General features: G+C 61.9%; 52 protein-coding genes, 1 tRNA gene and 1 pseudogene (1 of these 54 cut by a window edge). 35 read left to right on the top strand and 19 right to left on the bottom strand.

Annotation, left to right across the window (positions count from 1 at the left end; translation table 11 throughout):
- Nucleotides 1-24: 24 nt before the first annotated feature.
- The 3 genes from A9971_RS22695 to A9971_RS22685 all read right to left on the bottom strand — a co-directional run bounded on the left by A9971_RS22695 (nucleotide 25) and on the right by A9971_RS22685 (nucleotide 4796).
- Complete coding sequence (locus A9971_RS22695; protein WP_011063057.1) at nucleotides 25-1359, bottom strand: sigma-54 dependent transcriptional regulator; 1335 nt, start codon at nucleotides 1357-1359, stop codon at nucleotides 25-27.
- On the bottom strand, nucleotides 1353-3119 hold the full coding sequence (locus A9971_RS22690) for an ATP-binding protein (protein ID WP_011063056.1): 1767 nt from the start codon (nucleotides 3117-3119) through the stop codon (nucleotides 1353-1355). The genes A9971_RS22695 and A9971_RS22690 overlap by 7 nt, the downstream gene beginning before the upstream one ends.
- Nucleotides 3120-3272: 153 nt before the next feature.
- On the bottom strand, nucleotides 3273-4796 hold the full coding sequence (locus tag A9971_RS22685) for a fumarate hydratase (RefSeq protein ID WP_011063055.1): 1524 nt from the start codon (nucleotides 4794-4796) through the stop codon (nucleotides 3273-3275).
- Between the two features lie 337 nt (nucleotides 4797-5133).
- Here A9971_RS22685 and A9971_RS22680 point away from each other — a divergent pair, with 337 nt between their 5' ends.
- Genes A9971_RS22680 through A9971_RS22670 form a run of 3 tightly spaced genes read left to right on the top strand, consistent with a single transcriptional unit; the run spans nucleotide 5134 to nucleotide 7949 of the window.
- Nucleotides 5134-6240, top strand: coding sequence for a diguanylate cyclase (locus A9971_RS22680; protein ID WP_019094622.1), 1107 nt, complete (start codon nucleotides 5134-5136; stop codon nucleotides 6238-6240).
- Entirely contained in the window at nucleotides 6233-7171 is a 939-nt protein-coding gene (locus A9971_RS22675; RefSeq protein ID WP_065365295.1) for an iron-sulfur-binding ferredoxin reductase, read from the top strand. The genes A9971_RS22680 and A9971_RS22675 overlap by 8 nt, the downstream gene beginning before the upstream one ends.
- A gap of 28 nt (nucleotides 7172-7199) precedes the next feature.
- Entirely contained in the window at nucleotides 7200-7949 is a 750-nt protein-coding gene (locus tag A9971_RS22670) for an enoyl-CoA hydratase-related protein (protein ID WP_015636786.1), read from the top strand.
- An 83-nt stretch (nucleotides 7950-8032) separates the two neighbouring features.
- On the opposite strand, the gene pyk is transcribed toward A9971_RS22670, so the two are convergent.
- Nucleotides 8033-9484, bottom strand: a complete 1452-nt coding sequence (gene pyk / locus A9971_RS22665; protein ID WP_011063051.1) for a pyruvate kinase — start codon at nucleotides 9482-9484, stop codon at nucleotides 8033-8035.
- 157 nt (nucleotides 9485-9641) lie between these two features.
- Here pyk and A9971_RS22660 point away from each other — a divergent pair, with 157 nt between their 5' ends.
- Together A9971_RS22660 and A9971_RS22655 are read left to right on the top strand one after the other, a co-directional pair.
- Entirely contained in the window at nucleotides 9642-10016 is a 375-nt protein-coding gene (locus A9971_RS22660; RefSeq protein ID WP_011063050.1) for a hypothetical protein, read from the top strand.
- Nucleotides 10017-10235: 219 nt separating this feature from the next.
- Entirely contained in the window at nucleotides 10236-10595 is a 360-nt protein-coding gene (locus tag A9971_RS22655; RefSeq protein WP_011063049.1) for a PilZ domain-containing protein, read from the top strand.
- A 15-nt stretch (nucleotides 10596-10610) separates the two neighbouring features.
- On the opposite strand, the gene A9971_RS22650 is transcribed toward A9971_RS22655, so the two are convergent.
- Genes A9971_RS22650 through A9971_RS22625 form a run of 6 tightly spaced genes read right to left on the bottom strand, consistent with a single transcriptional unit; the run spans nucleotide 10611 to nucleotide 17377 of the window.
- Entirely contained in the window at nucleotides 10611-11942 is a 1332-nt protein-coding gene (locus tag A9971_RS22650; RefSeq protein WP_011063048.1) for a DUF58 domain-containing protein, read from the bottom strand.
- A gap of 13 nt (nucleotides 11943-11955) precedes the next feature.
- Nucleotides 11956-12981, bottom strand: a complete 1026-nt coding sequence (locus A9971_RS22645) for a MoxR family ATPase (protein WP_011063047.1) — start codon at nucleotides 12979-12981, stop codon at nucleotides 11956-11958.
- Nucleotides 12978-14141: a DUF4350 domain-containing protein gene (locus A9971_RS22640; RefSeq protein ID WP_183000020.1), complete on the bottom strand. Its 1164-nt coding sequence runs from the start codon at nucleotides 14139-14141 to the stop codon at nucleotides 12978-12980. The genes A9971_RS22645 and A9971_RS22640 overlap by 4 nt, the downstream gene beginning before the upstream one ends.
- Nucleotides 14138-15688, bottom strand: coding sequence for a DUF4129 domain-containing protein (locus tag A9971_RS22635; protein ID WP_183000019.1), 1551 nt, complete (start codon nucleotides 15686-15688; stop codon nucleotides 14138-14140). The genes A9971_RS22640 and A9971_RS22635 overlap by 4 nt, the downstream gene beginning before the upstream one ends.
- Complete coding sequence (locus tag A9971_RS22630; RefSeq protein WP_011063044.1) at nucleotides 15675-16655, bottom strand: stage II sporulation protein M; 981 nt, start codon at nucleotides 16653-16655, stop codon at nucleotides 15675-15677. The genes A9971_RS22635 and A9971_RS22630 overlap by 14 nt, the downstream gene beginning before the upstream one ends.
- On the bottom strand, nucleotides 16652-17377 hold the full coding sequence (locus tag A9971_RS22625; protein WP_011063043.1) for an RDD family protein: 726 nt from the start codon (nucleotides 17375-17377) through the stop codon (nucleotides 16652-16654). The genes A9971_RS22630 and A9971_RS22625 overlap by 4 nt, the downstream gene beginning before the upstream one ends.
- 182 nt (nucleotides 17378-17559) lie before the next feature.
- On the opposite strand from A9971_RS22625, the gene sbcB reads away from it, so the two are divergent.
- Entirely contained in the window at nucleotides 17560-18987 is a 1428-nt protein-coding gene (gene sbcB / locus A9971_RS22620; protein ID WP_011063042.1) for an exodeoxyribonuclease I, read from the top strand.
- A 104-nt stretch (nucleotides 18988-19091) separates the two neighbouring features.
- Here the strand turns inward: sbcB and mvaT are convergent, their stop codons facing one another.
- On the bottom strand, nucleotides 19092-19466 hold the full coding sequence (gene mvaT, locus A9971_RS22615) for a histone-like nucleoid-structuring protein MvaT (protein ID WP_011063041.1): 375 nt from the start codon (nucleotides 19464-19466) through the stop codon (nucleotides 19092-19094).
- Between the two features lie 346 nt (nucleotides 19467-19812).
- On the opposite strand from mvaT, the gene purU reads away from it, so the two are divergent.
- Both purU and A9971_RS22605 read left to right on the top strand, forming a co-directional pair.
- Nucleotides 19813-20661, top strand: coding sequence for a formyltetrahydrofolate deformylase (gene purU, locus A9971_RS22610; protein WP_011063040.1), 849 nt, complete (start codon nucleotides 19813-19815; stop codon nucleotides 20659-20661).
- 68 nt (nucleotides 20662-20729) lie between these two features.
- Nucleotides 20730-20912 (top strand): hypothetical protein, encoded by a 183-nt coding sequence (locus A9971_RS22605; protein WP_011063039.1) that lies wholly within the window; start codon nucleotides 20730-20732, stop codon nucleotides 20910-20912.
- 40 nt (nucleotides 20913-20952) lie between these two features.
- Here the strand turns inward: A9971_RS22605 and A9971_RS33290 are convergent, their stop codons facing one another.
- Together A9971_RS33290 and A9971_RS33285 are read right to left on the bottom strand one after the other, a co-directional pair.
- Entirely contained in the window at nucleotides 20953-21717 is a 765-nt protein-coding gene (locus A9971_RS33290; protein WP_404944724.1) for a methyl-accepting chemotaxis protein, read from the bottom strand.
- Between the two features lie 93 nt (nucleotides 21718-21810).
- Nucleotides 21811-22842, bottom strand: a pseudogene (locus A9971_RS33285) (cache domain-containing protein); the annotation flags it as partial.
- A gap of 193 nt (nucleotides 22843-23035) precedes the next feature.
- Here A9971_RS33285 and A9971_RS22595 point away from each other — a divergent pair.
- Nucleotides 23036-24523: a helicase HerA-like domain-containing protein gene (locus A9971_RS22595; RefSeq protein ID WP_183000017.1), complete on the top strand. Its 1488-nt coding sequence runs from the start codon at nucleotides 23036-23038 to the stop codon at nucleotides 24521-24523.
- A gap of 14 nt (nucleotides 24524-24537) precedes the next feature.
- Here A9971_RS22595 and A9971_RS22590 read toward each other — a convergent pair whose 3' ends face one another.
- Nucleotides 24538-24993, bottom strand: a complete 456-nt coding sequence (locus A9971_RS22590; RefSeq protein ID WP_011063036.1) for a DUF721 domain-containing protein — start codon at nucleotides 24991-24993, stop codon at nucleotides 24538-24540.
- Between the two features lie 322 nt (nucleotides 24994-25315).
- Between A9971_RS22590 and secA the strand changes: the two genes are divergently transcribed.
- The 3 genes from secA (at nucleotide 25316) to A9971_RS22575 (ending at nucleotide 30455) form a co-directional block, all read left to right on the top strand.
- A complete protein-coding gene (gene secA, locus A9971_RS22585; RefSeq protein WP_011063035.1) occupies nucleotides 25316-28057 on the top strand; it encodes a preprotein translocase subunit SecA in 2742 nt (913 codons plus the stop codon).
- Between the two features lie 120 nt (nucleotides 28058-28177).
- Nucleotides 28178-29395 (top strand): bifunctional glutamate N-acetyltransferase/amino-acid acetyltransferase ArgJ, encoded by a 1218-nt coding sequence (gene argJ, locus A9971_RS22580; protein ID WP_015636776.1) that lies wholly within the window; start codon nucleotides 28178-28180, stop codon nucleotides 29393-29395.
- A gap of 115 nt (nucleotides 29396-29510) precedes the next feature.
- Nucleotides 29511-30455, top strand: a complete 945-nt coding sequence (locus tag A9971_RS22575) for a Nudix family hydrolase (protein WP_183000016.1) — start codon at nucleotides 29511-29513, stop codon at nucleotides 30453-30455.
- 101 nt (nucleotides 30456-30556) lie between these two features.
- Here the strand turns inward: A9971_RS22575 and A9971_RS22570 are convergent, their stop codons facing one another.
- Genes A9971_RS22570 through A9971_RS22560 form a run of 3 tightly spaced genes read right to left on the bottom strand, consistent with a single transcriptional unit; the run spans nucleotide 30557 to nucleotide 34134 of the window.
- On the bottom strand, nucleotides 30557-31132 hold the full coding sequence (locus tag A9971_RS22570) for a cob(I)yrinic acid a,c-diamide adenosyltransferase (RefSeq protein ID WP_183000015.1): 576 nt from the start codon (nucleotides 31130-31132) through the stop codon (nucleotides 30557-30559).
- A gap of 2 nt (nucleotides 31133-31134) precedes the next feature.
- Nucleotides 31135-33171: a HAMP domain-containing sensor histidine kinase gene (locus A9971_RS22565; RefSeq protein ID WP_011063031.1), complete on the bottom strand. Its 2037-nt coding sequence runs from the start codon at nucleotides 33169-33171 to the stop codon at nucleotides 31135-31137.
- A 45-nt stretch (nucleotides 33172-33216) separates the two neighbouring features.
- The gene (locus A9971_RS22560) at nucleotides 33217-34134 is read right to left on the bottom strand and encodes a putative 2-dehydropantoate 2-reductase (RefSeq protein WP_183000014.1); all 918 of its coding nucleotides are present in this window, start codon (nucleotides 34132-34134) and stop codon (nucleotides 33217-33219) included.
- Nucleotides 34135-34277: 143 nt separating this feature from the next.
- Between A9971_RS22560 and A9971_RS22555 the strand changes: the two genes are divergently transcribed.
- The gene (locus A9971_RS22555; protein ID WP_011063029.1) at nucleotides 34278-34763 is read left to right on the top strand and encodes a YajQ family cyclic di-GMP-binding protein; all 486 of its coding nucleotides are present in this window, start codon (nucleotides 34278-34280) and stop codon (nucleotides 34761-34763) included.
- 136 nt (nucleotides 34764-34899) lie between these two features.
- Entirely contained in the window at nucleotides 34900-35742 is an 843-nt protein-coding gene (locus tag A9971_RS22550; protein ID WP_011063028.1) for a mechanosensitive ion channel family protein, read from the top strand.
- Between the two features lie 274 nt (nucleotides 35743-36016).
- On the opposite strand, the gene A9971_RS22545 is transcribed toward A9971_RS22550, so the two are convergent.
- Nucleotides 36017-37333 (bottom strand): OprD family porin, encoded by a 1317-nt coding sequence (locus A9971_RS22545; protein ID WP_065365302.1) that lies wholly within the window; start codon nucleotides 37331-37333, stop codon nucleotides 36017-36019.
- 930 nt (nucleotides 37334-38263) lie between these two features.
- On the opposite strand from A9971_RS22545, the gene A9971_RS22540 reads away from it, so the two are divergent.
- A complete protein-coding gene (locus A9971_RS22540) occupies nucleotides 38264-38689 on the top strand; it encodes an HIT domain-containing protein (protein WP_011063026.1) in 426 nt (141 codons plus the stop codon).
- A gap of 3 nt (nucleotides 38690-38692) precedes the next feature.
- The gene (locus A9971_RS22535) at nucleotides 38693-38899 is read left to right on the top strand and encodes a SlyX family protein (RefSeq protein WP_011063025.1); all 207 of its coding nucleotides are present in this window, start codon (nucleotides 38693-38695) and stop codon (nucleotides 38897-38899) included.
- Nucleotides 38900-38958: 59 nt separating this feature from the next.
- Here the strand turns inward: A9971_RS22535 and A9971_RS33050 are convergent, their stop codons facing one another.
- Nucleotides 38959-39564 (bottom strand): cold-shock protein, encoded by a 606-nt coding sequence (locus tag A9971_RS33050; protein ID WP_011063024.1) that lies wholly within the window; start codon nucleotides 39562-39564, stop codon nucleotides 38959-38961.
- Between the two features lie 464 nt (nucleotides 39565-40028).
- On the opposite strand from A9971_RS33050, the gene A9971_RS22525 reads away from it, so the two are divergent.
- The 19 genes from A9971_RS22525 to A9971_RS22435 all read left to right on the top strand — a co-directional run.
- On the top strand, nucleotides 40029-40502 hold the full coding sequence (locus A9971_RS22525; RefSeq protein ID WP_011063023.1) for a Dps family protein: 474 nt from the start codon (nucleotides 40029-40031) through the stop codon (nucleotides 40500-40502).
- Nucleotides 40503-40753: 251 nt separating this feature from the next.
- Complete coding sequence (locus A9971_RS22520; RefSeq protein ID WP_010457489.1) at nucleotides 40754-40975, top strand: FmdB family zinc ribbon protein; 222 nt, start codon at nucleotides 40754-40756, stop codon at nucleotides 40973-40975.
- A gap of 95 nt (nucleotides 40976-41070) precedes the next feature.
- Nucleotides 41071-42846, top strand: a complete 1776-nt coding sequence (gene aspS / locus A9971_RS22515; RefSeq protein WP_011063022.1) for an aspartate--tRNA ligase — start codon at nucleotides 41071-41073, stop codon at nucleotides 42844-42846.
- A gap of 112 nt (nucleotides 42847-42958) precedes the next feature.
- Entirely contained in the window at nucleotides 42959-43705 is a 747-nt protein-coding gene (locus tag A9971_RS22510) for a YebC/PmpR family DNA-binding transcriptional regulator (RefSeq protein ID WP_011063021.1), read from the top strand.
- Nucleotides 43706-43834: 129 nt separating this feature from the next.
- The gene (gene ruvC / locus A9971_RS22505) at nucleotides 43835-44359 is read left to right on the top strand and encodes a crossover junction endodeoxyribonuclease RuvC (RefSeq protein WP_053153455.1); all 525 of its coding nucleotides are present in this window, start codon (nucleotides 43835-43837) and stop codon (nucleotides 44357-44359) included.
- A 114-nt stretch (nucleotides 44360-44473) separates the two neighbouring features.
- Entirely contained in the window at nucleotides 44474-45082 is a 609-nt protein-coding gene (gene ruvA, locus A9971_RS22500) for a Holliday junction branch migration protein RuvA (protein ID WP_183000013.1), read from the top strand.
- Nucleotides 45083-46141, top strand: a complete 1059-nt coding sequence (ruvB, locus tag A9971_RS22495) for a Holliday junction branch migration DNA helicase RuvB (RefSeq protein ID WP_011063018.1) — start codon at nucleotides 45083-45085, stop codon at nucleotides 46139-46141.
- 138 nt (nucleotides 46142-46279) lie between these two features.
- Nucleotides 46280-46747, top strand: a complete 468-nt coding sequence (gene ybgC / locus A9971_RS22490; RefSeq protein WP_011063017.1) for a tol-pal system-associated acyl-CoA thioesterase — start codon at nucleotides 46280-46282, stop codon at nucleotides 46745-46747.
- Complete coding sequence (tolQ, locus tag A9971_RS22485; protein ID WP_011063016.1) at nucleotides 46737-47432, top strand: protein TolQ; 696 nt, start codon at nucleotides 46737-46739, stop codon at nucleotides 47430-47432. Before ybgC ends, tolQ begins: the two co-directional genes overlap by 11 nt.
- Before the next feature lie 13 nt (nucleotides 47433-47445).
- Entirely contained in the window at nucleotides 47446-47898 is a 453-nt protein-coding gene (tolR, locus tag A9971_RS22480; protein ID WP_011063015.1) for a protein TolR, read from the top strand.
- A complete protein-coding gene (gene tolA / locus A9971_RS22475; RefSeq protein WP_011063014.1) occupies nucleotides 47898-48959 on the top strand; it encodes a cell envelope integrity protein TolA in 1062 nt (353 codons plus the stop codon). The genes tolR and tolA overlap by 1 nt, the downstream gene beginning before the upstream one ends.
- A gap of 17 nt (nucleotides 48960-48976) precedes the next feature.
- Complete coding sequence (gene tolB / locus A9971_RS22470) at nucleotides 48977-50257, top strand: Tol-Pal system beta propeller repeat protein TolB (RefSeq protein WP_015636767.1); 1281 nt, start codon at nucleotides 48977-48979, stop codon at nucleotides 50255-50257.
- A gap of 53 nt (nucleotides 50258-50310) precedes the next feature.
- Nucleotides 50311-50808 (top strand): peptidoglycan-associated lipoprotein Pal, encoded by a 498-nt coding sequence (gene pal, locus A9971_RS22465; protein WP_003227510.1) that lies wholly within the window; start codon nucleotides 50311-50313, stop codon nucleotides 50806-50808.
- 6 nt (nucleotides 50809-50814) lie between these two features.
- Nucleotides 50815-51627 carry a tol-pal system protein YbgF gene (ybgF, locus tag A9971_RS22460; protein ID WP_011063012.1) on the top strand — a complete coding sequence of 271 codons (813 nt, stop codon included), beginning with the start codon at nucleotides 50815-50817 and terminating at the stop codon, nucleotides 51625-51627.
- A gap of 166 nt (nucleotides 51628-51793) precedes the next feature.
- The gene (gene queE / locus A9971_RS22455) at nucleotides 51794-52441 is read left to right on the top strand and encodes a 7-carboxy-7-deazaguanine synthase QueE (RefSeq protein ID WP_011063011.1); all 648 of its coding nucleotides are present in this window, start codon (nucleotides 51794-51796) and stop codon (nucleotides 52439-52441) included.
- A gap of 1 nt (nucleotide 52442) precedes the next feature.
- Nucleotides 52443-53132, top strand: coding sequence for a 7-cyano-7-deazaguanine synthase QueC (gene queC, locus A9971_RS22450; RefSeq protein WP_125062105.1), 690 nt, complete (start codon nucleotides 52443-52445; stop codon nucleotides 53130-53132).
- A gap of 63 nt (nucleotides 53133-53195) precedes the next feature.
- Nucleotides 53196-53271, top strand: a tRNA-Lys gene (locus A9971_RS22445).
- A 449-nt stretch (nucleotides 53272-53720) separates the two neighbouring features.
- Complete coding sequence (locus A9971_RS22440) at nucleotides 53721-54959, top strand: aspartate aminotransferase family protein (RefSeq protein ID WP_183000012.1); 1239 nt, start codon at nucleotides 53721-53723, stop codon at nucleotides 54957-54959.
- Nucleotides 54960-54980: 21 nt separating this feature from the next.
- On the top strand, nucleotides 54981-56076 hold the 5' end (the start) of the coding sequence (locus A9971_RS22435) for an AMP-binding protein (RefSeq protein ID WP_183000011.1). 1778 nt of this gene lie beyond the right edge of the window; 1096 of the gene's 2874 nt are visible here — the first part of the coding sequence; it begins with the start codon at nucleotides 54981-54983; its stop codon lies off the right edge, out of view.

Here is a 56076-nt window from a genome sequence, read left to right as displayed (position 1 = left end):
CCGGCAAGCCGGGTCCTATAGGGGTTACTCCTCCTTGAGGAACTGTTCCCTGGTCAGTCCATGGCGCTGCATCTTTTCGTTAAGAGTCCGGCGGGGCAGTTGCAGCTCGTTGAGCACCGCCTTGATATCACCCTTGTGCCGGCTCAGGGCCGCGCGCAGGCATTGGGCCTCGAAGGCTTCCTGCTGCGCCGCCAGGGACTGGCCGGGTTCGATGGCGTCGGGTTCCGGCTCGCCCAGGCCCAGCACCTGGCGCTCGGCGGCGTTGGCCAGCTCGCGCACGTTGCCCGGCCAGTCGTGGCTGAGCAGGCGGCTCAGTTGCGCGCCGCTCAAGGGCGCGACGCTGCGCCCCAGGCGTTCCCCGGCATTCTGGGCAAAGTGCTCGTAGAGCAGTGGGATGTCCTCGCGGCGCTCGCGCAATGGTGGCAGGCGCAGTTCAGCCACGGTCAGGCGGTAGGCCAGGTCTTCACGGAAACGCCCGGCACGGGCCTCGTCCAGCAGGTCGGGCTTGGTGGCGGCGATGATCCGCAGGTCGACCTTGATGCTCTGGTTGGAACCCAGGCGTTCCAGCTTCTGCTCCTGCAACACCCGCAGCAGCTTGACCTGCTGGGCCAGGGGCATGCTTTCGATCTCGTCGAGAAACAGCGTGCCGCCGTCGGCGTATTCCAGCTTGCCGATGCGTTTGCCCTGGGCGCCGGTGAAGGCGCCGCTTTCATGGCCGAACAGCTCGGCCTCGAACAACTGCTCGGGGATCGCCGCGCAGTTCAGGGCGACGAAGGGCTTGCCGGCCCGCGGGCCGAAGTCGTGCAGGCAGCGGGCAATCAGTTCTTTGCCGCTGCCGGTCTCGCCGCGGATCAGCACGTTGACCGGCAGGGCTGCCAGTTCCAGTACCTGGCGGCGCAGGGTCTGCAAGGCCCTGGAGACCCCCAGCAAGGTGGCGTCGAGCTTGGCCCGGCTGTCGGCCTGTTGGTGCAGGCGGCGGTTTTCCAGGACCAGGCGGCGCTTGTCCAGGGCCCGGCGCAGGCTGCTGAGCAGGGTGTCGGGGCTGAAGGGTTTTTCCAGGAAGTCGTAGGCCCCGTCGCGCATGGCTTCCACCGCCATGGGCACATCGCCGTGGCCTGTGAGCAGGATGATCGGCAGGTCCGGGTCCAGGCGCTGGACCTGGGCCAGCAGTTCCAGGCCACTGATGCCGGGCATCCGCACATCGCTGAGGATCACCCCGGGAAAGTTCTTCGGCAGTTGCGCCAGACAGTCCTCGGCCCGGCTGAACAGCTGGACCTCGAAGCCCGACAGGCTCAGCCACTGCTCGACGGCGGTACGGATGCTGGCTTCGTCGTCCACCACGATCACTGAGTTCAGCATTGGATATGGGCCTCCAGGTCGATGGGCAGGCTCAGGGTGAACACCGCCCCTTGCTCCTGGTTGGCCACGCTCAGGCGGCCACCCAGCTCGTGGACTATGGCATAGGACACCGCCAGCCCCAGCCCCAGGCCATCACCCACCGGTTTGGTGGTGAAGAATGGATCGAAGACGCTCAGCAAGTGTTCCTCGGCAATGCCGCCGCCGTTGTCGGCCACCCGCAGTTGCCAGAGCTGGTCTTCGGCTTCGAGACTGATCTCCAGGCGCTTGTGCGGTTTGTCCTGCATGGCGTCCAGGGCATTGCGCAGCAGGTTGATCAGCACCTGTTCCAGGCGGATGGCGTCGCCCCGGACCCAGGCTGGGCGGGTCAGTTGCAGCACCACTTCGACGTCTTCAGCACGCAGCCGGGCTTCCAGCAAGTGCAGCGACTGGTCCACCACAGCGGTCAGGTCCAGGCGTTCTCGCAGGCCACTGGGGCTCTTGCGGGCGAAGGTCTTGAGATGGCTGGTGAGGGCGGCCATGCGGGTCAGCATGTCGTCCAGTGGGCGCAGGGCTTTGTAGGCTTCGTCCACCCTGCCGTGATCCAGCAACAGCCTGAGGGTTGCCAGCTGCATGCGCTGGGTGGTCAGGGGCTGGTTGATTTCGTGGGCCAGGGCGGCGGACATCTGCCCCAGGGCCGCGAGCTTGGCCGATTGCACCAGGCCTTCCTGGGCGGTGCGCAGATCGCGGGTACGTTCCTCCACCAGTTGCTCCAGCTCCTGGCGATTGCGCTGGCGGACTTTCCCCAGGCGCCAGCGCTGGTTGAGGAACAGCAGCAGGAACACCAGGGTCAGCCAGGCACCGGCGGCGGCAAGCCCGGCATTGCGGGTTTCCTCGAAGGCATTCGGCGGTTTGCGCAGCAGGTGCAGGGTCCAGCCTTCGGCGGCCAACGGCAGGGACTCCCAGAGGTAGCTGGCGCGGCCCTCGGGGCCTTCGACCCGGGCCAGGCTGCTGTTGTCGTCAAAGCGTTGCAGCGTCTGGTGCTGCAGCGGGGTCAGGGGCTGTTTGTCGTACTGGCGGGTGAGCTTGATTTCTTCCAGGTCGTTGCTCGACAGCGGCTGCAAGTGCCGGTAGCGCCAGCCTGGCTGGTTGGCGATGAACACAATGCCCCGGGCATCGCTGACCAGCAGGGTGTCGTTGCCCTGGCTCCATTCATGTTCCAGCTCGGGGAATTCCAGCTTCACCACCATGGCCCCGAGGAAGTCCTGGTTGTCGGCCTTGACTGCGCTGGCCAGGAAATACCCCGGGATGCCGCTGGTCACGCCCACCGCGTAGAAGCGCCCGCTGCCCTGGCTGCGGGTCTGCTTGAAGTAGGGGCGAAAGCCGTAGTTGTGGCCCACGTAGCTGCTGGGCAGGCGCCAGTTGCTGGCGGCCACGGCCAGGCCCTCATGGTTCAGCAGCTCCAGGGTCGAGGAGCGGGCCGCGCCATTGATCTTTTCCAGCTTGCGGTTCAATGCGTCCTGGGTTTCGGTGGCCACCGGCCCCTGCAGCGCCGCGCGCAGTTCCGGGTCCAGGGCCAGGACCGCCGGCAGGGCGCGATAGCGTTCGATCAGGGTATGCAGCGAGTTGGCATACAGCCCCAACTGCTCATTGGCACGGGCGGCTTCCTCCACCAGCGTCTGCCGTTCTGCATGGCGCATGGCCAGGCCGGCGCTGAGCACGGTGCCAGCAAGAATCACCAGGATATAGAACGTCAAGCGGAGGGGGCGAGAGATCTGGGCCATGAGTCGGGGCAGGCTGCAATGGGGGCGGGAACGATAGCATGAGCGCCGGGGCTAACGTTGATCGCGGACAGTGTCGGGAAAGGGCGGTGCATAAAAAAAGCGGCGGGCCATTCAATGAACAGCACCGCCGCCTGGGCCGAACGGAGGAAGGGCTTACTGCACTTCTACCGCCAGGCTGTCACTGATCTTCTTCTGCCAGATGGCGGGACCTGTGATGTGCACCGACTCGCCCTTGCTGTCGACGGCGACGGTCACCGGCATGTCCTTGACCTCGAATTCGTAGATCGCTTCCATGCCCAGTTCGGCAAAGGCCAGGACCTTGGACTTCTTGATCGCCTGGGCTACCAGGTAGGCAGCACCGCCGACGGCCATCAGGTACACGGCCTTGTTGTCCTTGATCGCTTCGATCGCGGTCGGGCCGCGCTCGGACTTGCCGATCATGCCCAGCAGGCCGGTCTGCTCGAGGATCTGGCGGGTGAACTTGTCCATCCGCGTGGCGGTGGTCGGGCCAGCCGGGCCGACCACTTCGTCACCGACCGGATCGACCGGGCCGACGTAGTAGATGAAGCGACCCTTGAGGTCCACCGGCAGGGTTTCGCCTTTGTTCAGCATCTCGACCATGCGTTTGTGCGCAGCGTCGCGGCCGGTGAGCATCTTGCCGTTGAGCAGTACGGTTTCGCCCGGCTTCCAGCTTTGCACTTCTTCCGGGGTCAGGGTGTCGAGGTTGACCCGACGGGCCGACGGGCCGGCTTCCCAGACGATTTCCGGGTAGGCGTCCAGCGGTGGCGCTTCCAGGCTCGCCGGGCCGGAGCCATCCAGTACGAAGTGCGCGTGACGGGTGGCGGCGCAGTTGGGGATCATGCACACCGGCAGGGAAGCGGCGTGGGTCGGGTAGTCCATGATCTTCACGTCGAGCACGGTGGTCAGGCCACCGAGGCCCTGGGCGCCGATGCCCAGCTGGTTGACCTTCTCGAACAGCTCCAGGCGGATCTCTTCGATGCGGTTCTGCGGGCCACGGGCCTTGAGCTCGTGGATGTCGATGGATTCCATCAACACTTCCTTGGCCATCACTGCCGCTTTCTCGGCGGTGCCGCCGATACCGATGCCTAGCATGCCCGGTGGGCACCAGCCGGCGCCCATGGTCGGAACGGTCTTGAGTACCCAGTCGACGATCGAGTCGGACGGGTTGAGCATGGCCATCTTCGATTTGTTCTCGGAGCCGCCGCCCTTGGCCGCCACGTCCACTTCCACGGTGTTGCCCGGGACGATGGAGTAGTGGATCACCGCGGGGGTGTTGTCCTTGGTGTTTTTCCTGCTACCTGCCGGGTCGGCCAGGATGGAGGCGCGCAGGACGTTTTCCGGCAGGTTGTAGGCGCGACGCACGCCCTCGTTGATCATGTCGTCCAGGCTCATGGTGGCGCCGTCCCAGCGCACGTCCATGCCCACGCGCACGAATACCGTGACGATGCCGGTGTCCTGGCAGATCGGCCGGTGGCCGGTGGCACACATGCGCGAGTTGATCAGGATCTGCGCTATGGAATCACGGGCAGCCGGCGATTCTTCCCGCAGGTAGGCCTCGTGCATCGCCTGGATGAAGTCCACGGGGTGGTAGTAGGAAATGAACTGCAGGGCGTCGGCAACGCTCTGAATCAGGTCGTCTTGCTTGATCACGGTCATGAGTCGCGCTCCTCTAAAAGACGGGAACATTTAATAAGGTGCCTGCACTTGGGTGCATCGGTCGGATGCAGGCACCTTCTAAGGCACGCCGGACAGACAACTGGCGCGACGCTAAAAAGGCGCGGCAGTATACCTCGCCTGGGGGTTGGGTACACCCGCCGGCCGGGCCAACCAAAGTCGCCCATCGGATGGGCACTGTTCTTGCCTGAGTCGGCGCTGAAACCTGGTGACGGGGTTTTAAATTTGAATAGTCATTTGCCGGGCTCAGCACTAAAGTGGCAAGTGGCCTGCAGGGTAGGAAACTCTTTAAGCCTCCTTTCTCACGGTGAGTCAACGATTGACCCATAAAGCCATCCAGAGCCTGTTATTCAAGCGCTTCGCCATTGCCGCGGGCACTTACGCACTGATCCTGCTGCTGTTCTGGCTGGCCGTCGTCACGGGGCATTCCCGTGCTTCGAGCGGCAGCGCGCTGCTGGGCACTGGCCTGGTGCTGGCCAGCCAGGCGCTGCTGTGCTGGGTGTTCGTCAGCGGACGCAACCTGCAGTTCGCCGACCCCAGCCTGACCGAAGTCCAGGTGGTGCTGGGCATCGCCTGGCAGACCTGGCTGATGGCCCATCTGGATCAGGCCCGCGGGGTGTTCCTGGTGTTCTACCTGCTGCCGTTGCTGTTCGGCCTGTTTCACCTCTCCCGCCGGGCCTATCTGCGCAGCGCGGCGCTGATCTTCTTCTGCTTTGCCGGGGTCAACCTGTGGGACGGCTATCGCCTGCTCCTCGGTGATCCGCAACTGGCCGCGCTGCAGGTCTGCGTGCTGCTGGTGATGCTGGTGTGGATGTGCCTGTATGCCGCCTATGTCCAGGCTTCGCGCTCACGCATGCGCCAGCGGCGCTTTGCCTTGCAGGCCCATCAGGACACGCTGCGAGGCATGATGCGACAGCTGGAGGACCTGGTAGCCACCGATGAACTGACGGGCCTGTTCAACCGCCGGCACTTCCTGCGCATTGCCAGCCGCGAGCTGCAAGCCATGGATCAGGAGCAGGTGCATGGGCTGGCGCTGATCGACCTGGACCATTTCAAGCGCATCAACGATCTCCACGGCCATGCTGCCGGCGACCAGGTACTGCAGGCCTTCGCCGCGGTGGCCACGGCTTGCCTGCGCGATGGCGACGTATTGGCCCGTTACGGTGGCGAGGAATTCGTGGTACTGCTGCCCGAGTGTGACGCCGAGCGCCTGACCTCCTGCTGCGAGCGTTTGCGCCTGGCGTTCACCGAAGTGCAACTGGTGGGCCTTAACGTACGAGACCTGAGCCTGTCGGCGGGGATGACCCTGCTGCGGGCCGGCGACGATCTGGACCATGCCCTGCAACGCGCCGATCAGGCGCTGTATCGGGCCAAGCGCGACGGTCGCAATCGTTGCTCTGCGGCCTGGGAAAACCTCGATGCCTGAATTGACCGTTGGCAACCGGTGCTGGCCGGTGGCGCCTGGAAGCAACCTGCTGGATGCCCTGAATCAGGCTGGCGTGACGGTGCCCTACAGTTGCCGCGCCGGTAGTTGCCATGCCTGCCTGGTGCATTGTGTCCAGGGCTTGCCCAGCGATAGCCGGCCAGATGCCTTGAGCGACGAACAGCGCCGGCTCGGCTGGCGCCTGGCTTGCCAGTGCCAGGTGGTGGAGGACCTGCACGTCGAGACCTTCGACCCTGTGCGTGATGGCCTGCCTGCGACGGTGAGCGGCCTGGACTGGTTGTCGAGCTCGGTCCTGCGCCTGCGCCTGCAGCCGCAGCGGCCCTTGCGTTACCGCGCCGGCCAGCATCTGGTGCTGTGGGCCGCCGGCCAGATCGCCCGGCCTTATTCCCTGGCCAGCCTGCCGGAAGACGACCGCTTTCTGGAGTTCCACCTGGATTGCCGGCATCCGGGCCAGTTCAGCGATGCGGCGCGCCAGTTGCAATTGGGCGACCCGATGCGCCTGGGTGAGTTGCGGGGCGGCGCCTTGCACTACGATCCGGACTGGCAGCAGCGCCCACTCTGGCTACTGGCCGCGGGAACCGGCCTGGCGCCGCTGTTCGGCATACTGCGCGAGGCCTTGCGCCAGGATCACCAGGGCCCTATCCGTATCATTCACCTGGCCCATGACAGCAGTGAGCATTACCTGGCCAAACCCCTGGCGGCCCTGGCGGCGAACCGGGCCCAGCTGTCCGTCGAGCTGTGGACCGGGGCCGAGCTGACAGCCGCTTTGGCGCAACTGCGGCTTGTTTCCCGGCAAACCCAGGCCTTACTCTGCGGTCACCCTGACAGTGTCGAAGCCTTCGCCCGGCGCCTGTACCTGGCGGGGCTGCCGCGCAATCAACTGCTGGCCGATGTGTTCCTGCCCCGCGGTTGAGCGCTGATTCTTCCAGAGCGAGATCCCCATGACCGATGCCATCGAGTTGCAACGTGAGGGCGGGCTGCTGACCCTGCGCCTGAACCGTCCCGACAAGAAAAACGCCTTGACCCGCGCCATGTACGCTCGCCTGGCCGACGCCCTGAGCGAGGCCGATGGCGATCCCGAGATCAACGCCGTGATGATCTGCGGCAGCAGCGAATGCTTTACCGCCGGCAATGACATCGCCGACTTCCTCCAGCAACCGCCCCGGGACCTCGACAGCCCGGTGTTTCGCTTCATGCGCAGCCTTGTGCAATGTCGCAAGCCGGTGGTGGCCGCAGTGGCCGGCGCGGCAGTAGGCATCGGCACCACGATGCTGCTGCATTGCGATCTGGTCTATGTCAGTCGCGATGCACGGCTGCGCATGCCGTTCGTCAACCTGGGGCTGTGCCCGGAATTTGGTTCGAGCCTGATCCTGCCGCGCTTGCTGGGGCAGGCCAAGGCGGCGGAGTTGCTGTTGCTGGGCGAAGGCTTCAGTGGCGAACAGGCCGCCGCCTGGGGGATTGCCAGCGCCGCCCTGGGGGATGGTGTGGCCACCTTGGCCAAGGCCCGGGAGGCGGCCTTGCGTTTCAGCCAGTTGGCGCCCGAAGCGGTGCAGGTGAGCAAGCGCCTGATGAAGGCGCCGGGCCGCGAGCAACTGCGCCAGGTCATTGAGCAAGAGGGCGTGGAATTCACCCGGCGCCTGCAGTCCCCGGAAGCCATCGCCGCGTTGTCCGGGTTTCTCAGCAAGGGCTGAGACCCTGGAAAGCGGTTTCACGCGGGCATGAAAAAGCCCCGGTGTTTTCGGCACCGGGGCTTTTTGTTCAGCAAGGCGAAGACTCAGACCATCGGGTCGCCCACGTGCAGGATCTTCATGCCGTTGGTGCCGCCGGTGGTGTGGTAGCTGTCGCCCTTGGTGAGAATCACCCAGTCGCCTTTCTCTACGACACCGCGCTTGAGCAGCTCATCGATCGCTGCCTGGCTGACCTGCTCGGGCGGCAGGGAAGCCGGGTCGAACGGGATGGTGTAGACGCCACGGAACATGGCTGCGCGAGCCTGGGTTTCGCGGTGCGGGGAGTAGGCGTAGATCGGCACCGAGGAGCGGATGCGCGACATGATCAGCGGGGTGTAGCCACTTTCGGTCAGGGCGATGATCGCCTTCACGCCCGGGAAGTGGTTGGCGGTGTACATGGCAGCCAGGGCGATGCTCTGGTCGCAGCTTTCGAACACCTTGCCCATGCGGTGGCTGGAGGTCTTGCTGGTGGGGTGCTTTTCCGCACCGACGCAGATCCGCGCCATGGCCTGCACCGCTTCCAGCGGGTAGGCACCGGCGGCGCTTTCCGCCGAGAGCATCACCGCATCGGTGTAGTCGAGCACGGCGTTGGCCACGTCGGACACTTCGGCGCGGGTCGGCATCGGGTTCTGGATCATCGACTCCATCATCTGGGTCGCAACGATCACCGCCTTGTTGTGGCGACGGGCGTGCAGAATGATTTTCTTCTGGATGCCCACCAGCTCGGCGTCGCCGATTTCCACGCCCAGGTCGCCGCGGGCAACCATGACCGCGTCGCTGGCCTTGATCAGGCCGTCGAGGGTTTCGTCGTCGGCCACCGCTTCGGCGCGTTCGATCTTCGCTACCAGCCAGGCAGTACCACCGGCTTCGTCACGCAGCTTGCGTGCGTATTCCATGTCGGCGGCGTCCCGTGGGAAGGACACGGCCAGGTAATCGACTTCCATCTCGGCCGCGAGCTTGATATCGGCCTTGTCTTTCTCGGTCAGGGCCGGGGCGGTCAGGCCACCACCACGACGGTTGATGCCCTTGTGGTCGGACAGCGGGCCGCCGATGGTCACCACGCAATGCAATTCGGTGGCAGTGGCGGTTTCCACACGCATCACCACGCGGCCGTCGTCCAGCAGCAGCTCGTCGCCCACGCCGCAGTCCTTGACCAGATCCGGGTAGTCGATGCCGACGATATCCTGGGTGCCTTCGGTCAGCGGATGGCTGGTGGAGAAGGTGAACTTGTCACCGATCTTCAGCTCGATGCGCTTGTTGGCGAATTTGGCGATGCGGATCTTCGGGCCCTGCAGGTCGCCGAGGATGGCCACGAAGCGGCCGTGCTTGGCTGCCAGGTCGCGGACCAGTTTGGCGCGAGCCTTGTGCTCGTCCGGAGTGCCGTGGGAGAAGTTCAGACGGGCAACATCCAGGCCCGCGAGAATCAGCTGTTCGAGAACTTCCGGCGAGTTACTGGCCGGGCCAAGGGTGGCAACGATTTTGGTACGACGAACGGACATGCACGGACTCCTGAGTTCAAGCGCAACGAGAGGCTACTATGCTCCGAAGTTGTAGTCATTGTTCGTTTGCACTACTTATTGCTTTGTTTGTTTACCGCAACAACCTTGAAGATTTTTGCCGATGAGTCGATACACTGCACAAGACAGGAGATACCCCATGCGATTCGTACTCATTGCTGCCCTGGCCGTCAGTGTTGTCGGCTGTACCCGCTGGTCCATGGACCATCATTTGAATAACGCCTACCGCGCTTATGACCGCGGCAACTGCGAGAGCGTGATGCTCGAGTTGAGCCAGGTCGACCGTGACAGCCGTGCCCGTCGCTACATCCAGCCGGAAGTGTCGATGCTGCGCGGGCAATGCCTGGAGCGCCAGAAGTTGTTCGTCGATGCCGCGCAGACCTACCAGTTCATCATTACCCAGTACCCCACCAGCGAGTACGCGTTTCGCGCCCGGGCTCGCCTGGATACCCTGCAACAGTTGGGGCACTACCCGGCAAATGGCGCCGCTCAAGTTCGTCGCACGGCGTTGTAAAAGAGATTCACTAGGGGGCGGTGTAATTGCCCCTCGTGCTTGAGCTAACATCTGCACAGGCTGTTCGAAAACTGCCCCGGCCCGGCTGGTGGCAGTGGCGTTGGAATCCTTCTGGCAGTCTTCCTCGCGCATCGAATCCGGGAGGGCGGGCCGATATCAGGGCCTGTTCCGAAGCACTAGTGCGGTCATGCTTAATGACCTTTCATAGCGATACCCAGCATGTTCATGGAACCTCGGATCGAGCGGCACCAACTGCCGTCCTTTTTAAAAGTATTCAATCGTTTCACCGACAAGCCGGTGGGTTTCCTTGGCAACCTGTCGGCCGACGGGCTGATGCTGATCAGCCAGTTGCCGATGCTGATCGGTGCCGAATTCGACTTGCGGGTGAAAGTCCCCGGCGGTGACGGCCAGGTGCAGTTCATCGACTTCAGCGCCTGCTGCCTCTGGTGCCATGAGGACCTGACGCCGCACCACTACGACAGCGGTTTCAGCCTGTTGCGGGCCGGTGCGGAGTTTGTCGAGCTGGAGCAGGCGTTGCGTCATTACTTCAGCTTTCATCCGTTGCAGACCTCGGCCTGAGGCGCTCGGCAGCAACTACAGGCTGCCGGCTTTCTTCCAGCTCAGATAGCGGCTGACCAGTTCGGCCCCCAGTTCTCCCGGGCGGGCGTCGAGCAGGGCGACGCCGTGGGCGCTCAGGCGTTCGTGCAGCTCGGCGCGGCTGTTCAGGTAGTTCACCGTCGCGCTGTAGGCCAGGGCTTCGGGCAGGGTTTGCACCGGGCTCTGGCGCAACTGGTCGAGCACCTCTTCGCGCAGGCTGGCCACCAGCACCCGATGCTGGCGGCCGATGCGCTTGACCGCAGTCAGCAGTTCCTGGTCATCCTCGTCCCGCAGGTTGGTAATCAGCACCACCAGTGCCCGGCGTTTCTGCCGCGCCAGCAGCTCGCTGGCGGCGGCCTGGTAATCGGCGGGGCGCTGGCTGGTGTCCAGGTCGTAGACGCCATTGAGCAGCACGCTCAACTGGGCCGAGCCCTTGACCGGTGCAAGGTAGCGCGAGCGTTCCCCGGCAAAGCTGTACAGACCCACCGCATCGCCCTGGCGCAGGGCGACATAGCTCAGCAGCAGGCAGGCATTGAGGGCGTGGTCGAAGTGCGCCAGCTCGCCATCCTGGCTGCGCATGCGGCGCCCACAGTCGAGCATGAAGATGATCTGCTGGTCGCGTTCGTCCTGGTACTCCCGGACGATGGGCGCGCGTTGGCGGGCCGTGGCCTTCCAGTCGATCTGCCGCAGGCTGTCGCCTTCGCGAAACTCCCGCAGTTGGTTGAACTCCAGGCCCAGGCCGCGGCGTTGCCGCTGGCGCACACCGAGTTGGCTGAGCCAGTTGTCCACCGCCAGCAATTGTGCGCCGTAGAGCCGGGCGAAGTCCGGGTAGACCCGGGTGCTGTCGTGCACCTTGAGCAGGCGCCTGGCGCTCCATAATCCGAGAGGGCTGGGCAGGCTGACTTCGCACTGGTCGAAATTGAAGTGGCCGCGCTGCAGTGGGCGCACGTTATAGCCGATCCGGCTGACCTGCCCCGGCTCCAGGCGCGTGGACTGCGGCAGGTGCTCGAAGCCCAGGCCCTGGGGCGGGTGGTCGAACAGCTGCACATCTAGTGGTTGCCGGTAGTCGTGCAGGATCTCCAGTTGCACTTCGCTCCAGCGGCCCAGGGGCAGGCTGCCGGGTAGCTGGCGCTGGATCTGCGGCGAGGCCACGCGCAGCAGGCGCAGGGCGTCCAGCAATGCCAGCAGCAACAACGCCAGCAGCAGGCCCCAGGCAATCGAGTCCAGGCGCGGCAGGGCCTCGCTGCCCAGGGCGCGGGCGGCGCCGAGCAGGGTGTACAGGCCGGTCAAAGTACCCAGCCAGATCAACAGCAGACGGGTCGGCTTCATTGGCGTGGGCGGCTCACAGGCGCGGTGCCGGAATCTGTTCGAGCATCTGCTTGAGCACCTGTTCCACCGACAGGCCTTCGATGTCCAGCTCCGGGGCGACCCGCACTCGATGCCGCAGCACGGCCATGGCGCAGCCCTTGATGTCATCGGGAATCACGAATTCGCCGCCACGCAGCAGGGCTCGGGCACGAGCGCCGCGCACCAGGGCAATGGAGGCGCGGGGGCCGGCGCCCAGGGTCAGGCCTGGCCAACTGCGGGTGGCCCGGGCCAGGCGCACGGCATAATCGAGCACCTGCTCGTCCAGGGGCAGTTCGCTGGCGATGCGCTGCAGGGCCAGTACGTCCTTGGCCTGGAGTACGGTGCGCAGAGGCTGTACGTCGAGCATGTCGGCGCGGGTCGAGCGCGTCACCTGGCGGACCATGGTCAGTTCTTGTTCGGCATCCGGGTAGTCCATGCGCAGCTTGAGCATGAAGCGATCCAGCTCGGCCTCCGGCAGCGGGTAGGTGCCTTCCTGTTCGATGGGGTTCTGGGTAGCCAGGACCATGAACGGCTGGGCGATGGGCAGCGCTCGGCCTTCGAGGGTGACCTGACGTTCCTGCATGGCTTCCAGCAGGGCGGCCTGGGTCTTGGCCGGCGCGCGGTTGATCTCGTCCGCCAGCAGCAGGTTGGTGAACAGCGGGCCCTTGCGCAGCTTGAACTGCTCGGTCTGCAGGTCGTATACCGCATGCCCGGTGACGTCGCTGGGCATCAGGTCGGGGGTGAACTGGATGCGCGCGAACTCGCCGCCAAAGCAGCGGGCCAGGGCTCGTACCAGCAGGGTCTTGCCGAGCCCGGGGACGCCTTCAAGCAGCACATGGCCGCCAGCGATCAGGGCGGTCAGCACATCATCGATGACCGCTTCCTGGCCGATCACCGCCTTCTGCAGTTCCTGGCGCACCGCCTGAGCCAGCTGGCTGGCCCGCTGGCGCTGCTGGGCAGCATGGACCTGAGGCTGTGGAGCCTCGGAAGGCTCGGGGAATTCGATCGGTTGTTCGCTCATAGGGCATTCCTGAGAGTTTGCAGGCGGGCGACCTGGTGGCTGAAATCAACGCTGGAAAGGCGCTGTCCGGACAAGGGTTGCAGGGCCTGTCGAATGGCCTCGACAGGTTGTTGGCTGAGCAGGGCCAGTACGTCCCACTGGGCCTCGGCCGGCAATTGCTCGAAGCCCGGGTGGCGGCGCCGTGCACGGCGCCGGATATCCAGTTGCAGGGCCTGCAGCAACGCACCCTGGCCAGCATGGCGCAGCAGGAAGTCGGCACTGGCCCGCAGGTGTTCACGCAGTTGACGCCGCGCCTTGGGGGCCGGAGCCAGCAACGGCCCGTGGCGCACGCCGGCCTGCCAGAGCCACAGGCCGAGCAGCAGGGCCAGGGCTACCAGCGCCTGGGGGAAATAGCGCCAGAGCAACTGCCAGAGGTCCGGGTGATCGGTATTGAACAGCAGCGTCACGGCGCTATCGGTATTGAGGTACCACAGCAGCCAGGCGTTGTCGTACAGGCCGATGGCCGGGGCTTTCCAGATATCGGCATCGGTGAGCACGATGACCGCGCCCTTGCCGTATTCAAGCTGGATCATGTGGGTCGCCACGCCGCTGTTGGCCCAGGATTGCGCCAGGCTTTGCGGGTCGTCCAGGTGGAAGTCGGTGTCGAAACTGATGTAGGCCGGAGCCTGTTCGTCTTCCAAGTAGACCTTGGTCAGCTTCGGATAGGCATCGTCGGCTTCCGGCTCCGGTGGCTCGTCAAGGTCCTGGCTGAGCTGCTGGTGGATCTGCACCTGGTCCAGCAGCAGGTCGCCGCTCTTCTGGCTGTCCTCGTCCCACAGGGCCTCGGCGACGAAGAGCAGGCGGCCGCCGGCGCGGGCCCACTCCAGGAGCTGGTCGACCTGGGGCGGGCTCATGTTCGAGCGCTCCCCCAGCAGCAACAGGCTGTTGCCGGCCGGGGGCAAGCTGGCCAGGACATCCAGGCTATTGGCGTGTTGTACCTTGAGGCCACGTTCACGCAGGAACATCTCGGCCGCCAGGTAGGGGTTGGCCCGGGCCTCGGGGGAGGGGCCGTGATCGACCAATTCCTGATAGGGAGTGGCATGGCGATACAGGTAATAGCCGCCGGCCCCGAGGACCAGAGCCAGGAGCAGGACCAGGCCGCCCCACAGGTAGCGCTTCATGGCTGTGCTCCGGGGCCGAACAGGCTGCGCCAGGCGCCGCACAGTTGTGGTTGCAGGTCGGCGCCGGGTACCTGATGACCGTACGCCATGTTCTGCCAGTGGCGGGTCAGGCTGATGCTGAAGGCCTCCAATTGTGGCTGCTGCAGCGCCTTGATGCGCTCCAGCACCTGGCCTTCGGTATCGGCCACGCTGAGGGGCAGGTGGAAGTCTTCCAGCAAGCGACTGAGCAGCGCCCGGTACAGCAGGCCCAGGGCTTCCCGGGGCTGGCTGGCCCAGAGTTCAGCGGCGCGGGCGGCGACATCGGCGGGCAGGGTTTCGCTGCTGACTTCCAGCCCGAACAACTGCTGGGGCATGGCCGCGGGGCGTTTCTTGCGCGGCAGCGGACGACGGCTGACGAAGGCCTGCAGCCAATCGCGGTAGCGCCAGATCAGCCAGCCTAGAGCCGCCAGCAGCAACCCCCAGAGCAGAATCTCCAGGCCCTTGGCGACCCCGCCGAAACTGTCCTTGCCCAGGCTTTCCAGCAGGTTCTTGAGCCAGCCTGGAGGATTGCCCTTGGCGTCCTTCTTCTGGGCTTGCTCGTCATCGAAACGGTAGCGAGTGACCGACTCCTGGTTCTTGAAGGGGGGCTTGTCCAGGATGGCCTGGATGCTGTCCCTGGAGGCCTTGCTGGTCAGCGGTTGCTGCAGCAGCCGCGGGGTCTCGGGGCCGGCCGCGGAACTGCTGGGGGCGGCGGCCCAGAGCGCTTGGGTCGGTGCCAGGAACAGCAGGCCGGCGAGCAAGAGCAGCGTGCTGGCACCGGTCAGGCGCTGGCGCAGGCGACGGAATACCAGCTCGATGTCCCAGGCCTCCAGCTCGGTGCGTCGGTTCAGGTACAGGCTGAAACCGCAGGCCACGTAGATCGGCTCCCAGATCACCAGGACCAGGGCGTAGAAGACGTTGGTCAGGTGTTCCAGCCATAGCCAGTCCTGTTGGGCGGCGATCATCAGGCTCTGCCAGCTCCAGTCCACTTCGACCTGTTGTGGCAGCAGCAGGTAGAACAGCACCATCAGGCCAATCCACAGGGCGCCTTCCAGGTGCATGCCAATCAGGGTCAGCCAGCGCGCGGCCCCGGCATTTTTCTGTAGCAGCACCGCCAGGCGTTGTTGCCGGGCGTCGGCGCTCAGGCCTTCAAGTTGTACCACCGGCAGGGTGAAGCTGCGGCTCATGCTGAAGCGGCGCCAGGTCAGGCTGGCCAGCAGTTGCGGCTTGAGCAGGCGAGGCCATTGTTTCAGCGCTTGCCCCAGGCTGGGTGTTTCGCCGAACAGGGCTTTAGACAGAATAAACAGCGGCAGGCGTTCGAAGGCCGGCTTCAGCCACCAGAACAGCAGGATCGCCAGCGACGGCGATTCCCAGAGCAGCAGGCTCAGCAGGGCGAACACTGGCAGGCTGACGATGGCCCAACTGCTCATCAGCAAGCGCCGATGACGCTGGCTCAGTAGCACGCCCAGGTCCATGGCCTCCCAGGCGCTGCGGGGGCGGATCACCACGCTGGCATCACTCAGGCGCATGGGATTCACGTCCGGCCAGGGTCAGGTAGGCCGCCACCAGGCCCCAAAGGGCACTGCCGACGCTGTATTTGACCCAGGCGGCCGGCCAGGTCATGGAGGACCAGTAGGCTTCGACAAAGGCGGCGATCAGCAAGAAGCCGATGACGCCGTAGATCAGTTGCACGCTGACGCGCGCGGCTTGCAGCAGGGCTTCGCCGCGGGTCAGGCGGCCCGGCGCGATCAAGGCCCAGCCAAGCTTCAGCCCGGCGGCGCCAGACAGGGCAATGGCGCTGAGTTCAAAGGCGCCGTGGCCGATCACGAACGGCCAGAAGGTCTGGCCGAAGCCGATCTGGGTCAGGTGGCCGGCAATGGCGCCGATCATCAGGCCGTTGAAAAACAGGAAGAACACACTGCCCACGCCGAACAGCAGGCCGCTGGCAAAGGTCTGAAAGGCGATCCCGATGTTGTGCATGATGTAGTAGCCGAACATCACCCAGTCTTCGCTCGAGGCCCGTTCGGCGGCCCGCCCCAGGCGCCCGGCTGTAGGGTCGTACATGCCCTGCATCTCGCTGACTTGCTGCGGGCTCACCAGGCTGTAGATCAGATCGGGAAACAGGTACACCAGCACCCCGATGGCCAGCAGGCTGCCGAAGAACAGCAGGCTGGCCAGCAGCACCAGGCGCCACTCCTGACGCACCAGGCGGGGGAAACCGGCCAGCACGAAACTCAACAGATTGGCCCCGAAGGCGCTGCGCTGTCGGTACAGCTGCTGGTGGCCGCGCAGGGCCAGTTGTTGCAGCGGATCGATCAGGTAGCTGCTGTAGCCGCGTTCTTCGGCCAGGGCCAGGTGCTGGCACAGGCGCCGGTAGTCCTGGACGAAGCTCTGGCATTCCTCGGCTTTGGCCCGGCCATGTTCCAGACGCTCGAGCAATTGCTCGAACTGTTGCCATTGCGCCTGGTGGCGGTGTTCGAAAAGGCTTTGTTTCATGGGGTTCCCAGGAAGCCGCGGGCAATGCCATTGAGTTCGGCCGTGGCCTGGGCGCTGGGTACATGCAGCGGTTGCGCGAGGATGCCGGCCAGTTCCCGGGTACGTTCGGCCGACAGCTGGCCCTGGCGCTCGGCAAAGCCGAGGATCGCCCGTTGCTCATTCAGGCTCAGGGCGAAGGGCGCGGTGCGGGGGACGGCTGGCGGCAGTTCGGGGCGTTTGACCGGCTGCTCGCGGTAGATCACCAGGGTGCCGGCGGCCAGATCGCCGAGGCGTTTGAAGGTCGGGTGCTGCAGGCAACTGATGGCGCCGAGGAAATAGCCGAAAGGCAGCATGTCGGCAAAGCGCAGCAGGTTGCGGGTCAGGGAGGCACTCCAGCCAATCGGGGTGCCGTCGTCCTGCACCACTCGCAGCCCCATCAGTTGCTTGCCGGGGGAGCGACCCTGGTTCAGCACCTCGAACAGCACCATGTACCACCAACTGATGAGGAACAGCAGGATGGAGCCGAGGCCGACGCCGACTTCGTCGAAAAAGCCCAGGATGATGAACAGCAGGCCCAGCACCAGCCCGCGGATGCCCAGGTCGAGACTGAAGGCCAGGGTGCGCACCAGCAACCCCGCAGGCCGCAGCGGCAGGTCGATGCCCTCGGGGGTTTCGACCTGGTAGCGCGTATCCAGTGGCGGGTGCAGCGATGCGTTCCTTGGCGTTGCTGTCGTCTCAAGCATGGGTAACTTATCGGCTTGGTCTGGTAAAAAATCCAGCGCCGATGCTAGCAGTGTCTGAGGGGCAAACGACATCATTAACTACGAATTCGCCAAGTCCAATGCCTTCGCCCCGGTTCGTGCGGCTGGCCCTGACGACGCCTGAGCGCCTAGACTGCGGCGGTCTTTCAGTTCAGGAACAGGCCGTGACTTCCCTCTTTTGGTACGACTACGAAACCACCGGCATCAATCCGCGTTGTGATCGCCCGTTGCAAGTGGCCGGTATCCGCACCGACCTGGCACTCAACGAGATCGACGAGCCGGTCAACCTCTACTGCCAGCCCAGCGACGATATCCTGCCCCATCCGATGGCTTGCATGATCACTGGCATCACCCCTGGCCGTCTGGCCGAACAAGGCCTGGGGGAGGCGGATTTCATGACCCGGGTGCACGAGCAACTGGCGCGCCCCGGGACCTGCGGCGTGGGCTACAACACCCTGCGTTTCGACGATGAGATGACCCGCTACAGCCTGTATCGCAATTTCTTCGACCCCTACGCCCGGGAGTGGCAGGGCGGCAACAGCCGTTGGGACCTGATCGACGTGGTGCGCACGGCTTATGCGTTGCGCCCCCAGGGGATCGTCTGGCCCGAGGAGCAGGGGCAGGTAAGCCTCAAGCTGGAGCGCCTGACCGCAGCCAACGGCATCGATCACGGCCAGGCCCATGACGCGCTGTCCGATGTCCGGGCGACCATCGCTCTGGCGCGATTGGTTCGCGACAAACAGCCCAGACTCTATGACTGGCTGTTCCAGTTGCGCAGCAAGCAGCGGGTGATGGATCAGGTCCGCCTGTTGCAACCCATGGTGCACATCTCCGGGCGCTTTTCTGCGGCGCGCCACTACATCGGCGTGGTCCTGCCCCTGGCCTGGCATCCACGCAATCGCAATGCCTTGATTGTCTGCGACCTGCACCTGGACCCTCAGGGGCTGTTGGAGTTGGACGCCGAAACCCTGCGCCAGCGTTTGTACACGCGCCGGGAAGATCTGCTCGAAGGCGAGTTGCCGGTGCCGTTGAAACTCATCCATATCAATCGCTGCCCGGTCGTGGCGCCATTGAGTGTTCTGCGCAGTGAAGATCAACAGCGGCTGCACTTGGACATGGAGCTATATCAGCGTCGGGCTGTGGCCTTGAGCGAAGCTCAAGAAGTTTGGCGGGATAAACTTTCGGTGATTTATGGGCCGGATGAATTTGCCGCAAGCGATGACCCGGAGCAACAGTTGTACGACGGTTTTATTGGTGACCGTGACCGGCGTTTGTGTGAGCAAGTACGTGAGGCTGACCCGTTGCACTTGGCCCAGCAACAATGGCCATTCGATGATGAGCGCTTGCCGGAATTACTCTTTCGCTACCGTGCCCGCAACTTTCCAGAAACATTGAACAAAGCCGAGCAAGAACGTTGGCTGGTTTTTTGTCAGCAGCGTTTGCTAGATCCGCAACTCGGTGCTCCCAATACCCTGGAAAGTTTCCGGCAAGGGCTTGAGCAATCGCTGTTAAGTGCGGACCCGATGCAGCGTCAGGTTCTGGATCAATGGCAGGACTATGTGCAGGCCCTGACGAGGCGCCTGGCTCTTTGAGCAGCGGCCCCGCTCCTTGGGCGGGTTGCCAGGGCATAAAAAAACGCCAGCATGCTGGCGTTTTCTCTGTAGGGCTGCAAAGCCCGGGCGCTCAACGGAGAGGCTTAGCCCAGCAGGGTGGCCCAGCCTTCTACCACGTCGCCGCCCCACTTGGCTTTCCACTCTTTCAGAGTCTTGTGGTTGCCACCTTTGGTTTCGATGACTTCGCCGTTGTGCGGGTTCTTGTACTGTTTAACTTTACGGGCGCGCTTGGTGCCGGTGGTTTTAACCGCGGCGCGAGGTGCTTTAACTTTCGAGTCCGGATCCAGCAGGGCGATGATGTCGCGCAGGGATTTGGAGTACTCGCCCATCAGGCTGCGCAGTTTGCCTTCGAACTCCAGTTCGGCTTTCAGTTTGTCGTCTTGGGACAGGTTCTTCAAACGCGCTTGCAGTTCTTTGATGGCTTCTTCAGTGGCACGGTATTCGTTGATCAGGGACATGAGGACTACCTTATTGAGCGCTGAGTGGCTGGGTGACAGTGTCGCAATAATAGTCAGGGAGTTTGAGCAAGTAAACATAATACCGCTGTTTTATTCGTCTCTCTTAGTGTGTTTAGGCGTAAAAGACATTTCGCTATTTAATAGGTTGATGCATTCGGGCCGGTTATTCACAAACTAGTTAAGCACTATTTACAAGTGCCATTACGGCACCTGGAGTAGCGGCCGCTAAGCCGGGCCGGGGCGGCCCTTGGTGATCTACCCAGGGAGCTGGATGCAATGAATACTGCAGTTTTGTCGCGCAATCGCTAGAATGGCGACCTTTGCGAAGTTCTGGAGTTTCCCCCCCATGCGCACCTTTCGGTTGGTGATTTCTTGCCCTGACCGCGTTGGCATCGTTGCCAAAGTCAGTAACTTTCTAGCCTCCCACAACGGTTGGATCACCGAAGCGAGCCACCACTCGGACAATCTCAGTGGCTGGTTTTTCATGCGCCACGAGATTCGTGCCGATTCACTGCCCTTTGGCCTGGAGGCTTTTCGCGAGGCCTTTGCGCCGATCGCCGAAGAGTTCTCGATGGACTGGCGCATTACCGATACCGCCGAGAAAAAGCGCGTGGTACTGATGGCCAGCCGCGAATCCCACTGCCTGGCCGACTTGCTGCACCGCTGGCACAGCGATGAGCTGGATTGCCAGATCGCCTGCGTGATTTCCAACCACGATGATCTGCGCAGCATGGTCGAGTGGCACGGCATTCCTTATTACCACGTGCCGGTCAACCCGCAGGACAAGGAGCCGGCCTTCGCCGAGGTGTCGCGCCTGGTCAAGCAGCACGACGCCGAAGTGGTGGTGCTGGCGCGCTACATGCAGATCCTGCCGCCGGAGCTGTGCAGCGAGTACGCGCACAAGGTGATCAACATCCACCACAGCTTCCTGCCATCCTTTGTCGGTGCCAAGCCTTACCATCAGGCCTCGCTGCGCGGTGTGAAGCTGATCGGCGCAACCTGCCACTACGTCACCGAGGAACTGGACGCCGGTCCTATCATCGAGCAGGACGTGGTGCGGGTCAGCCACAGCGACAGCATCGAGGACATGGTGCGTTTCGGTCGTGACGTGGAGAAAATGGTCCTGGCCCGCGGCCTGCGCTATCACCTGGAGGACCGCGTGCTGGTGCACGGCAACAAGACTGTGGTGTTCTGATTGAAAAAAAACCAGGCGCGGGGGTTCAATACCCCGCTCCTGGTTTTGCACCTCACGAGGTCAGCCCGATGACCGATCCACTGGATAAAGCCACGTCCAAGGCACCCGCCACCCTCGGCGAAGGTTGCCTGAGCCGTTACGACCCCGATGAGTTGAGCCCTGACGACGGCACCGATTTTCCCGATGCCGCGCAGTTGTGGGAGCAATTGCAGCAGGAACCCCAGGCGCCATCCCGGCCCAAGCCTGCTTGAGCCTGCCGCCGGCTAGCCGGCGGCAGGGCATTGGGCGCTTTCAGATCCTGAAACTGCCCACCAGTTGCTTCAAGCGTGCTGCCTGCTGCTCCAGATCGGAGCAGGCCCGCAAGGTGGCCTGGAGGTTTTCCACGCCTTCCTGATTCAGCGTATTGATCTCGGTAATGTCCATATTGATGGACTCCACCACCGAGGTCTGCTCTTCGGTCGCCGTGGCCACCGACTGGTTCATGCCGTCAATCTCGCCTATGCGCTGGGTCACGCTGTTGAGTCGTTCCCCGGCCTGGTTGGCGATTTCCACGCTGTCCTGGCTGTGGCGCTGGCTGTTGCTCATGGTGCTCACCGATTCGCGGGCGCCCACTTGCAGCTCCTCGATCATGGCCTGCACTTGCTGCGCCGACTCCTGGGTGCGGTGCGCCAGGTTGCGCACTTCATCGGCAACCACGGCAAAGCCGCGTCCTGCCTCGCCGGCCCGGGCCGCTTCGATGGCCGCGTTGAGGGCCAGCAGGTTGGTCTGCTGGGAAATGCTGGTGATCACTTCGAGGATCTGCCCGATGTTCACGGTCTTGCTGTTGAGGGTTTCGATGTTGCTGCTGGAGGCGCTGATCATGTCCGACAGTTGGTTCATCGCCTGGATGCTGCGATCCACCACTTGCTGGCCGTCTTCGGCGAGGTTGCGCGCATCGCTGGCCTGTTGCGAAGCCTGGGCGGCATTGCGGGCGATTTCCTGGGCGGCGGCCCCGAGCTGATTGATGGCGGCGGCCACGCTGTTGGTGCGGCTGGCCTGCTCGTCGGAGTTGAGCATCGACGAGTTGGAGGCGCTGACCACGCGCAGGGCGACTTCGTTGACGTGCTCGGTGGCCGAGGACACTTCGCGGATCGAGCCGTGGATGCGTTCGACGAAACGGTTGAAGGCGGTGCCGAGGATGCCGAACTCGTCCTGGTTATGGATGTTCAGGCGTCGAGTCAGGTCGCCTTCGCCATCGGCGATGTCCTGCATGGCCCGGGTCATCACGTGCAGCGGCTGCATCAGCAGGCGGATCAGCAGGCCCAGCAGGGCAATGGTCAGGGCCACGGCCGTCAGGGTGGCGATGATCGCCGAGGTGCGGAACTCGCTGAGCATGGCGAAAGCCTTGTCCTTGTCCACGGACAGGCCGATGTACCAGTTCACCGAGGACAGGCCCTTGATCTGGGTGAAGGTGACAATGCGCGGCTTGCCATCGACAGTGATCTCGCTGAGTTCACTGCTGATCTTGGGGGTGTCCTGGGGGTAGACGTCCTTGAGGGTCTTCATCACCAGGTTCTTGTCCGGGTGCACCAGGATCTTGCCGTCGGCGCTGATCAGGAAGGCGTAGCCCATGCCGTCGAAGTCCAGGGCATTGATGCTGTCGGTGATTACTTGCAGGCTCAGGTCGCCGCCGACCACACCGATCCTCTGGCCGGCCTTGATCACGCTGTCGACGATGGAGATCACCAACTGGCCGGACGCCAGGTCGATATAGGGTTCGGTCAGGGCCGAGCCGCTGCTGCTTTCGGCACTCTTGTACCAGGGGCGGGCGCGAGGATCGTAGCCATCCGGCATCTTGCTGTTGGGACGGATGATGAAGGTGCCGTCATTGTTGCCCAGGTAGGCCCCCATGAAGGTCGAGCTGACGGATTTCTGTTCCAGCAGGTTGCTGACATTCGCAGGGTCCGTGTTGAGGGCCACCGACTGGGAGATGTTCTCGATCAGCAGGGCGCGACCGGCGAGCCAGGTCTGAATATTTTTTGCCGTGACGTCGCCCATTTCCTGAAGATAGTTGTCCAGATCATCACGAATGGCGTTGCGTTGCAGGTAATCGTTGTAGAGCGTGAATAGTGCAAATGCAGCTATGACGATCAGCGAGGCGGCAAGCAGGATCTTGTGGCTGAAGCGCAGATTTTTGTTCATGGCTTGGGGTGTCCGCTAAGGTCTTTGAGTCCAGGGCATCGGGTTGGAAAAACGCACAGAAGGGCGGTGTTATAAGTAAGCTGATATCTCCATCTATCCCACGGGAATTACCTGACCTTTATTTCAGATACTTCTGATCCATCATTTATTCATATCGACCGTGTAAGGCCAAAGATTAACCAGGGGTGACAAAATGCCTGACTCATCGCAACTCGTAATCGGTGCCGGCCTCGATGGCCTGCCGATCGCCCAGGCCATGCGCCTGGCCAACCGCCACGGTCTGGTGGCGGGCGCCACGGGCACCGGCAAGACCGTCACCCTGCAGCGCCTGGCAGAAGCCTTCAGTGATGCCGGGGTGGCAGTATTTGCCGCAGACATCAAAGGCGACCTCTGTGGGCTGGGTGCTGCGGGCAACCCCCAGGGCAAGGTTGCCGAGCGGATCGCCGGCATGCCCTGGCTCAAGCATCAACCACAGGCCTATCCGGTGACCCTGTGGGATATCCATGGGCAAAGCGGTCATCCTCTGCGCACCACCCTGAGCGAAATGGGCCCGCTGCTGCTGGGCAGTTTGCTGGAACTCACCGACAGCCAGCAGTCGGCGCTCTATGCGGCGTTCAAGGTCGCTGATCGCGAAGGCCTGTTGCTGCTCGACCTGAAGGACCTCAAGGCGTTGCTCAACCACCTCAAGGACAACCCGCAGCTGCTCGGGGACGATGCTGCGTTGATGACTACCGGCTCCAGCCAGGCGCTGTTGCGGCGCCTGGCGACCCTGGAGCAGCAGGGCGCCGAAGCATTGTTCGGTGAGCCGGCGTTGCAGCTGGAGGACATTCTGCAGCCGGCCGCCGATGGTCGTGGGCGGATTCATCTGCTCGATGCCAGCCGCCTCGTGCATGAGGCGCCGAAAGTCTATGCGACCTTCCTTTTATGGCTGCTGGCCGAGCTGTTCGAGCAACTGCCGGAGCGGGGCGATGCGGACAAGCCGCTGCTTGCGCTGTTCTTCGACGAAGCGCACCTGCTGTTCGCCGGTACTCCCAAGGCCTTGCAGGACCGGCTGGAGCAGGTGGTGCGGCTGATTCGCTCCAAAGGTGTGGGGGTGTATTTCGTTACCCAGTCGCCCGGGGACCTGCCGGACAATGTCCTGGCTCAATTGGGATTGCGTATCCAGCATGGCTTGCGGGCCTTTACTGCCAAGGAACAGAAGTCCCTGCGCGCCGTGGCGGATGGTTTCCGTCCCAACCCCGCCTTCGATGCGCTGGTGGTACTGACCGAGCTGGGCATCGGCGAAGCGCTGGTGGGCACCTTGCAGGACAAGGGCACGCCAGAAATGGTCCAGCGGGTACTGGTGGCGCCGCCGCAGTCGCGGATCGGGCCGCTGACCGAGGCCGAGCGCCAGGCCCTGATCGCCAGTTCGCCGCTGCTGGGGCGCTATGACAAACCGATCGACCGCGAATCAGCCTATGAAGTGTTGCTGGGGCGCAAGGAGTTGGCACCGCAGGATCAGCAGCCTTCTGGCAAAGCAGCGGCTGAAGAGCCCAGCCTGGCCGACCGGGCGGGTGAGTTCCTTGGCACGGCTGCCGGGCAGGCATTGAAGTCGGCCATGCGCCAGGCGGCTAATCAATTGGGACGGCAACTGGTGCGGGGCTTGATGGGTTCCCTGCTCGGCGGCAGCAAGCGGCGCTGAAGTACAGGCTTGAGTCAGCCCCGCGGTTTGGCGTGGCTGGCCAGGCGCTCCAGGGCCGCGCGCAGGTTGGGGTCGGTGATGCCCTCTGCGGTGGCCTGGATGGTTTCAGCGGCGTTGTTCGACAGGTCCATGGTGTGTCCCGCGGCTCCTTGCTGGACCGTCGGCGGCTGGACCTTGAACAGGATGCGCGTCAGGTTGCTGAACTCGTTGAACTCCAGCAATTGACGTTGCAGGCGCTTTTGCTGATAGCGCAGGCGCGTTGCCCAGTGCCCGTCGGTGACGATCAGCAGCAGGCTGCCTTCACGCCAGGAGGCAACGTGGCAATGTTCGCGAGCGGCCGGCTGCAGCTGGCTTTCCAGCAGGCGCTGCAGATGTGCCAGGCGCTGGGCGTGGCCGAGTATGGCTTTCAGAGGCTTGGCTTCGCGAAGAAGAACGGCGGGAGCGCGTGCCGTAAGGGGGCGAAATGCCATGATCAGAAACCTGAAGTTACAGAGGCGCCATGGTAGCAGAAAGCGCCCGCCACGCCGGCGCCATCGCTTGTTCGTACTTTGATCAATTTCTGGTTCTTTGCTGATCGTAATCATTAACTTCTGTGGTCAATGGGCTTGAAGTTCAGCGAAAAGCCCTTATTTTAGGTGAGCCCCGTCACAGCGCTGTGCCAGCATCGTGGAATAACGCCACTTTCCTCACCATCGTTTCCGGGTAGAATGCTCGTTCGCATGCGGCCATGAGGGCTGCTCGGGCGACTCACGGGGCCGCCCTCCAACCCTATGTGTGGAAGATCCTGCCGATATGTTTGCGCCTTTGTTAAAGAAACTTTTTGGAAGCAAGAACGAGCGTGAAGTCAAACGCATGCTCAAGACGGTACAGATCGTCAATGCCTTCGAAGAGCAAATGGTGGCCCTTTCGGACGATCAATTGCGTGCCAAGACTGCCGAGTTCAAGGCCCGTATCGCCAAGGGTGAAACCCTCGACAAACTGCTTCCCGAAGCCTTCGCGGTCGCCCGTGAAGCCGGTAAGCGGATCATGGGAATGCGCCACTTCGATGTGCAGCTGATCGGCGGCATGACCTTGCATGAAGGCAAGATCGCCGAGATGCGCACCGGTGAGGGCAAGACCCTGGTAGCGACCCTGGGTGTGTACCTCAACGCCCTGTCCGGCAAGGGCGTGCACGTGGTGACAGTGAACGACTACCTGGCTCGCCGCGACGCCAACTGGATGCGCCCGCTGTACGAATTCCTCGGCCTGAGCGTCGGCGTGGTCACGCCGTTCCAGCCGCCTGAAGAGAAACGTGCCGCCTACGCCGCCGACATCACCTACGGCACCAACAACGAATTCGGTTTCGACTACCTGCGCGACAACATGGCTTTCAGCATGGAAGACAAGTTCCAGCGCGAGCTCAATTTTGCCGTGATCGACGAAGTCGACTCGATCCTCATCGACGAAGCCCGTACTCCGTTGATCATTTCCGGCCAGGCTGAGGACAGCTCCCGCCTGTACACCGAGATCAACAAGCTGATCCCGCGCCTGGAACAGCACATCGAGGAAGTGGAAGGCCAGGTCACCAAGGCCGGGCACTTCACCGTCGACGAGAAGACCCGCCAGGTCGAGCTCAACGAAGCCGGTCACCAGTTCATCGAAGAAATGCTGACCCAGGTCGGCCTGCTGGCTGAAGGCGAAAGCCTGTACTCGGCGCACAACCTGGGCCTGTTGACCCACGTTTACGCCGGCCTGCGTGCGCACAAGCTGTTCAACCGCAACGTTGAATACATCGTCCAGGATGGGCAGGTGGTCCTGGTGGACGAACACACCGGTCGTACCATGCCCGGTCGCCGCTTGTCAGAAGGCCTGCACCAGGCCATCGAAGCCAAGGAAAACCTCAATATCCAGGCAGAGAGCCAGACCCTGGCCTCGACCACCTTCCAGAACTACTTCCGTCTGTACACCAAGCTGTCCGGCATGACCGGCACCGCCGACACCGAAGCCTTCGAGTTCCATCAGATCTACGGTCTGCAGGTGATGGTGATTCCGCCGAACAAGCCGCTGGCCCGTAAGGACTACAACGACCTGGTGTTCCTGACTGCGGACGAGAAATACGCCGCGATCATCAACGACATCAAGGAATGCATGACCCAGGGCCGTCCGGTGCTGGTAGGCACCGCGACCATCGAAACGTCCGAGCACATGTCCAACCTGCTCAACAAGGAAGGCATCGAGCACAAGGTCCTGAACGCCAAGTTCCACGAAAAGGAAGCGGAAATCATTGCCCAGGCCGGTCGCCCGGGCGCCCTGACCATCGCCACCAACATGGCCGGTCGTGGTACCGACATCCTGTTGGGCGGCAACTGGGAAGTGGAAGTGGCTTCCCTGGAGAACCCGACTCCGGAGCAGATCGCCCAGATCAAGGCCGACTGGCAGAAGCGTCACCAGCAAGTGCTGGAGTCCGGTGGCCTGCAGGTGATCGCTTCCGAGCGCCATGAGTCCCGTCGTATCGACAACCAGCTGCGTGGCCGTGCCGGCCGCCAGGGCGACGCCGGTTCCAGCCGCTTCTACCTGTCCCTGGAAGACAGCCTGATGCGTATCTTCGCCTCTGACCGGGTGAAGAACTTCATGAAGGCCCTGGGCATGCAGTCCGGCGAGGCGATCGAGCACCGCATGGTGACCAACGCCATCGAGAAGGCCCAGCGCAAGGTCGAAGGCCGCAACTTCGACATCCGCAAGCAATTGCTGGAGTTCGACGACGTCAACAACGAGCAGCGTAAAGTGATCTATCACATGCGCAACACCTTGTTGGCCGCGGACAACATTGGCGAAACCATCGCCGACTTCCGCCAGGACGTGCTCAACGCTACCGTCAGCGCCCACATCCCGCCGCAATCGCTGCCTGAGCAGTGGGACGTGGCAGGCCTGGAAGAAGCCATCCAGAGTGGCTTCGGTGTCAGCCTGCCGATCCAGCAATGGCTCGACGAAGACGATCACCTGTACGAGGAAACCCTGCGCGAGAAGCTGCTCAACGAGCTGATCGCCGCGTACAACGAGAAAGAAGACCAGGCCGGTGCCGAAGCCCTGCGCACTTTCGAGAAGCAGATTGTTCTGCGGGTACTGGACGACCTGTGGAAAGACCACCTGTCGACCATGGACCACCTGCGTCACGGTATTCACCTGCGTGGTTACGCGCAGAAGAACCCGAAGCAGGAGTACAAGCGCGAATCCTTCACCCTGTTCTCCGAGTTGCTCGACTCCATCAAGCGCGACTCGATCCGCGTGCTGTCCCACGTCCAGGTGCGTCGCGAAGACCCGGCCGAGGAAGAGGCTCGCCTGCGTCAGGAAGCCGAGGCTCTGGCCCAGCGCATGCAGTTTGAACACGCCGAGGCACCGGGGCTGGATCAGCCGGAAGCCCTGGAAGAGGGCGTCGAGGTCGATGTGGCCCTGGCCACCGCGCCAGTGCGCAACGAGCAGAAGCTTGGCCGCAATGAACTGTGCTACTGCGGTTCGGGCAAGAAGTACAAACACTGTCACGGCCAGATCAACTAAGATCCCCGCCAGACACTGAAACACCCGCGCCGTGACGGCATCAGCCGTCGCGGCGTTTTTCCATTTGCGGCACCGTCTTTTGAGACGACGGTGCAGACACCTGATAAGAGGAGCGCATTCATGGCTGTTGGTCTTGGTCCTTTGCCTACGTTGCACCCGGTTGCCGGCTTCGAGCTCGGTATCGCTTCGGCCGGCATCAAGCGCCCGGGGCGCAAGGATGTGGTGGTCATGCGTTGTGCCGAAGGCTCCACGGTGGCGGGGGTGTTCACCCTCAACGCGTTCTGCGCCGCACCGGTGATTCTGGCCAAGCAGCGGGTACAAGGCCCGGTGCGGTATCTGCTGACCAACACCGGTAACGCCAACGCCGGCACTGGTGAGCCGGGCCTGGCCGCGGCATCCCGCACCTGCGCCAAGCTGGCGGAGCTGACCGGCGTCGATGCCAGCGCCGTGCTGCCTTACTCCACCGGGGTGATCGGCGAGCCATTGCCGGTAGAGAAAATCGAAGGCGCTCTGCAAGCTGCGCTGGACGACCTGTCCGTGGACAACTGGGCTGCCGCCGCCACTGGCATCATGACCACCGATACCCTGCCCAAGGGCGCCAGCCGCCAGTTCCAGCATGATGGCGTGACCATCACCGTGACCGGCATCAGCAAAGGCGCGGGGATGATCCGCCCGAACATGGCAACCATGCTCGGCTACATCGCCACTGACGCCAAAGTCTCCCGCGAAGTGCTGCAGAACCTGTTGCTGGACGGTGCCAACAAGTCCTTCAACCGCATCACCATCGACGGCGACACGTCGACCAACGACTGCTGCATGCTGATCGCCACGGGGCAGGCCAAGCTGCCGGAAATCACCAAGGCCGAGGGCCCGCTGTTCGCTGCCCTGAAGCAGGCGGTGTTCGAGGTGTGCATGGAAGTGGCCCAGGCCATCGTCCGTGACGGTGAGGGCGCGACCAAGTTCGTCACTGTGGAAGTCAACGGCGGGGCTACTTGTCAGGAGTGCCTGGACGTGGGCTACACCGTGGCTCACTCGCCACTGATCAAGACCGCGCTGTTCGCTTCGGACCCGAACTGGGGCCGCATCCTGGCGGCAGTAGGTCGTGCCGGAGTGCCGGACCTGGATGTCAGCAAGATTGACGTGTTCCTCGGCGAAGTCTGCATTGCCAGCCGTGGCGCCCGTGCCGCCAGCTACACCGAAGCCCAGGGCGCGGCGGTGATGCAGCAGGAAGAAATCACCATCCGCATCGAACTGGGCCGTGGCGCTTGCAGCGAAACCATCTGGACCACCGACCTGTCTCACGAATACGTGAAGATCAACGCGGAATACCGCACCTAAGAACCTCGCCGGCGTTGCCGCTCCTGCTGTAGGAGCCGGCTTGCCGGCGAAGCGCAGATCCAACGCCCGGCCCGCAAGGGCCTGGCCAACATGCCTGAGCAGAGGAAGTAGTGCGGTGAAACGAGTACATGTGGCTGCGGCCGTTATCCGGGATGCCAGCGGCAAGATCCTGATTGCCCGGCGTGCCGATACTCAACATCAAGGTGGCCTGTGGGAGTTCCCCGGCGGCAAGGTCGAGCCCGGGGAGGCGGTCGAAGCCGCGCTGGCCCGCGAGCTACAGGAAGAACTGGGCATCGCCGTCACCGCAGCGCGCCCGCTGATCAAGGTGCAGCACGATTATCCGGACAAGCAGGTACTGCTGGATGTCTGGGAAGTCTCGGCGTTCAGCGGTGAGCCTCACGGCGCCGAAGGGCAACCTCTGGCCTGGGTCACTGCTCGTGAGCTGGCCGACTATGAGTTCCCCGCGGCCAATCAGCCGATTGTCGCTGCCGCGCGTCTGCCAGCCCAATACCTGATCACCCCGGACGGCCTGGAAACCCCGACCCTGCTGCGAGGCATGCAAAAAGCCGTGGCCCAGGGCTGCAAGCTGATTCAACTGCGGGCGCCCGGCGGCTACGACCCGCAATACCGCGACCTGGCGGTGGATGCGGTGGGCCTGTGCGCCGGCAAGGCGCAACTGATGCTCAAGGGGCCCTTCGAATGGCTGGGGGATTTCCCCTCGGCGGGCTGGCACATCACTGCGGCGCAACTGCGCAAGTACGCCAGCGCCGGGCGGCCGTTCGGCAAGGATCGCTGGTTGGCGGCTTCCTGCCATAACGCCGAGGAGCTGTCCCTGGCCCAGCAGATGGACGTGGACTTCGTGACCTTGTCTCCGGTACAGCCCACCCAGACCCATCCGGATGCACAGCCATTGGGCTGGCAACAGGCCGAGCAACTGATCAGCGGTTTCAACAAGCCGGTGTATCTGCTGGGTGGCGTGGGGCCCGCCGAATGCCAGCAGGCCTGGGCAGCGGGTGCTCAAGGTGTAGCGGGTATCCGCGCCTTCTGGCCGCAGGATTGAAGACATCCTCAATGGCAGCCTGGGCCCAGGTCTGCGGGAGCAGGCTTGCCTGAGAGGCATCGTCGGGCGCTTGCAGGCCCTTTCGCCCGCAAGCCGCGTGGTCAGGGCTTGGCGGCGGCCTGCCAGAGGATTTCGGCAATGCCCTGGCGCTTGGCGATCAGTCGCGCGGCGACAAACAGCAGGTCCGACAGGCGATTGATGTAGGCCAGCCCAACCCCTTGCAAAGGCTCAACGGCATTCAGGTGCTGACAGCGACGCTCGGCGCTGCGGGCCAGGCTGCGACAGACATGGGCCTGGGCGATCAGCGCCGAGCCGCCGGGCAGGATGAAGTTCTCCAGCGGGCCCAACTCCTCGTTCCACAGATCGATGGCCGCCTCCAGGCGCTGTACTTCGGCCTCGTTGAGGGCCTGATAGACCGGCATCGCCAGCTCGCCACCCAGGTCGAACAACCGATGCTGACAGGGAGCCAGCACTGTGATCACTTCCTCGAGCCCGGGGCAGACACCGCTCTGCTCACCGAGGCCTGCCAGTAGCAGGCCCAATTGGCTGTTCAGGGTATCAACCTCGCCAATGGCTTCGACCCGAGGGTGATCCTTGGGCACCCGACGGCCATCCCCCAGTCCGGTTTCGCCTTTGTCGCCAGTGCGGGTGTAGATCTTCGACAAGCGAAAGCCCATGTTCAGTTCTCCAGTGGTAACGGTTCTTGGACCAGCGGCTGGCTGCTGGCCAGGGGCAAGCGCAAGGTGAAGCAAGTGCCCTGGCCGCGAGTGGACTGCACCTCCATCTGCCCCTTGTGGTTATTGGTGATGATGAAGTACGACACCGACAGGCCGAGCCCGGTGCCCTGGCCGATTTCCTTGGTGGTGAAGAAGGGCTCGAAGGTACGCTTGCGCACGTTTTCGCTCATGCCGATTCCGTTGTCCTCCACCTGGATCTCTGCCCAGGGCGGATTCAAACGGGTACGCAGGATGATACGTCCGGGTTCGCTGTCATCTTCGCGCTGATGGATGGCCTGGGCGGCGTTTTTCAGCAGGTTGAGCAGCACCTGTTCCAGTTCGTTGGCAGTGCCGGCAACCGGGCCCAGGTTCGGGTCGAACTGGCGAATGATCGCCTGGCCCTTGAAGTCGAAGCCAATGGCCAGGTCGAAGTCGTTGCTGGCGATCTCCACCGCCTGGTCGATCAGCGCCGGCAGGTCGCAGGGGGCCATCTGCCGGTTGCTGCGCCGGCTGAAGCTGAGCATGTGGGTGACGATCTTCGCCGCCCGGGCTCCGGCCTGCTGAATGCCATCGAGCAGTTGCGGCACTTCGCGGCTTTCCAGGTAGCGATTGACGGTCTGCAGTTCAACACCGATCTGCTGCGCGTGCTCAAGGTTCTTTGGCAGATCGGCAGACAGTCGTCGGCGAATGTTCTGTACGTTGTGCAGGATCGCTCCCAGCGGGTTGTTGATCTCATGGGCCATGCCGGCCGCGAGGCCGCCCACCGAAAGCATTTTCTCCGATTGCACCATCATCTCTTCCAGGGACAGGCGCTGGGTGATGTCGTCGATACGGATCACCACCCCGCGTCCGGCACCCCCCATCAGGGGGTAGAAGGTCAGGGCGTAGTGTTTGGGTTCTTCGTCCTTGAACCAGGTGACCCGCTCGACCTTGGTCACCGTGTGCTGTTCGACGGTTTCCTTGAGCTGCGGCAGGAACGGCTTGAGCGGTTCGAAGGCGAGGAAGATCGGCTGGTTCAGGGCTTCGTCGAGCCGGGTGCCGGACAGGGCGCTGGCTTCCTGGTTCCACTGGGTGACGTAGAGCTGTTCATCCAGAGCGATCAGCGCCGAGGGCATGGAGTCGATGATGCTGTTGAGGTAGTTCTGAAAGCCGGTGAGCTTCTTCTCGATCTTGCTGCGCACCTGGACTTCCAGTTCCAGCTTGCGGTTGGTATGGCGGGTTTCCTCCGCCAGCCCCTGGGCCTGGTCGTAGGCGGCCTGGGAGTCGTCCCGGGCGCGCTTGAGCTGCTGCTCGCGAGCTTCGATGCGCGACAGCATGGTGTTGAAGGCTTCTGCCAGGCTGCCGATTTCATCGTGGTTGCCCCGGGCTGCGCGCAGGGCGTAGTTCTCCTCGCGGGTGACCTGGCGCGACAGTTCCTCGAGCTGATGGATCGGCTGGGTGATCAGGCGCTTGATCTGCCGGGCGATGACCAGCCACAGCAGCACACTGAAGATCAGGATTCCCAGGCTGGCGGTCAGGGTGCCGGTGTAGAAGGCCATCGGCAGTTCGCTGGTGGCCACCAGCAGCAGGTGGCCGGGGGCCTGGCCCGGGCGGGGCAGGGTGATGACCTGGTTGCTGCGAAACTCGGTCATTTGCCAGGCTTCGATGTGCCGGTAGCGTTCGGGCAGCTTGAGGCGTTCGCCGTGCTGCAACTGGGCCAGGCGCTGGCCCTTGCCGTCATAGAGTGCGGCAGCCCGCAGCGGGGTATAGCTGTCGAGTTCGTTGAGCAGCTTCTCGGCATCTTCGGGGGAGTTCAGCGCCTGGATCGCCAGGGTCGGATTGGACACCAGGCGGCCAATGGTCTGCAGCGCCTGGGGCGCCATGCTTTCCTGGGAGATCCAGTAGGCCGCGCTGATAAAGGTCAGGTTGGCGACCAGCAGAACGGTGGTCAGCAGGACAAGCAGGGCGGCCAGGAGCTTTTGGCCCACTGGCAGGTTTTCGAGGCGCTGGCGCAATGGCATCGGCTATATCGCTGGAAATGAGCAAGTGGGGAGCGTAGCCGCTGCTCAGGCGCTGGGCAATCCGCGTTGCTGCAGCTGGTTCACCAGGCGCTGTTGCAACTGCTGCAGATGGGGCAGTTGCAGGCGATGCCGGGCAGCGGCTTCACAGGCGTAACCCAGCAGGTAGCTGATTTCGGTACGCCGCCCGTTGCTGACATCCTGGTGCATTGAGGAATAGTTGGCGGCGGTGGCCAGGATCACCCGTTCCACTTCCTGTTGCAGGTTTTGCGCTGCGGCGGGTTGCCCGCAGCATTGCAGCAGCTCGCTCAGCTCGGCGCACAGGGTGGCCACTTCGCAATGATGCTGCTGCAAGCCACCGTTACGGCAGTCGTGCAGTACCGTCAGTGGGTTGATCGCGCAGTTGAGTGCCAGCTTGCGCCAGAGCCGGGTGAGGATCTGGGTGCTCCATTCATGGGGAATGCCGCTGGCCGCCAATTCGTCGAGCCAGATCGGCGGCGTGGGGTGCCCCGAGTCCCCCAGCCAGGTGTAGCCGTGGCCGGCAAAGACCACGCGCCAGTCGCCATCGCGGAAGGCGCCCTCGGTGCTGGAGGCGGCAATGCAGCGTGCCTGGGGCACTCGGGCGGCCACGGTATCCTGGCTGCCCAGACCGTTCTGCAGCAGGATCAGTTCGGCTCCCGGCGCCAGGCGCGGGGCGATGCTGGCCACTGCCGCCTCGGCGTCGTAGGCCTTGCAGGCCAGCAACAGGCGCTGGATGGGGGCGCTGCTGGTGCTGGTTTCCCCGGGAATTGCCAGCAGGCTGCTCTGGCCCTGTTCTACCAGAGTCAGGCCGCCGGCCGCCTGATAGGCCCGCAAGCGGGCGGGGTCACGCAGAATCAGGCGTACCGGCAAGCCGGCGCGGGCCAGGCGGGAGGCCCACAGGGTGCCGAGGCTGCCGGCGCCGAGAACATGCCAGGTGGTGGACATCAGGTTTTCGCTCTGTTTGGCCGCCCGGGGGAGGGCGCGGGGTGAAGGAGGGGAAAGACCCGTTATAATGAGCGCGGATTTTAACCGCAAGCCGGGCGTGTTCGATGTTTTGAACAGCGCCCCTTTTTATTTGGAGAGATTACATGCCGTCGTTTGACGTGGTATCCGAACTGGACAAGCACGAAGTCACCAACGCGGTGGAAAACGCCGTCAAAGAACTGGATCGCCGTTACGACCTCAAGGGCAAGGGCAGCTTCGAGTTCAAGGACAAGGAACTGACCGTCAACCTGACCGCCGAGGCCGAGTTCCAGCTTGAAGCGATGATCGAGATTCTCAAGCTGGCCCTGGTCAAGCGCAAGATCGACGTGCAGTGCCTGGAGGTCAAGGACGCTTATGCCTCGGGCAAGGTGATGAAGCAGGAAGCGGTCCTCAAGGAAGGTATCGATAAAGAACTGGCGAAGAAAATCGTCGCCCATATCAAGGACGCCAAGTTGAAAGTGCAAGCCGCCATTCAGGGCGAGCAAGTACGGGTGACCGGCAAAAAGCGTGACGACCTGCAAGAGGCCATCGCCGCCCTGCGTGCCAAAGAGTTCGGCATGCCGCTGCAATTCAACAACTTCCGCGATTGATCGGCTTCTCCGGGAACCTCTAGAGCTTATTGGCGTCCGAGGCCGGAGGAATGGCAGAAACGATTGAGCTCCCGCGGGGCTGGTCGTTCTGCCTGTCAGTCATGTGCGCCGCAACCCCGGGAATCTGGAGAAATAGATGGATTTGAACGCTGAAGTAGACAATCTGGTCCGGGCCTCCCAGGCCTGGATTCCAATGATCATGGAATACGGCAGCCGGGTGCTGCTGGCTGTCATCACCCTGGCCATCGGCTGGTGGTTGATCAACAAACTGACTCACAAAGTGGGCAAGTTGCTGGCCCTGCGCAATGCCGACCTGGCGCTGCAAGGTTTTATCAGCAGCCTGGCCAACATCATTCTCAAGGTCCTGCTGATCGTCAGTGTGGCTTCGATGATCGGTGTCGAAACCACCTCCTTCGTGGCCGCGATCGGTGCTGCCGGCCTGGCCATCGGCCTGGCGCTGCAAGGCAGCTTGGCGAACTTCGCCGGTGGGGTATTGATCCTGCTGTTCCGCCCGTTTCGTATCGGTGACTGGATCGAAGCCCAGGGCATCAGCGGTACCGTAGACAGCATCCAGATCTTCCACACCGTGCTGCGTACCGGTGACAACAAGACAGTGATCGTGCCCAACGGCAACCTGTCCAACGGCATCATCACCAACTACAACCGTCAACCGACCCGCAAGGTGGTGTTCGACGTGGGTGTGGACTATGACGCGGACCTGCAGAAGGCCCGCGAGGTGTTGCTGGAACTGGCCAAGGATGAGCGGGTACTGGCCGATCCGGCCCCGGTAGCTGTGGTTTCTACCCTGGGCGATAGCGCCATTACCCTGTCGCTGCGGGTATGGGTCAAGACTTCGGACTATTGGGACGTGCTGTTCCAGTTCAATGAGTTGTCCCGTGATCGCTTGAAGGCAGCGGGCATTGATATTCCTTTTCCACAACGGGTGATTCGAGTGGTTCAGGAAGCAGCAGCGCAATAAGTCAGTTTCATGACCTGGCCGTTCGGTCAGCTAATGTTGTTCAAGACAAGGGGCTATCAGCCCCTTGTTTGTTTTCGATACTAGCCAATAGCAACTAGTGAATCTGCTTTCGAGGCGGAACATGGACTATCCCAAGCACTCCTGTTAGTTAGCTTGCTATTTAATTGTGTATTTGATCTGGTACTTTTCCAGAGGCAAAAAAAACCGCCGCCCTGATTAGGAGCGGCGGTTCTTATTAGTGCTGCGCGTTAGCGCAATCAGCTGGGCATCGATATTACAAGATGCTCAGTGGGTACTCTACGATGATGCGAACGTCGTTGTTGTCTGCGGTGTAGTCTTTGTTGTAAGCACCGTTTGCACGGTACACAGCGCTACGCAGGCGGAACGACAGGTCCTTGGCTGGACCTTCTTGCATCACGTACTTGGTTTCGAAGTTGAACTCGTTTTCCTTGCCTTCGGTGTTCGACGAAGTGGTGATGTTGTCACCCTTCACGTAACGGGCCATGAAGCTCAGGCCTGGAACACCCAGGGTCGCCATGTTCAGGTCGTAGCGAGCCTGCCAGGAGCGCTCGTCTTCACCGATGAAGTCGGAGATCTGGATGGAGTTGGCGACGAAGACGGTACCGTTGCCGTCAACACCGTACAGGTAGTTGGTGTCGCCGGTGGAGCGCTGGTGGGCGATGGTGAACTTGTTCGGGCCGATGCTGTAGGCGGCCGCCAGGCTCCACAGTTTGTTGTCCAGCTTGCCGTACAGCTTCTTGCCGTCGTCTTCGGTGCGATAGCCGTTGAAGTCGAGGTTCAGCGACTGGTTATCGGCGATCGGGAAGGTGTAGTTCAGGTTGATGTACTGCTTCTTGAAGTAGTCATCGACCTTGGACGCGGCCACGCCACCGACGAAGTTATCGGTGAACTGGTAGGTAGCGCCCGCGAAGTCGGCAGCGGTCAGGCCCGGGTTTTTCAGGCCGGTGTCACCGTTGCGACCGTTGATGCTGTCGTTGTACTGGCCGGTTTGCGAGCGCAGTGCAGTGAAGTGACCAGCGTTCAGTTCCAGGCCTTTGATCTCTTTGCTGGTGATCAAGGTACCGGTGGCCACTTCAGGCAGCAGACGGCTGTCGTCGGTGGAGAACACAGGGCTTGCAACCATCTGGTCGCCGTACTTGAGCACGGTGTCGGAGATGCGGAATTTGACTGCGCCGCCTACGGCCGAAGAGTCTTTTTCGGGTTGGCCGAGGCTATTGTTGGCGGCCAGGCCGTTACCGGAGCGACCTGCGCCGCCGTCGAGTTTGATCACGCCCATGGCGAAAGCATCGACACCGACGCCTACGGTGCCCTGAGTGAAGCCGGAGTTGTACTGCAGCAGTTCACTCAGGCCGGTATCTTGGCGATAGCCGCTCTTGAAAGTACCGTCGTCACGCGCATGGTTGCCTGCACCGTTCTTGAAATCACGGTTCATGTACTCGAGACGGGTTTTGGCTGTCAGGGTGCTATCTTCGATAAAGCCTTTTGCATCGTCCTGGGAGGATGCAATTGCAAACTGCGAGGTGCCTGCTGATACAGCCAGGGCGATCATGCTCCACTTCATCACGCGCATCGTGATTTGCTCCTTTGGTTTTTAGAAGAGTACTGCCGTCCCACCTGTTTTTTTATCTGGGCGGCTCTTTCTTTTTGTGTCGGCGCAAACTTATATCACGCTGACAATGTTGGCGATACTTGCCTATCTATCCTTTCAGCTTCTTTACGGCCCTGTCGCAATTTGCTCGATAGGCGTCGTAATTCTGCAGTCAGTCTGTATCCAGGCCGACAACTTTCAGCAGTGTTTTTCGAAGCCGAGAATGAAGGAAACAAGTCCCCATGCACACACTCTAAAAAGCACCGCGGGGCAGCCCTGCCACTATTATTATGAGTCTGTAAGGCCTGACTTCCGTTAGACCGTTGCAGACGATGCGGGGTTGAATGCAACAAGCGTGCACAAACTGAATCTAGCCACCCATTTTTCTTCAAAGAGCCGTTCGGGCCTGTAAAAACCGCATAAAATCGCTGTTTCAAGGGGCGTTTTGTTTGGCTTGACTCTGTGGTTTTCCTGGTGCAGGGCTGTGCATTAAGTTGCACAGTGCGGCGAAACGTTACCGCTGCACACTGCAAAGTGAGTAAACGGCGGATGCTTGAGGAATTTAGCGTAGACCGCCTGTGCGATTCTGGTGCAAAACTTTTGCAACGCTGTGCACGATTCATACAGTCAGGCCCAGGCAAAATAAGGGGCGCAAGGGTTGGCTCGGGTCATTTTCCGAATGGTCTGCGGGTTGTGGGCGCAAATGGTGCGAGGCGCGAGGAAATGTCCTGCTGTGGGGCGTGGCCTTTGCATCGCGATCGGCTCCTTGCCGTGCCTGAGTGTGTGCTGTCCGGTCTCTGGCTCATTGGTCATGAAGCGCAGGGCATTCGCAGGTATGCTGCGCGTCTGTCGCCTGGCAGGAGTCCGTCTACTGGACGCCGGGCTGAAACAAGCTGAGCGGGAGTAAACGCGGTGTTCACTTTAGATTCACGGCTGCAACAAGACACATTGACCCTCGGGGATTTCCCCCTCTGCCGGTTGCTGCTGTCCAATGACGCCAACTATCCCTGGTTCATCCTGGTGCCGCGTCGCGAGGATATCAGCGAGTTGTTTCAACTGGATGTCACCGACCAGCAACAGCTATGGCAGGAAACCACCGCGCTGGCCGAGTTGCTCAAGGACTCGTTCGATGCCGACAAGTTGAATGTGGCGACGTTGGGCAATGTGGTGAGCCAACTGCATATGCACGTGATCGTGCGCAGGCGTGATGATGCGGCATGGCCGGCACCGGTATGGGGCAAGCATCCGGCCAAGCCTTACAGCACCGAGCAAGTGGCGGCGATCCGTGAACGCCTGCGGTTGGTGCTGACCGATGATTTTCAGTTTCTGGAGGGGTGAGGCATGAGTCTGCAAGAGCGTGTAACCGACCTGGAGAGCCGCCTGGCGTTTCAGGATGACACCATTCAGGCCTTGAACGATGTGCTGGTGGCGCAGCAGAGGGCAGTGGAGCGCCTGCAGTTGCAAATGGCGGCATTGCTCAAGCGCCAGGAAGAAATGGTCGGGCAGTTCGAGTCGTTCGAAGAGGAAGCGCCACCGCCCCATTATTGAGGGGGATCGCCCCCCATAAAAAAACCGCGCCTGGGCGCGGTTTTTTTATGGGGGGGCGATCAGCGGCGCGGCAGCGCGGCAATCACGTCTTCGGCTTGCAGGCCCTTGTCACGGTTCATTACCGAGAACTCCACGCGCTGGCCTTCCACCAGGACGCGATGGCCTTCTCCGCGAATGGCGCGAAAGTGCACGAAAATATCATCGCCGGAATCCCGGGAGATAAAACCGAAGCCCTTGGAGGTGTTGAACCACTTCACGGTACCGGTATCACGATTGCTCATATCGTAGCTTGGCGTGGCGGAAGCGGAAGGTGATGACTTGTAGAAGCTGATGGCCAGGTGCAGGACTACGGCGATCAGTGCAGTCAGCAAGCTGACCAGAACCGCCGGTTGGCCACCAATGACTGGCATGGGGGCCAGCAGGGTGAGGGTTTGCAGTACAACGACCAGCACCAGCAGGGCGCTGACCAGATTTTGCAGGTGATGACGAGAGCCTTTGTTCCAGTAGGGAATAACTGGAGCCAGGATCAGGTTGAGCAGGCCGAAAAGGGCCAGGTAAAGAGCATCGGGTTGTTGCAGGTAGGGAACCGCGTCAGATCTCAGACTCGGAATCAAGGACAGCAGCAAAGCTGCAATGCCTGTCAGCAGGTGGACGATTTTCAACATTTTGATTAACTCACGTTAAGAAGGAAGCACAAGGAGGAGCTGATCACGCACGGTTCGCTTCTGAACAAATAGGTGAGGCGGTGGTTACGTACGCGGTGTCAGCCTATGCGCGCTGGCCGAAGAAATAGGCAACAGCGACACGGGCTCTATTTAACAGCAAAGCCCAGGCCTTCTCAAATCAGCAGCGGGGCTTGGCCCGGGCGTACAAATGAGCGCTTCTGCAGGCCGAGCTCGGAGAATCGGGCAAAAGCCTGTTCTAGACAGATGGCGGTGATTTTTCCAAGGAACGTCGGATTTCTGCTGCTGTCTGACCTGACTCGAACTCAGTGAGGTTTATCCCGGGCCGGGCCACGGGACAATCCACCGCAGGCCGATTGATGATCCTGGGCGGCGCAGGGGCGGTACTCTTGCTAGAGTGGTCCGGCAGATGAATGGGTGAATCCATCCCGATAACGGAGAGAAACATGGCAATTGATATCGGTATCAGCGAAGAAGATCGTAAATCCATCGTCGACGGTCTATCCCGTCTGCTTTCGGATACCTACGTGTTGTACCTGAAAACCCATAATTTCCATTGGAACGTCACCGGCCCGCAATTCCGTACCCTGCACTTGATGTTCGAAGAGCAGTACAACGAACTGGCCCTGGCAGTGGACCTGATCGCCGAACGCATTCGCGCCCTGGGCTTCCCGGCTCCGGGGGCCTATTCCATCTATGCCCGGCTGTCTTCGATCAAGGAAGAGGAAGGGGTGCCTGCCGCCGAGGAAATGATCAAGCAACTGGTCGCCGGCCAGGAAGCAGTGACCCGTACCGCCCGCGGCATCTTTCCGTTGCTGGACAAGGTCAGCGACGAGCCCACGGCGGATCTGCTGACCCAGCGCATGCAGGTGCATGAAAAAACCGCGTGGATGCTGCGCTCTCTGCTGGAAAACCGTTAAGCCCGCTCTTGCGAATGGCGTCCCGTACGCCGTTCGCACCCTCGCCCAGCAGGCAGCACCTGCGTTCTCCAGACCTTCCGGGGTTGCAGCCCGGATAGACGCCTGACGGCCGGTGACGCCCGCGATGGGGTCATACGGCTGCACAGGGCCGATTTAATGGATATAATCCCGCTCTTTGCTACGTAGCCCGGGCTTTGGCGTGGGCTCTGGCTGTAGTTCAAGCAGTAATCTGGATTGCCGAGACGCCCCCCATGCCCATGTACGACTATCAATGCGCTTCCTGTGGTCATCAGCTGGAAGCCATTCAAAAGATCAGCGCCGCGCCGCTGGTCGACTGCCCAGCCTGCCAGGCGCCCGAGCTGAAAAAGATGCTGTCCATGCCTGGTTTCCGCCTGAGCGGCACCGGCTGGTACGAAACCGACTTCAAGACCGGCTCCAAGAAGAACCTGGCCGGTGGCGACAAAGCTGACTAAGTTGAACGACACGCGCGAGTTCTTGCACTATCCGGCACCTTGAGGTGCGCAAGGCCTCCATCGAATTTCGAATTACGAGAAGTGAAACCACTACCATGATGCGCAGCCATTATTGCGGCCAACTGAACGAAAGCCTGGAAGGTCAGGAAGTAACCCTTTGCGGATGGGTCCACCGTCGCCGTGACCACGGCGGGGTGATCTTCCTCGATATCCGTGATCGTGAAGGTCTGGCCCAGGTGGTGTTCGACCCGGACCGCGCTGAAACCTTCGCCGCCGCCGACCGCGTGCGCAGCGAATACGTGGTCAAGATCACCGGCAAGGTACGCCTGCGTCCGGCCGGTGCCGGCAACGCCAACATGGCTTCGGGCATGATCGAAGTCCTGGGCTACGAGCTGGAAGTGCTGAACGAGGCGGAAACCCCGCCGTTCCCGCTCAACGAATATTCGGACGTGGGTGAAGAAACCCGTCTGCGCTATCGCTTCATCGACCTGCGCCGTCCGGAAATGGCCGAGAAGCTGCGCCTGCGTTCGCGCATGACCACCAGCATCCGTCGCTACCTGGACGAGAACGGTTTCCTCGACGTGGAAACCCCGATCCTGACCCGCGCCACCCCAGAGGGCGCCCGCGACTACCTGGTGCCGAGCCGCACCCACGCCGGCAGCTTCTTCGCCCTGCCGCAATCGCCACAGCTGTTCAAGCAACTGCTGATGGTGGCGGGCTTCGACCGCTACTACCAGATCGCCAAGTGCTTCCGCGACGAAGACCTGCGTGCCGACCGTCAGCCTGAGTTCACTCAGATCGACATCGAGACCAGCTTCCTCGACGAAAAAGACATCATGGGCCTGACCGAAGGCATGATCCGCAACCTGTTCAAGGAAGTGCTGGGTCTGGAATTCGGCGAATTCCCGCACATGACCTTTGAAGAAGCCATGCGTCGCTACGGTTCCGACAAGCCGGACCTGCGCAACCCGCTGGAACTGGTGGACGTTGCCGACCAGCTCAAGGAAGTGGAGTTCAAGGTGTTCAGCGGCCCGGCCAACGATCCGAAATGCCGCATCGCCGCCTTGCGCGTTCCAGGCGGGGCGAGCATGCCGCGCAAGCAGATCGACGACTACACCAAGTTTGTCGGCATCTACGGCGCCAAGGGCCTGGCCTACATCAAGGTCAACGAGCGCGCCAAAGGCGTTGAAGGCCTGCAATCGCCGATCGTCAAGAACATTCCGGAAGCCAACCTGAACGTGATCCTCGATCGCGTGGGCGCGGTCGACGGCGACATCGTGTTCTTCGGGGCCGACAAGGCCAAGATCGTCAGCGAAGCCCTGGGCGCGCTGCGTATCAAGCTCGGTCACGACCTGAACCTGCTGACGTGCGAATGGGCGCCGATGTGGGTTGTCGACTTCCCGATGTTCGAAGAGAACGACGACGGCAGCTTCACCGCCCTGCATCACCCGTTCACTGCGCCGAAGTGCTCGCCGGAAGAACTGGAAGCCAACCCGGCTACCGCTCTGTCGCGCGCCTACGACATGGTTTTGAACGGTACCGAATTGGGTGGCGGTTCGATCCGTATCCACCGCAAGGAAATGCAGCAAGCGGTATTCCGCCTGCTGGGCATCAGCGAAGCGGAACAGGAAGAGAAGTTCGGCTTCCTGCTGGACGCCCTCAAGTACGGCGCGCCGCCGCACGGTGGCCTGGCCTTCGGCCTGGACCGCCTGGTGATGCTGATGACCGGCGCCCAGTCGATCCGCGAAGTGATCGCCTTCCCGAAAACCCAGAGCGCGGCCTGCGTCATGACTCAGGCACCGGGTCTGGTGGATGCCAAGGCTCTGCGCGAGCTGCACATCCGCCTGCGCGAACAGCCCAAGGCTGAATAAGCCGGCCCGATAAGGCGCACCTTCGGGTGCGCTTTTTCTATGGGTCGAGTTTTTGTTGCCCGCACCCGCCAGGCGGCGTGGGCAATGTTTCAAAGAGAATTTGGAGCAAGTTATGGCAGGTCATTCCAAGTGGGCGAACATCAAGCACCGCAAAGAGCGTCAGGATGCCAAGAGAGGCAAGATTTTCACCAAGTGGATTCGTGAGCTGACTGTCGCGGCCCGTCAGGGCGGCGGCGATCCCAACTCCAACCCACGCCTGCGCCTGGCCCTGGACAAGGCCCTGGGTGCCAACATGAGCCGCGACATCATCGATCGGGCCATCGCCCGTGGCACCGGCGCTGCCGGCAGCGACGATGTGGTCGAGCTGACCTATGAAGGCTACGGCCCCAACGGCGTGGCGGTGATGGTCGAGTGCATGACCGACAACCGCAACCGCACCGCGGCAGCTGTTCGTCATGCCTTCAGCAAGTGTGGCGGCAACCTGGGTACCGACGGTTCGGTGGCCTACCTGTTCGAGCGCAAGGGGCAGATCACCTTCGCCGAAGGTGTCGATGAAGACGCCTTGATGGAAGCGGCGATGGAAGCCGATGCCGACGATGTGGTCAGCAACGAAGACGGTTCGATCGACGTGTTCACCTCGTTCGCCGGTTTCTATGGCGTGCGCAATGCCTTGGAAGCGGCGGGTTTTACTGCTGCGGACGCGGAAATCGTCATGCTGCCGACCACCAGTGCCGAACTGGACCTGGAAGGCGCCGAGAAGGTCCTCAAGCTGATCGACATGCTGGAAGACCTGGATGATGTGCAGAACGTCTATTCCAACGCGGATATTCCAGAGTCGGTCGCCGAGCAACTCGGCTGATTCAACTGCACTAACCTTGAGGCCGGAGGTGCGAAGCCGTGATCATTGCGCGGCAGGGCGCTTCCGGCTTCTGCCTTTTCGCTGTTCCGGTCCTGGCCGGCAAGCCTCTTTATTCAAGCAGCAGGCGTTATGACTCTTATTCTTGGCATCGACCCCGGTTCGCGCATTACCGGTTATGGCGTGGTTCGAGACACGGGGCGCGGCTGTGTGTACGTGGCCTCTGGCTGTATCCGTACCGGGGGGGGCGAGCTGCCCGACCGGCTGCAGATCGTCTATCGCGGGGTGCGTGAAGTGATCCAGACCTACGGTCCGGTGACCATGGGGATCGAGAAGGTGTTCATGGCGCGCAACGCCGACTCGGCGCTCAAGCTCGGCCAGGCGCGGGGGGCAGCGATCGTTGCCGGTGCCGAAGAGGGGCTGGAGATTGCCGAGTACACCGCCACCCAGGTCAAGCAGGCCGTGGCCGGCACTGGCGGGGCCAACAAGGAACAGGTGCAGATGATGGTCATGCACTTGCTCAAGCTGACCACCAAGCCGCAGATCGATGCCTCGGACGCCCTGGCCATTGCCATCTGTCACGCTCATACCCGTTCCAGCCTGCTGCCCCATGGTCTGGGGACAGCACGCAGTCGTGGCGGCCGCCTGCGTCTCTGATAGCATCAGCGCAGTCATTTTAGGGATTGAGCGTTTTGCACCTGGGTAGCCGGCGCAGACGCTCGCCCAACGAGTCGCCAGCTGCGGGCTGGCCATCGCCTAAGGATCTGAAACGTGATTGGACGCTTGCGCGGCACCCTGGCTGAGAAACAGCCGCCGCACCTGATTCTTGATGTAAACGGGCTGGGATATGAAGTCGAAGTGCCGATGACCACCCTGTATCGCCTGCCGTCGGTCGGCGAGCCCCTGACCCTGCACACCCATTTGGTTGTCCGTGAGGATGCGCAGTTACTCTACGGTTTTGCCAGCAAGCGCGAGCGAGAGTTTTTCCGCGAGTTGATCCGTCTCAATGGTGTGGGCCCGAAACTGGCCCTGGCGTTGATGTCCAGCCTTGAGGTGGATGAGCTGGTGCGTTGCGTGCAGGCCCAGGACACCTCGGCCCTGACCAAGGTGCCCGGAGTCGGCAAGAAGACCGCCGAGCGCCTGCTGGTAGAACTCAAGGACCGTTTCAAGGCCTGGGAAGCCGTGCCGAGCATGTTTGCCCTGGTGCCGAACCAGCCGGATGCGCCGGCGCCAGTGGCCAGCGCCGAGTCGGACGCGGTCAGCGCGCTGATCTCCCTGGGCTATAAGCCGCAGGAAGCCAGCAAGGCCGTATCCGCGATCAAAGACAAAGGTTTGAGCAGTGAAGACATGATCCGCCGAGCCCTGAAGGGAATGATTTAAGTGATTGAAGCCGACCGTCTGATCGCCGCCACGGGCCCCCGTGAGCGCGAGGAAATCCAGGACCGGGCGATTCGTCCGGTCAGCCTGGCCGACTACATCGGCCAGCCTAGCGTGCGCGAGCAGATGGAGCTGTTCATCCAGGCCGCCCGTGGGCGCAACGAGTCCCTGGACCACACCCTGATCTTCGGTCCCCCGGGCCTGGGCAAGACCACCCTGGCCAACATCATCGCCGAGGAAATGGGGGTGTCGATCAAGAGTACGTCCGGCCCGGTGCTGGAGCGCCCTGGCGATCTGGCGGCCTTGCTGACCAATCTTGAGCCTCACGACGTACTGTTCATCGACGAGATTCACCGGCTTTCGCCGATTGTCGAAGAAGTGCTGTACCCGGCCATGGAAGATTTTCAGCTCGACATCATGATCGGCGAAGGCCCTGCGGCGCGCTCGATCAAGCTCGATCTGCCGCCGTTCACCCTGGTAGGGGCAACCACGCGTGCGGGGATGCTGACCAACCCGCTGCGGGACCGCTTCGGCATCGTCCAGCGCCTGGAGTTCTACAGCACTGCGGACCTGGCAACCATTGTCAGCCGTTCCGCGGGCATTCTTGGTTTGCCCCTGGATCCGGAAGGCGCCTTCGAGGTCGCGCGCCGTGCCCGGGGCACTCCGCGGATCGCCAACCGCCTGCTGCGTCGGGTGCGGGATTTCGCCGAGGTGCGGGCCAAGGGGCATATCACCAAACCGATCGCCGACCTGGCGCTGAACCTGCTGGACGTCGATGAACGTGGCTTCGACCACCAGGACCGACGTCTATTGCTGACCATGATCGAGAAGTTCGACGGCGGACCGGTGGGGGTCGACAGCCTGGCCGCGGCCATCAGTGAAGAGCGCCATACCATCGAGGATGTGCTGGAGCCGTACCTGATCCAGCAGGGCTATATCATGCGCACCCCCCGTGGCCGTGTGGTGACCCGGCATGCCTACCTGCACTTCGGTCTTAACATTCCGTCACGAATGGGGGACATGCCCGTGGTAGACGAATTCCTCGATGCCGTGGACGATTAATAACCCGCTCTTTGTCGATTTATTCGGGGTTTGTGCTGTCCTAGGGACTGGCATGGTTAAAACATCACGAAAAGTCGTACAAGAATGAAAAAACAGTTGCCTGGCCGGATTGGCAACCTGAGGAGTAAGCACTAGAGTATGCGCGCGCAAAACGGGCTTGAGCCATTCGCACATCGTTGTCGCGTTTATTACGAGGACACCGATGCCGGCGGCATCGTGTATTACGTTAATTACCTTAAGTTTATGGAGCGGGCTCGAACCGAGCGGCTACGACACCTGGGCTTTGCCCAGTCGCAGCTGGTGGGGGAGAACCTGTTATTTGTCGTGCACTCCAGCGAAGCGCGTTATCACGCGCCGGCGCGACTGGACGACGAACTTCTGGTCAGTGCCCAAGTTACCGAATTGAACCGGGTCAGCCTGCGCTTCACTCAGCAGGTCAGGCGAGCCAAAGACAATGCACTGCTCTGTGAAGGGCAGTTCCTGGTGGCCTGTGTGCGCGCCGACAATTTCAAACCCCGCGCCATTCCAGACGCTCTGCGTACGGCCTTTGCCGACGAGAGCAGCGCGGGTACACACTCAGAGCAGGAGATAAAGCGTGGAAGCTAACGTCGTCGACCATTCCTCCATGTGGAGCCTGGTCAGCAATGCCAGCGTTGTAGTGCAGTTGGTAATGCTGACCCTGGTTGCCGCATCGGTGACTTCATGGATCATGATCTTTCAGCGCAGCAACCTGCTGCGTGCCGGTCGACGTGCCCTGGAGAGCTTCGAAGAGCGCTTCTGGTCCGGTATCGACCTGTCCAAGCTGTACCGCCAGGCGGGCAGCAACCCTGATCCGGATTCCGGCGTGGAGCAGATCTTCCGTGCCGGTTTCAAGGAGTTCTCCCGCCTGCGCCAGCAACCGGGTGTCGATCCTGAAGCGGTCATGGAAGGCGTGGCCCGTGCCATGCGCGTAGCGATTTCCCGCGAAGAAGAAAAGCTCGAGCAGAGCCTGCCGTTCCTCGCCACTGTCGGTTCCGTCAGCCCGTACATCGGCCTGTTCGGTACCGTCTGGGGGATCATGAACTCCTTCCGCGGCCTGGCTCAGGCCCAGCAAGCGACCCTGGCTACCGTAGCCCCGGGTATCGCCGAAGCACTGATCGCCACGGCCATCGGCCTGTTCGCGGCCATCCCGGCGGTGATCGCCTACAACCGCTTCGCCGCTCGTGGCGAGACGCTGATCAGCCGTTACTACACCTTCGCCGACGAGTTCCAGGCGATCCTGCACCGTAAAGTGCACACCAGCGAAGAGTGAGCAGGTAAAACCCATGGCCCGAGTTCGCCACAAACGCAAGCCGGTTGCCGAGATGAACGTGGTGCCTTACATCGACGTGATGTTGGTACTGCTGGTTATCTTCATGGTGACCGCGCCGATGCTCAACCAGGGCGTGAAAGTTGACCTGCCCAAGGTTTCCAGCGAAGCCTTGCCCCAGGACAACAACACCCAGGTGCTGACCATCTCGATCAAGGCTGACAAGACCTACTACTGGAACCTTGGCAGCGAAGTCGACACCGAAAAGCAACAGGACAAGGCGATGACCTTGCCGCAAATGACCGACGCGGTGACCAAGATCATTCGTGCCGGCAATGAAGGCGGCAAACACACCCAGGTGTTCATTCGCGGTGATAAATCCGTCGACTACGGCGCCGTGATGGGTGCCATGGGCGGCCTGCAGAAAGCCGGAGTCGGTAACGTTGGCCTGATTACCGAGGCGCCCTGATGCACCAACAGCGAGAGCCGTCCGCCTCGGAAAGCTACTTCTGGCCTAGTGTCTGGGCAATTGCCCTGCACGTGCTGGTGTTTGGCATGCTGTTCGTCAGCTTTGCCATGACCCCGGAACTGCCCCCGGCCAAGCCGATCGTTCAAGCGACCCTGTACCAGCTCAAATCCAAGAGTCCGGCAACCACCCAGACCAATCACAAGATTGCGGGTGAGGCGAAGAAATCCGCCGCGCGCCAGACCGAAGCCGAACAGTTGGAGCAGAAGAAGGTCGAGCAGGAAGAGATCAAGGCCGCGGAACAAAAGAAAGAAGAGGCTGCTCAAAAAGCCGAGGAAGCGAAAAAGGCCGATGAGGCCAAGAAAGCCGATGAGGCGAAGAAGGCGGATGATGCCAAGAAAGCCGCAGAAGCGAAAAAGGCTGAAGAGAAACAATTGGCTGATATAGCCAAGAAGAAATCCGAAGAAGAAGCCAAGAAAGCTGCTGAAGAAGAGGCCAAGAAAAAGGCCGCTGAAGAAGCGAAGAAGAAAATCGTCGAAGACGCGAAGAAGAAAGCCGCGGAAGACGCGAAGAAAAAAGCTGAAGCAGACGAGGCGAAGAAAAAGATCGCCGAGGATGCCAAGAAGAAAGCTGCGGCCGACGCTGCGAAGAAGAAGGCCCAGGAAGCAGCGCGCAAATCTGCCGAAGAGAAAAAGGCCCAGGCCCTGGCGGACTTGCTGTCCGATAAGCCGGAGCGTGAAGCCACCAAGTCGGATGAGGTGGGTGACAGTGTCGCAGGCAGTTTCGATGACCTGATTCGCATTCGTGCGGCGGAAGGCTGGGCTCGTCCTCCTTCGGCGCGCAAGGGCATGACGGTGGAACTGCGGATCGGCATGTTGCCTGATGGCACGGTGACCACGGTCAGCGTGATCAAGTCCAGTGGTGATGGTCCGTTCGACGCTTCGGCGGTGGCGGCAGTCAAGAACATTGGGCGTTTGACAGAAATGCAGGGTTTGAGTCCGAAGGATTTCGCGCCCTATCGTTCATTCAAGATGACATTCACACCTGAGGATCTAGCCTTGTGAGAAACCTTCTTCGAGGAATGCTTGTCGTTATTTGCTGTATGGCAGGGATAGCGGCAGCGGATGAAAAAAACATTCTGGTCACCAGTGGCAGTGATCGGGCGACGCCGATTGCGGTAGTGCCGTTTGGCTGGCAGGGCGGCAGCGTGCTGCCGGACGACATGGCACAGATCATCGGTGATGACCTGCGCAACTCGGGTTACTACGCACCGATTCCAAAGCAGAACATGATCAGCTTGCCGACCCAGGCCAGCGAAGTCATTTTCCGCGACTGGAAAGCCCTGGGCGCGCAGTACGTGATGGTCGGCAGCATTGTTCCAGCCGGCGGTCGCCTGCAGGTGCAGTACGCGCTGTTCAACGTCGCGACCGAGCAGCAAGTGCTGACCGGCAGCGTGTCGGGCAGCGTTGATCAACTGCGGGACATGTCGCACTACATTTCCGACCAGTCCTTTGAAAAACTCACCGGCATCAAGGGGGCGTTCTCTACGCGCCTGCTGTATGTGACGGCTGAGCGTTTCTCGGTGAACAACACCCGTTACACCCTGCAGCGTTCGGACTACGACGGTGCTCGGGCGGTAACCCTGTTGCAGTCTCGCGAGCCGATCCTGTCGCCGCGCTTTGCTCCGGATGGCAAGCGCATTGCGTACGTGTCGTTCGAGCAGAAGCGCCCGCGCATCTTCGTCCAGCACATCGATACCGGGCGTCGTGAGCAGATCACCAACTTCGAAGGCCTGAACGGTGCTCCAGCCTGGTCGCCAGATGGCACCCGCCTGGCGTTCGTGCTGTCCAAGGACGGCAACCCGGATATCTATGTGATGAACATGGCGTCCCGGCAGATCAGCCGCGTCACCAGTGGCCCGGGCATCAACACCGAACCGTTCTGGGGCAAGGATGGTTCCACCATCTATTTCACCTCCGACCGTGGCGGCAAGCCGCAAGTCTATAAAAGCAATATCAATGGCGGTGGCGCCGAGCGTGTGACCTTTATTGGTAACTACAACGCCAACCCGAAACTTTCTGCTGACGAAAAGACCCTGGTAATGATTCACCGCCAGGATGGTTTCACCAACTTCCGGGTAGCGGCTCAGGATTTGCAGCGCGGTAGCGTAAAAATCCTTACAGACACTAACCTTGATGAGTCAGCTACTGTTGCGCCCAACGGCACCATGGTAATCTACGCCACCCGCCAGCAGGGCCGGGGAGTCTTGATGCTCGTGTCCATTAATGGACGTGTGAGGCTCCCGCTTCCTACCGCTCAAGGCGAAGTCAGAGAACCGTCCTGGTCCCCTTACCTGAACTGACGCGGCGCTACAATGTTTCACTTAACACACTGGGGTTCATTAGGAGTTTCACGATGGAAATGTTGAAGTTTGGTAAGTTTGCTGCGCTGGCTCTGGCCATGGCTGTGGCTGTAGGTTGCTCCTCCAAAGGCGGCGACAATGCCGGTGAAGGCGCTGTTGATCCAAACGCTGGTTACGGCGCTAACACCGGTGCTGTTGATGGCTCCCTGAGCGAAGAAGCTGCTCTGCGCGCAATCACCACCTTCTACTTCGAATACGACAGCTCGGACCTGAAGCCAGAAGCCATGCGCGCTCTGGACGTTCACGCCAAAGACCTGAAAGCAAACGGCGCTCGCGTTGTTCTGGAAGGCAACACCGACGAACGTGGTACTCGTGAGTACAACATGGCTCTGGGCGAGCGTCGTGCTAAAGCCGTTCAGCGCTACCTGGTTCTGCAGGGCGTTTCCCCTGCACAGCTGGAGCTGGTTTCCTACGGTAAAGAGCGTCCAGTTGCTACTGGCCACGACGAGCAGTCCTGGGCTCAAAACCGTCGCGTCGAACTGCGTAAGTAATTCGTCATGCGAACGTGCCGTCGTGCTGTAACTATTTTGGCTCTCAGTCTCACGCCGCTTGCGGCGTGGTCTGCGGTTCCTGTGGTCGATAACAACTCCGGCTATAACAATAGCGGGAGCAGTTATCCGCCAGCGGGTTATGGCACGAACGGCGCCTATGCCGGGGGAGGGGTTTCGACCCCTGTCTCGGCACAGGGCGAGCTGTTCCAGCAACTGCAGCAAATGCAGGAACAGATTGCACGCCAACAGGGTGTGATCGAAGTTCTGCAAAATGATGTAGCGCGGATGAAGCAAGAAAGCCTGGAGCGTTACCAGGATCTTGATCGACGCATAGGAAGCGGTGTCGCACCTGCCGCAACTCCTGAGAATTCTTCTGCCGGTGGCGATAACAGCGCTGCCGGTGCCGCTGCTCAGGCTCCAGCCGCCAGTAGCGAACCCGGTGATCCGGCCAAGGAAAAGCTCTACTACGATGCTGCCTTCGACCTGATCAAGGCCAAGGATTTCGACAAGGCCAGCCAGGCCTTCTCGGCATTCCTGCGCAAGTACCCCAACAGCCAGTACGCCGGCAATGCCCAGTACTGGTTGGGTGAAGTGAACCTGGCCAAAGGCGACCTGCAAGGCGCGGGCCAGGCATTTGCCAAGGTTTCCCAGCTGTATCCCAAGCACGCCAAGGTGCCGGATTCGCTGTACAAGCTGGCTGACGTAGAGCGTCGTCTCGGTCACACCGACCGGGTCAAGGGCATCCTGCAGCAGGTGGTGGCCCAGTATCCGGGCACTTCCGCCGCTCAGTTGGCCCAACGGGACCTGCAGCGCATGTAAGTGCGTTGGCCTCCGTTACAAGAAACCCGCGCTTGTCGCGGGTTTTTTCGTTAGAATCCATGCCCTTTTTCTGAAACACGCTTCCTGGGATCTGCGCGATGGCGGGGTTCCTTGAAGTGCCTGACGGAGGCGGACAGCCTGTTTAGCTGTTACGCCCGTGGCGACTATGCAAGACACATTGAGAATCACCGAAGTTTTCTACTCGTTGCAGGGGGAAACTCGGACTGCCGGGCTGCCCACGGTTTTTGTGCGCCTGACCGGTTGCCCGTTGCGTTGCCAATACTGCGACAGTGCCTACGCGTTCAGCGGCGGTAGCCAGCGGACCCTCGATAGCCTGCTGGAGCAGGTTGCCGGTTTCCGCCCTCGCTACGTCTGCGTCACTGGTGGCGAGCCTCTGGCCCAGCCCAATGCCATTCCCTTGCTCCAGCACTTGTGCGATGCCGGCTACGAGGTCTCGCTGGAAACCAGCGGTGCCCTGGATATCTCTGCGGTGGACCCGCGCGTCAGCCGGATCCTTGATCTCAAGACTCCCGGCTCCAAGGAAGCGCACCGCAACCGCTACGAGAATATCGAGCTGCTGACCGCCAACGACCAGGTCAAGTTTGTCATCTGCTCCCGCGAGGACTATGACTGGGCGGTGTCCAAGCTGATCCAGTACGGTCTTGAGCGACGCGCCGGCGAAGTGCTGTTTTCGCCCAGCCACCATGACTTGAATGCACGAGACCTGGCGGACTGGATCGTCGCCGACAACCTGCCAGTACGTCTGCAACTGCAGCTGCATAAATACCTTTGGAATGACGAGCCGGGGCGCTGACATGACTGAACAAGCATCGAGTGAAAAGCGTGCCGTGATCCTGCTGTCCGGTGGCCTGGACTCTGCCACCGTGGTGGCCATGGCTCGCGCCGAAGGCTACCGCTGCTACACCATGAGCTTCGATTACGGCCAGCGCCATCGGGCCGAGTTGCACGCCGCCGAGCGCGTGGCCCGGGACCTCGGTGTGGTGGAGCACAAGGTGATCGGCCTGAACCTCAACGGTATTGGCGGCTCGGCACTGACTGATAGCACCATCGAGGTGCCAGAGGCGCCGGGGGAGGGCATTCCTGTCACCTACGTGCCGGCACGCAACACCGTCTTCCTGTCCCTGGCCCTGGGCTGGGCGGAAGTCCTGCACGCGCGGGATATCTTCATCGGTGTCAATGCGGTGGATTATTCCGGTTATCCGGATTGCCGTCCCGAGTTCGTCGAAGCCTTCGAGCGCATGGCCAACCTGGCGACCAAGGCCGGTGTCGAAGGGCAGGGCTTTCGTATCCAGGCGCCGCTGCAGAACCTCAGCAAGGCCGAGATCATCCAGGCCGGGGTGCGCCTGGGGGTTGATTACGGGCTGACGGTTTCCTGCTATCAGGCAGACGATAGCGGCCACGCGTGCGGCAAATGTGACAGCTGCCGTTTGCGTGCTGAAGGCTTCAGGGCGGCCGGAATCAGTGATCCAACACCTTATTTTTGATTTTTTTCATATAGGGTGTTGAATTCCCGTTAGAAATCAGTATTATACGCGCCACCACACAGCGGGTCGTTAGCTCAGTTGGTAGAGCAGTTGGCTTTTAACCAATTGGTCGTAGGTTCGAATCCCACACGACCCACCATATTTGGCGGTTTAGAAAATCCGGAAGGCCCACGAAAGTGAGGATTTCCGGGTTTTTTTTTGCCTTGCAAAAAACCGTGATCCCGCCACTCAGCTGCTCAGCTTGCCTTCTTCTCACTGCTTGAATATCAACTCTTCTGCAGAGGCTGGCCTTTTGCCGGTAGCCGGACTCATCTCTAAAAACCTTGATAAATTCAGGGGCTTTATCTGAATTCCCCCTTTTTTTCAGGGGTTATCGCTTTAAATTCAGAATAAGTGCGGGGCTCGTTGACAGCACAAATGCCTCCCGCGTAAATCTTGCCGCCATTGCCGACAGGGGTTGCGTCCCTGGCAAGGAGAACACATACCAGGGTCGGTAACTTCGCAGTCAGCAGGGCTTTGCCCTGCCTGTACGAATCTGTCCCTGAGTCTGTGCGTGAGTCACAAGCCCGGCTTACTCAAGGTGACAGGATGTTCACAGAAGCAGTTGCAATATCCGTTAGGCGCAGTGCCCCCTCCAGCCCTTCCGTCATTCGTGGCAAGGGGTGCTTTCTCTACGATGAGCAGGGCAAATCCTTCCTCGACATGTCCGGTGGCAGCGGTGCCGCCAACCTGGGTTATCAGCGCGATGACCTGGTCGAAGTCCTCAAGCGTCAATCCGAACTGCTGATCCATACCGGTTGGAACATCGACAACCCGCAGCGCCATGAAGTGGTCGCCAAGCTGGAGGGGCTGGTGCCCTATGCGCAGGCTTCGGTGTTTGGCGCGGTCACCGGTGCCGAGGCAATCGAGGTGGCGCTGAAAATCGCCCGCGCCGCTACCGGACGCCAGGGCGTGGTGTATTTCCACAATTCCTTCCATGGCAAGACCCAGGGCGCCCTGTCGGTGACCTCCAACCGCGGTTTTCGCAAGCACCTGGCCGGTGGCGACAGCCTGCAACTGACCGCCCTGGCCCTGGACTATGACGCCGACCAGGACCCGGCCCTGGCCGCCTTGTGGCGCGAGCAACTGGCCGAGGATCTGCGCCAGGCGCAGCAGGCCAATTGCTTGCCCGCGGCGCTGATCATCGAGCCGATCCAGGCAGCAGAGGGCATGTATCCGGTGCCCCTGGAGCTGCTCGAAGCGATTGTCGAACTGGGCAGGACCTTCGGCGTGATCACCATCTTCGATGAGATCTACACCGGTTTTGGCCGCACCGGGACGCCGTTTTTCAGCAACCCGCAACTGCTGCCGGACCTGTTGGTGCTGGGCAAGGCCCTGGGCAATGGCTTGCCGATTTCCGCGGTGGTAGGCCGCCCGGAACTGGTGGACTGCCTGGGCTATGCCGAGCATTCCTCCACCTTCACCCAGATGTCGCTGGCCTGTGCCGTGGCTTCCAAGGTGCTGGATATCTACCACCAGGAACAGCCCTGGCAGTGGGCGGCGAGCAACGGCGCGTACCTGCGCCAGGCCCTGGAAGGCCTGGGGGCCCAGGACGCGCGAGTGGTCAATGTGCGCGGCCGCGGCATGATGCTCGCCTTCGATTTCGAGGGCCAGGGCCAGGGCGCTGATGTACTGGCGCTGCGCAACCGGCTGCTGGAGCACGGGGTGATCGTGCGCACCGGCGGGCGCAATCCGGCGACGGTCAAGCTGACCCCGCCACTGAGCATCTCCCAGCAGGAAATCCAGGCATTCATGCAGACACTGCAGGGCGTTTGTCGCTCCCTCTAATAACAACAAGGCAGGGATATCATGTTGCAGGCTTTTACCCGCATGGCGGGTACCGATGTTGCGGGTGTCATCGATGTCCAGGGCAGCCTTGGCTTTGCCGCGCTCGACCAGTTGCGAGAGGGGGTCAGCGCCGAGCTGCAAGGGTTGCCGGAGCCGGTGCTGGCGCTGTATGCCAGCCATGGCCGGGCCATGTATGCGGCGTTGATCGCGGCCTTGTCCGCCGCCCGGCGAGTGGTGTTCATCGACCCGGCGAGCAACCTCGACGAGTTGATGCCGGTGCTCCAGCACCTGGGCGTGAACCTGGTCCTCAATGGCACGACACGGCCTGGTTCACAACTGACCCGTTCCTTGCCGGTGCTCGACCTGCAGCACCTGCAACCCCGGCCCGTGCCCCCTGGCCGGGAATACCCGTTGCGTTGCCAGGACTACGTGATCTTCACCAGCGGCTCCACTGGCGAGCCCAAGGCCATAGTGCAGCGCATCGAGGCCCTGGGCCGGCACATCGACAACTACATCGGCTATGTTGGAATCGGCCCCGGGCAGCGTGTGCTGCAACTGGCTTCCGCGGGGTGGGACGCCGGCCTGATGGACATCTTCGCCAGCCTGAAGACTGGCGCCACCCTGTGCAGCCTCAACCCCCGGGAGCATGACTTCGCCGCAGTCGAGGCGCTGATCGCCGAACATGACATCGATGTGTTGCATATGACGGTGCCCTATCTGCGTGCCTTCTACACCGATGCGAGCGCCATCTATGCCCGGCCCAAGCAACTGGTGATCGGCGGCGAGATCATCCACCCCTCGGACATCCAGCGCTTCAACCACGCCTTTGCCCCAGGCTCGCAGCTGTTCAACGCCTACGGGCCGACCGAATGCACCACCGCGCTCTACGCCCGCATCGACCAGGGGCAGACGCTGCAGGACCCGACCTGGGCCCTGGACCGGCCGGTGGACGGCGTCACCCTGGACATTGCCAAGGAACCGGGGCAGCCCTACGGCGAAGGGGTGGGTGAACTGCTGCTCTATTCTTCCCTGGTGGCCCGGCGCCTGGACCCGGCCAGCGGGCTGATCGTCGAGCTGACCCAGCCCAGCCCCCTGGACTCGCAGCGCCAGTGCTACG

It is taken from the genome of Pseudomonas sp. UME65 (assembly GCF_014170225.1).
Taxonomy (GTDB): Bacteria; Pseudomonadota; Gammaproteobacteria; order Pseudomonadales; family Pseudomonadaceae; genus Aquipseudomonas; species Aquipseudomonas protegens.
Note: the sequence above shows the minus strand (reverse complement) of the source record. Positions and strands in the feature narration are given on the sequence as shown.

Excerpts from the sequence above, each read along its gene's own strand:
- secA (WP_011063035.1), top strand. The coding sequence starts at position 25,316 with ATGTTTGCGCCTTTGTTAAAGAAACTTTTTGGAAGCAAGAACGAGCGT.
- ruvC (WP_053153455.1), top strand. The coding sequence starts at position 43,835 with ATGACTCTTATTCTTGGCATCGACCCCGGTTCGCGCATTACCGGTTAT.
- A9971_RS22670 (WP_015636786.1), top strand. The coding sequence starts at position 7,200 with ATGACCGATGCCATCGAGTTGCAACGTGAGGGCGGGCTGCTGACCCTG.
- A9971_RS22605 (WP_011063039.1), top strand. The coding sequence starts at position 20,730 with ATGACCGATCCACTGGATAAAGCCACGTCCAAGGCACCCGCCACCCTC.
- A9971_RS22545 (WP_065365302.1), bottom strand. The coding sequence starts at position 37,333 with ATGCGCGTGATGAAGTGGAGCATGATCGCCCTGGCTGTATCAGCAGGC.
- A9971_RS22555 (WP_011063029.1), top strand. The coding sequence starts at position 34,278 with ATGCCGTCGTTTGACGTGGTATCCGAACTGGACAAGCACGAAGTCACC.
- queE (WP_011063011.1), top strand. The coding sequence starts at position 51,794 with ATGCAAGACACATTGAGAATCACCGAAGTTTTCTACTCGTTGCAGGGG.
- A9971_RS22685 (WP_011063055.1), bottom strand. The coding sequence starts at position 4,796 with ATGACCGTGATCAAGCAAGACGACCTGATTCAGAGCGTTGCCGACGCC.
- A9971_RS22640 (WP_183000020.1), bottom strand. The coding sequence starts at position 14,141 with ATGAAGCGCTACCTGTGGGGCGGCCTGGTCCTGCTCCTGGCTCTGGTC.
- tolB (WP_015636767.1), top strand. The coding sequence starts at position 48,977 with ATGCTTGTCGTTATTTGCTGTATGGCAGGGATAGCGGCAGCGGATGAA.
- A9971_RS22660 (WP_011063050.1), top strand. The coding sequence starts at position 9,642 with ATGCGATTCGTACTCATTGCTGCCCTGGCCGTCAGTGTTGTCGGCTGT.
- queC (WP_125062105.1), top strand. The coding sequence starts at position 52,443 with ATGACTGAACAAGCATCGAGTGAAAAGCGTGCCGTGATCCTGCTGTCC.
- A9971_RS22525 (WP_011063023.1), top strand. The coding sequence starts at position 40,029 with ATGGCAATTGATATCGGTATCAGCGAAGAAGATCGTAAATCCATCGTC.
- A9971_RS22535 (WP_011063025.1), top strand. The coding sequence starts at position 38,693 with ATGAGTCTGCAAGAGCGTGTAACCGACCTGGAGAGCCGCCTGGCGTTT.
- A9971_RS22625 (WP_011063043.1), bottom strand. The coding sequence starts at position 17,377 with ATGCTTGAGACGACAGCAACGCCAAGGAACGCATCGCTGCACCCGCCA.
- A9971_RS22570 (WP_183000015.1), bottom strand. The coding sequence starts at position 31,132 with ATGGGCTTTCGCTTGTCGAAGATCTACACCCGCACTGGCGACAAAGGC.
- A9971_RS22690 (WP_011063056.1), bottom strand. The coding sequence starts at position 3,119 with ATGGCCCAGATCTCTCGCCCCCTCCGCTTGACGTTCTATATCCTGGTG.
- tolA (WP_011063014.1), top strand. The coding sequence starts at position 47,898 with ATGCACCAACAGCGAGAGCCGTCCGCCTCGGAAAGCTACTTCTGGCCT.
- pyk (WP_011063051.1), bottom strand. The coding sequence starts at position 9,484 with ATGTCCGTTCGTCGTACCAAAATCGTTGCCACCCTTGGCCCGGCCAGT.
- pal (WP_003227510.1), top strand. The coding sequence starts at position 50,311 with ATGGAAATGTTGAAGTTTGGTAAGTTTGCTGCGCTGGCTCTGGCCATG.
- A9971_RS33290 (WP_404944724.1), bottom strand. The coding sequence starts at position 21,717 with ATGCTCAACTCCGACGAGCAGGCCAGCCGCACCAACAGCGTGGCCGCC.
- tolR (WP_011063015.1), top strand. The coding sequence starts at position 47,446 with ATGGCCCGAGTTCGCCACAAACGCAAGCCGGTTGCCGAGATGAACGTG.
- A9971_RS22560 (WP_183000014.1), bottom strand. The coding sequence starts at position 34,134 with ATGTCCACCACCTGGCATGTTCTCGGCGCCGGCAGCCTCGGCACCCTG.
- mvaT (WP_011063041.1), bottom strand. The coding sequence starts at position 19,466 with ATGTCCCTGATCAACGAATACCGTGCCACTGAAGAAGCCATCAAAGAA.
- A9971_RS33050 (WP_011063024.1), bottom strand. The coding sequence starts at position 39,564 with ATGTTGAAAATCGTCCACCTGCTGACAGGCATTGCAGCTTTGCTGCTG.
- A9971_RS22565 (WP_011063031.1), bottom strand. The coding sequence starts at position 33,171 with ATGCCATTGCGCCAGCGCCTCGAAAACCTGCCAGTGGGCCAAAAGCTC.
- A9971_RS22550 (WP_011063028.1), top strand. The coding sequence starts at position 34,900 with ATGGATTTGAACGCTGAAGTAGACAATCTGGTCCGGGCCTCCCAGGCC.
- ybgC (WP_011063017.1), top strand. The coding sequence starts at position 46,280 with ATGCGCGCGCAAAACGGGCTTGAGCCATTCGCACATCGTTGTCGCGTT.
- argJ (WP_015636776.1), top strand. The coding sequence starts at position 28,178 with ATGGCTGTTGGTCTTGGTCCTTTGCCTACGTTGCACCCGGTTGCCGGC.
- A9971_RS22635 (WP_183000019.1), bottom strand. The coding sequence starts at position 15,688 with ATGCGCCTGAGTGATGCCAGCGTGGTGATCCGCCCCCGCAGCGCCTGG.
- purU (WP_011063040.1), top strand. The coding sequence starts at position 19,813 with ATGCGCACCTTTCGGTTGGTGATTTCTTGCCCTGACCGCGTTGGCATC.
- A9971_RS22520 (WP_010457489.1), top strand. The coding sequence starts at position 40,754 with ATGCCCATGTACGACTATCAATGCGCTTCCTGTGGTCATCAGCTGGAA.
- A9971_RS22645 (WP_011063047.1), bottom strand. The coding sequence starts at position 12,981 with ATGAGCGAACAACCGATCGAATTCCCCGAGCCTTCCGAGGCTCCACAG.
- A9971_RS22695 (WP_011063057.1), bottom strand. The coding sequence starts at position 1,359 with ATGCTGAACTCAGTGATCGTGGTGGACGACGAAGCCAGCATCCGTACC.
- A9971_RS22590 (WP_011063036.1), bottom strand. The coding sequence starts at position 24,993 with ATGGCATTTCGCCCCCTTACGGCACGCGCTCCCGCCGTTCTTCTTCGC.
- A9971_RS22650 (WP_011063048.1), bottom strand. The coding sequence starts at position 11,942 with ATGAAGCCGACCCGTCTGCTGTTGATCTGGCTGGGTACTTTGACCGGC.
- A9971_RS22630 (WP_011063044.1), bottom strand. The coding sequence starts at position 16,655 with ATGAAACAAAGCCTTTTCGAACACCGCCACCAGGCGCAATGGCAACAG.
- A9971_RS22440 (WP_183000012.1), top strand. The coding sequence starts at position 53,721 with ATGTTCACAGAAGCAGTTGCAATATCCGTTAGGCGCAGTGCCCCCTCC.
- aspS (WP_011063022.1), top strand. The coding sequence starts at position 41,071 with ATGATGCGCAGCCATTATTGCGGCCAACTGAACGAAAGCCTGGAAGGT.
- A9971_RS22510 (WP_011063021.1), top strand. The coding sequence starts at position 42,959 with ATGGCAGGTCATTCCAAGTGGGCGAACATCAAGCACCGCAAAGAGCGT.
- A9971_RS22595 (WP_183000017.1), top strand. The coding sequence starts at position 23,036 with ATGCCTGACTCATCGCAACTCGTAATCGGTGCCGGCCTCGATGGCCTG.
- A9971_RS22675 (WP_065365295.1), top strand. The coding sequence starts at position 6,233 with ATGCCTGAATTGACCGTTGGCAACCGGTGCTGGCCGGTGGCGCCTGGA.
- A9971_RS22655 (WP_011063049.1), top strand. The coding sequence starts at position 10,236 with ATGTTCATGGAACCTCGGATCGAGCGGCACCAACTGCCGTCCTTTTTA.
- ybgF (WP_011063012.1), top strand. The coding sequence starts at position 50,815 with ATGCGAACGTGCCGTCGTGCTGTAACTATTTTGGCTCTCAGTCTCACG.